This window comes from Amycolatopsis sp. MEPSY49, assembly GCF_051337345.1.
In the GTDB taxonomy this organism is placed as follows: Bacteria; Actinomycetota; Actinomycetes; order Mycobacteriales; family Pseudonocardiaceae; genus Amycolatopsis.
Genome location: NZ_JBDLYJ010000003.1, coordinates 226708 through 283981 on the forward strand (window position 1 = coordinate 226708; position 57274 = coordinate 283981).

Genomic DNA, 57274 nt, shown 5'->3' on the forward strand with positions numbered 1-57274 from the left:
CGGCAGCAGGTGTTCCTCGCCGGGCTGGCGCGGCAGGTGCTGTCGGCCGGGACGCTGACCAACCCCGGGAAGCTGTCCGACCTCATCGACGCCGTCAAGCGGTCGGTCGTGCTCGACGACTCGTGGAACCTGCTCGACTTCGTCGCGCAGATGCGCGGGGTCAGCGGGGGCGGGATCCGGTTCGAGACGATCCCGGTCGTCAACCGCGACTACCGGTACGACACCGACAACCCGCGCGCCACGGCGGTGCAGGTCGACCCGGCGGCCGTGAAGGCCTTCGCGGCGAGACTCATCGGGACTCCGCCGTCGTCGTCGAAGCCGGCCGCCCCGGTCACCGTCGACGTCACCAACGCGAGCCCCAAGGGCGGCCTCGCGGCCCGCGTGTCCGGGTTCCTGGGCGAACACGGCTTCGCCAAGGGCACGACCGGGAACGCCGGCGCGCGCCGGACGTCCCTGGTCCGCTTCGGCGCGGACCTCGCGCAGCCGGGCGCGGAGGTCGCGCGGCTGCTGGGCGGGCTGGCGACGCAGGAGTCCGCGGCGGTGCCGGCGGGCCACATCGAGGTCGTGCTCGGCACGGTCTACTCCGGACCCGGCACCACCGGCGGGGGCGGCGCCCCGGCCGCCGGCGACGAGCCGATCACGTCCGACGGCGTCGTCTGCGTGAATTGAACGACGCTTTTCCGCGGGAAAGAGCGAAACCGCGGGAAGAATTTCCGCGAACCCACGCGAAGGCGTTTTCCGCCGACCGGACCACGGCGGACCACGCGGGTGACTGGTCTTGACGCTGCCTCCCTGGTGAGGCAGGGTGCGATGACCGTCGGCGGCAGCGCGGGCGGGCGAACCGGAAAAGATCACCGGACCGGTGACGACCCGGAAAGTCAATTTCGAGAAATACGGAAAGTCCGGAACCTATGCGTACCAGCGTTGCCCGCGGAGGGTGGCTCCTTCCGGTGCTCGCTTCCGCCGTTCTGTGCGCCGGGTGCCAGTCGGCGTCCGCCGCGGCGCACTATCCCGAATCGATCGACGCCTGCAAGCTGCCCGGGCCGAACGCGCACAACCAGCTCGCCCCCGGCACCGTCGAAGTCCCGGCCGCCTCGGTGAAGACCGCCGACGCGAAGGTCATCCCCCAGGACCGCTCGACCGAGGGCAACGACCTCACCAGCTGCAAGCGCGTGTTCGCCCGCGACCTCGGCGGCGGCAAGCCCAACCTGCAGGACTACCGGCTGGTGACGATCGCCGTGGTCCGGTTCACCGACTCCGACGCGGACGACGGCGCGACCAAGGCCAGCCAGCTGCTGACCGACGCGCTCGGCGACCACTCGGGCGTCCGGCTCGCCACCGACGTGGGCGACGAGGCCGGGTTCTCCGAGCAGTGGGCCGCGGTCCGCACGGGCAACGTGGTGCTGAGCATGGCGATCGCCGACGGCGGCACGGAGGCCGCCATGATCCCGCCGGCGACGCTCGACAACGTCCAGGCGGTGGTCACCGACATGACCAACACCCTGCAGCGCGACTACCAGGGCTGAGGTTCCGCCGGCCGCGAAATCCGCAGACAGCCGCGCGCGGGGTGCGGCATCCTCCCGGAAGATCGGGAGGGGGCCGGGTGGCCGGACAGCGTGGTGGCCTGTGGCGGCACCGGGACTTCCGCTTGCTGTGGGCGGGCGAGACGACCAGCAAGCTCGGCAGCAACGTCACGACGGTCGCGCTGCCCTTGGTGGCGGTGCTCGTGACGCACGCCGGCCCGTTCACCGTGGGCCTGATCGCGGCCGCTTCCTGGGTGCCGTGGCTGCTGATCGGCCTGCCGGCCGGGGCGTGGGTCGACCGGCTCCCGCGTCGGCCCGTGCTGCTGAGCTGCGACGTCGTTTCGGCCGCGGCGCTCGTCAGCGTCCCGGTCGCGGCCGGGCTGGGCGTGCTGACCGTGGCCCAGCTGGTCCTGGTCGCGCTGCTGACCGGGGCGAGCGGGGTGCTGTTCAGCACCGCCTACCGCGTGTACCTCCCGGTCCTCGTCGCGCGGGCGGACCTGCCGGAGGGGAACGCGAAGCTGCAGGGAGGCGAGTCCGTCGCGCAGCTCGCCGGCCGGAGCCTGGCGGGCGTGCTCGCGCAGTGGGCCGGCGCGGTGGCCGGCCTGGTCGTCGACGCGGTGACGTTCCTGGTCTCCGCCGGCTGCCTGGCGGCGATCTCCGCGCGGGAACCACCCCGCCCGGCGGCCCGGCGACGGACCACCCTGCGCCGGGAGATCGCCGACGGCCTGCGGTGGGTGGCCCACGACCGGTACCTGCGCTCGCTGGTCTCGTTCAGCGCGGTCGCCAATGTCGCGCTGACCGGCTACCAGGCCATCCAGGTCGTCTTCTTCGTGCAGGTGGTGGGCGTCGCCCCGGCCGCCGTGGGCGTCCTGGTGGCGGCGCCGGGGCCGGTGGGGTGCTCGGCGCGGCCCTCGCCGTCCGGCTCGCGCGGCGCTGGGGCAGTGCGCGCAGCCTGCTGGTCTGCCTGCTCACCTTGACCCCGCTCGGCTTGCTCATCCCCCTGACGGCACCCGGTCCCGGCCTGGTCCTCGCGGCGGCCGGCGGGATCGCCGTCGGCGCGGCCGTGGTGGCCGCGAACGTGCTCGCCGCGGGCTTCCGGCAGACCTACCCGCCGCCGGACGTGCGCGGCCGGGTCGTCGCGACGAGCAGCCTGCTGGCGAACGGCTCGAGCGCCGCCGGCGCCCTGCTCGCCGGGGCCCTCGGGTCGCTGGCCGGACCGCGCGCGGCGGTGTGGGCGGTCATGGCCGTGCTCGTCGCGGCGACGGCCATCGTCGTCGCCGGTCCGAGCCGGACCGGCCGCGACCTGCCCGCCGCCGCGACGGAGCCGGCCCGTCAGGCCTGAGGTTCGAGGCGCACCACGATCGCCTTCGACACCGGCGTGTTCGACTTCTCCGCCACCGAATCCAGCGGCACCAGCGCGTTGGCCTCCGGGAAGTACGCCGCCGCGCAGCCGGGGGCCGTCGGGTAGGACACGACGCGGAACGCCGGCGCCCGGCGGTCGCCGTCGCGCCACTCCGAGACCAGGTCCACCAGCGCGCCGTCGGTGAGGCCGAGCGCCGCGATGTCGGCCGGGTTCACCAGCACCACCCGGCGGGCGTTCTCGATGCCGCGGTAGCGGTCGGACAGCCCGTAGATCGTGGTGTTGTACTGGTCGTGGCTGCGCATGGTCTGCAGCAGCAGCCGGCCTTCGGGCACCGCCGGGTACTCCAGCTCGGACACCGTGAAGTTGCCCTTGCCGTTGGCCGTCCCGGTGAACTCCCGCGAGTCGCGCGGCGCGTGCGGCAGCACGAACCCGTCCGGCTCGCGGACGCGGCGGTTGTAGTCCTGGCAGCCCGGCACGACCCGGGAGATGCGGTCGCGGATCAGGTCGTAGTCCGTCTCGAACGTCCGCCACGGCACGGCGTGCCCGGCCCCGAACAGCGTCTCGCCCAGCCGGCAGACGATGGCGACCTCCGACAGCAGGTGCTCGCTCGCCGGCTTCAGGCGCCCGCGCGAGGTGTGCACCTGCGACATCGAGTCCTCGACCGTGACGAACTGCTCGCCGCTCGCCTGGACGTCCCGCTCGGTGCGGCCGAGCGTCGGCAGGACCAGCGCGGTGCGGCCGTGCACGACGTGCGACCGGTTCAGCTTCGTCGAGACGTGCACGGTCAGCGAGCACGACTCGAGCGCCTTCTCGGTCGCCTCGGTGTCGGGCGTCGCCGACGCGAAGTTGCCGCCCACGGCGAAGAACACCTTGCCGCGGCCGTCGCGCATCGCCCGGATCGCGTCGACGGTGTCGAAGCCGTGCTCGCGCGGGACCTCGACGCCGAATTCGGCGGCCAGTGCGTCCATGAAAGACTGTGGCATCTTCTCCCAGATGCCCATGGTCCGGTCGCCCTGGACGTTCGAGTGACCGCGCACCGGGCACAGGCCCGCGCCCGGCTTGCCGATCATCCCGCGCATCAGCGCCAGGTTCGCGATCTCGGAGATGGTCGGGACGGCGTGCTTGTGCTGCGTCAGGCCCATCGCCCAGCAGTAGATCGTGCGCTCGGAGGAGGCGATCATCCGCGCGACGCGCTCGATCTGCTCGCGCGGCAGCCCGGTGGCGCGCTCGACCTCGGTCCAGTCGATCTCGCGCAGGTGCTTGGCGTAGTCGTCGAAGCCCTCGGTGACCCGCTCGACGAAGTCGCGGTCGACGATCGCGCCGGGCGCTTCCTCGTCCCACGCCAGCAGCAGGTGCCCGACGGCCTGGAACAGCGCGAGGTCGCCGCCGAGGCGGATCTGCGCGAACTCGTCGGCCAGCGGTGTGCCCTTGCCGACGACGCCGCGGACGTTCTGCGGGTTCTTGAACCGCATCAGCCCGGCCTCGGGCAGCGGGTTGACGGCGATGATCTTCGCGCCGTTCCCCTTGGCCTCTTCCAGCGCCGAGAGCATCCGCGGGTGGTTGGTGCCCGGGTTCTGCCCGACGACCACGATGAGGTCGGCCTTGTGGATGTCGGCGAGGCTGACCGAGCCCTTGCCGACACCGGTCGTCGCGGAGAGGGCCGCGCCCGACGACTCGTGGCACATGTTGGAGCAGTCCGGCAGGTTGTTGGTGCCGAAGGAGCGCACCAGCAGCTGATAGAGGAACGCGGCTTCGTTGCTGGTGCGGCCCGAGGTGTAGAAGATCGCCTCGTTGGGGTCGGTCAGCGCCTTCAGCTCGCCGGCGACCAGCTCGAACGCGTCGTCCCAGGAGATCGGTTCGTAGTGCGTCGCGCCTGCGCGGAGCACGAACGGCTCGGTGATCCGGCCCTGCTGCCCGAGCCAGTAGTCGGTCTTGGCGCGGAGGTCCTCGATCGGGTGCTTCGCGAAGAACTCGCGGTCTACGCGCCGTTTCGTGGCTTCCTCGGCGACGGCCTTGGCGCCGTTCTCGCAGAACTCGGCCAGCTTGCGCTTTTCGCCGTCGACCTCGCGCGGTTCCGGCCACGCGCAGCCCGGGCAGTCGAAGCCCTCGCGCTGGTTCAGCAGCCGCAGCGCCTTGACCGTCCGGCCGGTGCCCATCTGCTCGACGCTGCGCGCGAGCGAAACGGCCACGCCCGGTATCCCGGCCGCCCAGCCCTTCGGCTTGCCCACCTCGAGGCGGTTCTCGTCCACGTCCTGCACCGGCGCTTCACGGGTCATGCGTTCATCGTGCGCCTCGATGATCCGGAACGCGAACACGGGGTCACGCTTCGGCGGCGCGCAACCCCCGGTCGGCGACGGTGACGACGAGCAGCAGGACGCTGACGACGACCAGCGCCAAAGCCAGCCGGTGCAGGCCGGCCGAGTCCGCGTGCGGGCCATAGCAAAGCGCGATGAGCGTCGACGCCACGATCGCGCCGAAGTACTGCGCCGTGCGGAACAGGCCGCTCGCGGTGCCCATCTGGTCGGCCGGTGCCTCGCGGTAGAGCGTCGTCTGGTTCGCGACGCTCGTCAGGCCCTGGGCCAGGCCGAACAACGCCGCCAGCGCCAGCAGCGCGCCGACCCACGTGCCGTCGTGGACGAGCAGCAGCAGCGCCGAGCCGCCGACGAGGGCCACCGCGACCGTGATCAGCCGCGCGCGGATCCCGGACGCGCGCCCGGAGAACGCCGCCGCGCACACCGCCGTGCCCGACATCGGCAGCAGCATCAGCCCGGCGGCCTCCTCGGACAGCTGCCGCGTCGTCTCCAGCCACTGGACGTAGCCGAACATGATCGCGTAGATGGCCATGAAGCTCAGGGCCTGCCGCAGGTAGGTGCGCAGGATCGCCCGGTTGGCCGCGAGCATCCGCAGGTCGAGGAACGGGTCGCCGCGACGCAGCTCGACCAGCGTGAACGCGGCGCCGAAGACCGCGACGAGGGCGAGCACCCAGCTGTCGGTGCCGGGGTCCATCAGGAAGAACAGCAGCGCCAGCAGGGTCGCCGAGAACAGCGCGATGCCCAGGACGTCGATCCGCTTCGCCGTGCGCTCGCCGCGGTCGCTCTTCGGCACCCACAGCAGCGCCAGCACCAGTGACAGCCCGGCGAGGGGGATGTTCACCGCGAAGATCGCCGGCCAGCCGAACAGGGCGATCAGCACCCCGCCGAGCGTCGGGCCGATCACCATCACCGTCTGCGCGGACATCGACAGCAGCGCCAGCACGCGGGCGGGCACGCCCTGCCCGGTGGCTTCCGCGTGGTGGCGCAGCACGGCCATCGCGGCCGGGAACCCGGCGCAGGTGCCCAAGCCCAGCACGACGCGCACGCCGGTCAGCCAGCCGACGGAGATCGGGAGCAGGCCGGCGATCCCGGCGATGATCACCAGCGTCGCGCCGCCGAGCAGGACGCGGCGGGCGCCGTAGCGGTCGACGAGCAGGCCGACCACCGGCTGCCCGACCGCGGTGGCCAGGTAGAGCGCCGAGATCAGCCACGCGGTCTGGCCGGGGCCGGCGCCGAAGCTCTGCCCGATCGGCACGAGCGCGACGGCGATGAGCGTGGAGTTGATCGGGTTGAGCACCGCGCCGGCCACCAGCGGGGAGACCAGGCGGGTACCGAACTTCGCGGGAGCGGTGAGGGTGGTCGTGAGGACTCCTTCTAGTGCTGGGCTACGCGTTGCAAGAGCGGCAGCGCCCGGGTGACGATCTCGAGCTCGGCGGGGGACAGGGCGTCCGCCAGCGCCTGGGCGAGCCATTCCTCGCGGTGCTGGAGGATGCCGCGCACGGTGTCGCGGCCGGCCTCGGACAGGCTGATCACGACGCGGCGCCGGTCGGCCGGGTCGGGGGTGCGGGCGAGGTAGCCGAGCTCGTCGAGGACCCCGAGGGTGGCGGCCATCGACTGCTGCCGCACGTGCTCGGCGGCGGCCAGCTCACCTTGCGTCGCGGGACCTTCGCGGTGCAGCCGGTTGAGCACGGCGGACTGCGACGGCGTCAGGATCCCGGCGTTGTCGACGTGGCGCAGCCGCCGGTGCAGCTGCGCGACGACACCGCGGAGCCAGCCGGCGCTTTCGGCCACGTGTGCGGGTACTTCGCCCATGCACACAGTCTAACTGTACAGTTCAGACTGTGCATCGGGCTGTGACGGACCTCTAGTCGTGGCAGCCGTCGAGGTCCGGGACCGGGTACTTCGGGTCGTAGTACCCGGGCGCGTCCTGGTCCGCGCCGGTGCCCGGGCCGGCCGGCGGGTTCGCGTAGCCGGGGGCGAGGAAGCCCTCCCTGGCGGCGGCGCAGCCGACCGACGAGAACGCGCTGTGGACGTTCTCGAGCCAGAGCCCGTTGCTGCTCTTCGCGAAGCTCTTGCCGCTGCGGAACACGTACGTCTCGTCCACGCGTAGGAAGCTGACGATCTCGTTCGGGCTGGTCAGCCCCTCCGGGTGGACGTTGTCGAAGGCGTACGCGACGACGTACTTGGCGTCGACGGCCAGCTCACCGGGCTTGGCGCCGGGGTGCGCCGCGAGGGTGCCGAACGTGCGGGGCCCGGCGTCGAGCAGGTGGTAGCCGTCCGCGATTTCGGTCACGTAGGAGTCGAAGCTCGCGACGTCCTTCGCCGGCTTGCGGGCGAACACGTCGGTCAGGTGCTCGCGCATGTCCGGCGCGAACAGGGCGAGGAAGGCCTTCGCGTCGTGACCGGTCAGCACCGCGGGATCGAGCCGGGCCGCGGAGATCACCTGCTTGACCTTGGCGTACGCGTCGGCTTCGGCAGGTCCGGCCTGGGCCGCGGTGATGCCGTCGAGGCCCTTGGGCCAGTCCTGGGCGGGGGTGTCCGCGTACGGCCGGGCCAGGTCGACGTGGGCGTAGTCCGGCACGCTCGTCGGGTTCGGGATCTCCGGGACGGCCTCCCGGGCCGGTCCCGGCCGGCGGCCGACGTACACGATCGCGGCCGTCGTCACGGCGAGGATCAGCACGAACACGCCGAAGACCCACCAGCGCCGCCCGGGTTTCCGCGAGGCGCGTTTCTGCTGCTTGCGGAACTGCTTGCGGTCCTGCTTGGCGCCCAGCCAGGCGTCGGTCTGGGCGTGCTTGCGCCAGTCCGGGTCCATCAGGTCCGGGTGCGAGTCGAGCAGGTTGTCGTCGTCCACGTGCTTGCCCCCAAGGTCGATGCCTGATCATCGACGGCGGGGGCCGGGCGTTACGGCGTCACGAGCCGAAGAACAGGAACGCGTCCTCGTTGACGCCGACGCCCTGGATCTGGTGCACGACGATGGCCGCCACGACCAGCAGGACGACCAGCGACAGCGCGAGCACGCCCGGCCACCGGCTGTGCCCGGGCTGCTGGTAACCGCCGGTGCGGCGTTCGCGCTTGCGGCGCTTCTTCAGGTCCTTCTTCGCGCCCAGCCAGGCGTCCCGTTCGGCGTACTTCTGCCAGTCCGGGTTCATCAGGTCGGGGTGCGTCTCCAGGCGCCGGTCGTCCGGATCCTGCGGCTGCTGAGGCTGTGCCATCCGAGAGTGCCTTCCCCCTGGGTGACCCGCCGTGACGGGTTCGTAGACTTGTCCATTGTGACCGAGAACGCTCCGCAGCAGACCACCGACCTTCCGGGTGCCTGGGACCCGGCCGCCGAGGAAGCACCGATGTACGACCGCTGGGTAGCGGCCGGGTACTTCACGGCCGACGCCTCGTCGGGGAAGCCGCCGTTCTCGATCGTACTGCCGCCACCGAACGTCACCGGTTCGCTGCACATGGGCCACGCCCTCAACCACACCCTGATGGACGCGATGAGCCGCCGCCGTCGCATGCAGGGCTACGAGGTGCTGTGGCTGCCGGGCATGGACCACGCGGGCATCGCGACGCAGAACGTCGTCGAGCGCCAGCTGGCCGGTGAGGGCCTGTCGCGCCACGACCTGGGCCGCGAGAAGTTCGTCGAGCGCGTCTGGGAGTGGAAGGCCGAGTACGGCGGCAAGATCCTCGGCCAGATGAAGCGCCTCGGCGACGGCGTCGACTGGTCGCGCGAGCGCTTCACCATGGACGAGAACCTGTCGAAGGCCGTCCAGACGGTGTTCAAGAACTTCTACGACGAGGGCCTGATCTACCGCGCCGAGCGGATCATCAACTGGTGCCCGCGCTGCCAGACGGCGCTGTCGGACATCGAGGTCGACCACAACGACGACGACGGCGAGCTCGTGTCGATCCGCTACGGCGACGGCGCCGACGCGATCGTGGTGGCGACGACCCGCGCGGAGACGATGCTGGGCGACACCGCGGTCGCCGTCCACCCGGACGACGAGCGGTACGCGCACCTGGTCGGCACCGAGGTCGAGCTGCCGCTGACCGGCCGCCGCATCCCGATCGTGGCCGACAAGCACGTCGACCCGGAGTTCGGCACGGGTGCGGTGAAGGTCACCCCGGCGCACGACCCGAACGACTTCGAGATCGGCCGCCGCCACGACCTGCCGATGCTCACGGTGATGAACGAGCGCGCCGAGATCACGGTCCCGGGCCCGTTCCAGGGTCTCGACCGCTTCGAGGCGCGGCCCGCGGTGGTCGCGGCCCTGCGTGAGATGGGCCGGATCGTCGCGGAGAAGCGGCCGTACGTGCACGCGGTCGGGCACTGCTCCCGGTGCGACACGGTCGTCGAGCCGCGGCTGTCGCTGCAGTGGTGGGTCAAGGTCGAGGAGCTGGCCAAGCTGGCCGGCGACGCGGTCCGCGACGGCCGGACGAAGATCCACCCGCCGGAGCTGGGCAAGCGGTACTTCGACTGGGTCGACAACATGCACGACTGGACGATTTCGCGCCAGCTGTGGTGGGGCCACCGCATCCCGGTGTACTACGGACCGGACGGCGAAGTGGTGTGCGTCGGCCCGGACGAGCAGCCGCCGTCCGGCGAAGGCTGGACGCAGGACCCGGACGTGCTGGACACGTGGTTCTCGTCCGGTCTGTGGCCGATGTCGACGCTGGGGTGGCCTTCTGACACCGAAGACCTGGCGCGCTTTTACCCGACCAGCGTGCTGTCGACCGGCTACGACATCCTGTTCTTCTGGGTCGTCCGGATGATGATGTTCGGCGTGCACCAGATGAAGGGGAAGCAGCCGTTCGACCACGTGTACCTGCACGGCCTGATCCGCGACGCGCAGGGCAAGAAGATGTCGAAGTCGCGTGGCAACGTGATCGACCCGCTGGAGTGGATGGACGCGTACGGCGCGGACGCGACCAGGTTCACTCTCGCGCGCGGAGCGAACCCGGGCGCGGACATGGCGTTGGCGGACGAGTGGGCGGCGGGGTCGCGCAACTTCTGCACGAAGCTGTGGAACGCGACGAAGTTCGCGATGATGAACGGGGCGTCGGTCTCGTCTGCTCTGCCGCCGGCTGCTGACCTGACGGAGGCGGACCGCTGGATCCTGGGCCGCCTGGGCGCACTGGTGTCCGAAGTGGACGGCCTGTTCGAGGACTTCCAGTTCGCGAAGGTGGCGGGCGCGCTCTACCAGTTCACGTGGAACGAGCTGTGCGACTGGTACCTGGAGCTGGCGAAGGTCCAGCTGTACCAAGGGGACTCCTCGCGGGTTTCTTCGACTCGCGCTGTCCTCGGGCACGTGCTGGACACGGTGCTGCGGCTGCTGCACCCGTTCATCCCGTTCATCACGGAGAAGCTGTGGACGGCGTTGACGGGTGGCTCGTCTTTGGTCGTCGCTGCTTGGCCGGCGCCGTTCGAGGGTTACGCGGATTCGTCGGCGGACGCCCGGATCGCGGACGTCCAGAAGCTGGTGACGGAGATCCGCCGCTTCCGCGCGGACCAGGGCCTGAAGCCGGGCCAGAAGGTGGCGGCGCGTCTCGCGGGTTACGAGGGCGGCCACGAAGAGGCGGTCCGGTCGCTGGTCCGGTTGACTCCTGCTGCTGAAGACTTTGCGGCGAGCGCCTCGCTCGAGGTGGCCCTGGCGGCCGGCGTGGTGACGGTGGAGCTGGACCTGTCGGGAACGGTCGACGTGGCGGCGGAGCGCAAGCGCCTGGAGAAGGACCTGGCGGCGGCCCAGAAGGAGCTGACCCAGACGGAGGCGAAGCTGGGCAACGAGGCGTTCATCGCCAAGGCCCCGGAGCACGTGGTCGACAAGATCAAGACCCGTCGCGAGACGGCGGTGGCGGACATCGACCGCATCACGGCCCGGTTGGCCGCCCTGCCGGCTTCCTGAGGCTGTTGGACGAAGCCCGGTGCTCTCGCGCGGAGCGCCGGGCTTTGTCGTAACGAGGTGGGAAGCTGACCAAGAACTGCTGAGTGGTCAATAGTTCTTGACGGCAGTCAGCGCGTTGACACCTGCGTTGCTCAGGGGGAAAGTCGGATCGTGGTCGACGACCGGCTCCCGGGGGACTCCGAGCTGCAGATGAAGCGGTACCGGTGTCCGATGCCAGGCTGCCGCAAGACGAGTCGTTCGTTCAGTCAGCCCGATTGCCCCAAGCACGGTGTACCGATGGAGCCGGTCGCGGGCGGCAGGCGGTGAAGCCGGCGCTCAAGAGGCGCGCGCAGGAAAGATCACTTTCAAGGTTGTGCAGTATCCCCGGGCGCTCGTGATCGCGGCCGAGTAGCTCGCGATGGCCAGCAGCAGGAACGCCGACGTGATCACAACGATACCGATCGGCGAATTCTGCGCGGGGACGAGCAGCGCGACGGTGAAACCCGCCAGCCCGAGATAGACGAACACCAGGGTGCAGTACATGTCGAGACGAGTGCGGAATTGGTCATGGTGGAGCCTCAGTCGAGCTGGGATGGCGTCGCCACGCTGCAGAACGAGGCCCTGCGTCTCTTGATCTTTGTTGGTGATCGAATCCTCGGTGGCGCGCAGGATATTGCCCAGCTTCGTCGGCAGCGTTCGGTGTGCGGCCGGATAGTCCTCCTTCGCCTGCTTGATCCTCGACAGCTTGCTGGTCGTGTCGGGAGAGAGCAGAGCCTGCCAGTTGAAGGCGGCAGCCCGCTTCTTTTCCAGAGTCGTCGGTTCATCCTCTGAGTAGAACGCTTCGGCGACCGCTCTGATGAACGACGGCTCGAACTCGCGAGTGAGCATCCTCAGCACAGCCGTCCCGAAGGCTTCCTGTGTCTCGTCCGCCAGCTTCTTGGCTAGCTTGGCTCTCTTCCTCGCCTTGCGTCGGACCATTAGGCGGTACACGCCCAGCCAGACGAGTGGGCCCTTCCAGTAACCCTCGAAGAAGCGGATCGCGGAGAACGAGAAAGCTTGACTGACCAGCGCTGCCAGGACCAGGGCGAACAGCAGCACCACCAGGATGCCCAGCGGCTTGTTGGTCAAGTCGACTACCGCTTTGCCCAGATTGAAGTCTCCGCGGCTGCGAAGCTGGAGCAGCACCGCGCCGCAGCCGACCAGCATGGCCGCCGGCATCCAAGCGCTCAAACTCAACTGGTCGAGCACCTTGCCGATGAACTGGGACAAGCCCTCGGGCGGCTTCTGCTCTTTTTCGGCAGGCTTACTACTCGGCTCGGCGTCGGCCACCCCGACATGATGGCCCATCGGCGAGCCGGGGTCAGGGCAACGCGCCGCGCAGGGTGTTCAGCCGGCTTCGATGGTTCGGGCCGCTTCGATCAGCGCCACCACCTCCGGGGTCACCCGGCGCTCCGCCGGCGTCGCCAAGTACGTCTGCATCCGCGGCGTAGGGTCCCGAAGCGGCCGGAACACCACCCCCGGCACGGGCAGCAAATTGGCGTGCGCCCGGTAGAAAACCGTCCAATGTGGACGCCCATACCCCAGCGTTCCCAACGTGTCCTGCGCCGTCGTGAAATCCGGGCCCAGCACCGGCTCGAACCCCGCCTCCCGGCAGCACGACACCACCAAGTCGAACAACGGCCGGTTCCGGGAAGGCGGGCTCAACCGCACCGGAAGTGAAGCCAGCGAAGCAAAAGGGACCTCAACAGAAGAAGCCAAAGAGTGCGAAGCAGGCAGTGCCACCAAAACCTCGTCCATCCACAAAGGAGTGAGGTCGAGCGCGGACGAAGGCCAGGACCCCCGCACGATGGTCGCGTCCAGGGAACCGTCCCGAACCCGCTCCAAACGCTGAGTAGTCGGCGCATGCACCAACTCCAAGGAAACCGAAGGCGCCAACCGGGCGAACGCCCCCAGCAGGAGATCCAGCCGATCACCCAGCCCTTCGCTGGTCCCGAGCCGGACCGATGAACCGGACGCACGGAACTCCGCCACCGAATCCGCCGCCCGGTCGGCCGCCGACAGCACCGCCCGCGCGTGCGGCAGGAACCGTTGCCCCGCCTCCGTCAAAGTCACCGCCCGCGTCGTTCGCGAGAACAACGACACGCCCAGCAAACGCTCCAACCGCCGGACCTGCTGGCTCACTGCGGGCTGGACGATGTGCAGCCGCTCCGCCGCGCGGCCGAAGTGCAGCTCCTCGGCCACCGCTACGAAGTACCTCAGCTGCCGCAGTTCCACCGGCCCCACTCCACTCATCAGCTTTCGTGATGAGTGTACGAGCGGACTGCCCATCGATGCCCGCGAAAAAGAGCGCCAAGCTCGAGACATGCCCTACCTGAACGTCAACGACACCCGCCTCTACTACGAAGACGCCGGCACCGGCCCGGCCCTGCTGCTCCTGCACGGCTGGGGCGCCAGCGGCCGCGTCTGGCAGGCCTGCCTGCCCGATCTCGTGCGCGACCACCGCGTCATCACCCTCGACTGGCGCGGTTGCGGCCGCTCGGACCGCCCGCTCGACGGCAACTCCATCGCCGGAGTCGTCGACGACCTCGCCGCGGTGATCGAAATGCTGGACACACATCCGACCGTCGTCGGTTCCAGCATCGCCGGCGTCTTCGCCACCGAACTCGCTCTCGCCCGGCCCGAACTCGTGCACCACGCAGTCGCCGTCGACAGTCCCGGGTACTGGCCGAGCACCGGCATGCGCGAGACCGTGCAGGACCTCCTGACGAAGCTCGTCGACGACCGCTTCGGCACCGTCGCCGGCTGGGTGCCCGGCTGGTTCGGCCCGAAGGCGTCGCCCGCGCTGGTCGACTGGACCGTCCGCCAGCTGCTCGACTCCGGCGTCTACATCGACGCCCACTTCACCGAGATCACCACCTACGACCCGCGGCCCCGGCTGAAGGACCTGAAGGTGCCGATCACCTACCTGCACGGCGAACTGGACACCCAGATCCCCCTCGAAGTCCCGCGTGAGTGCGCTGCGGAAACGCCCGGCGCGAAGGTGCGCGTCCTCGAAAACTGTGGCCACATCCCGCACCAGGAAGACCCGCGCGCGTTCACCGCCGCCCTCCGAGAGATCGCCTGAACCATGCCGAAAGTGACGCTCGAAGACGCCGTCGTCCACTACGACCGGACCGGCGACGGCCCCGCGCTGCTCCTGCTGCACGGCACCGCCGCCTCCCGCGAACAGTGGGGACCGCTGACCGCGGAAGCACGAGACCGAACCGTCCTGGCCCCCGACTTCCCCGGCTCGGGTCTGACCGTCGACGACGGCGGCCCGATCACCGTCGAAGCCCTCGCCGCCCAGGCCGAAGCCGTGCTGGACCACGCCGGTGTGAAAGAAGCCGACGTCGTCGGCCACTCCCTCGGCGCGGTGGTCGCGGCGCACCTGGCCGCCACCCGCCCGGACCGTGTCCGGAAAGCGGTCCTGCACGCCGCCTGGCCCGCGACCGACACGCGGCAGGACGCCGAGTTCCGCTACTGGCTGGACCTGCTCGACACCGGGACCTTCGCCCGCATGCTCCCGCTGATGGCGTTCGGCCCGCGCTACTGGGAACAGGCGACCGCCGAGAGCAACGAACAGCTCGTCAAGACCCTTGAACCGGCGATCCAGCACGGGACGGCCCGCCAGATCGAGGCCGACCGGACCGTCGACCTCCGCCCGATCCTGGGGAAAATCGCCGCAGAAGTTCTGGTTCTCGGCAGCGCGCACGACCGGCTGGTCACGGCGGAGCAGCAGCGGGAGCTGGTCGCCGCGATCCCGGGCGCGCGCGCCGCCGAGATCGACGCGGGGCACGGTGCCCCGGCCGAGCTGCCGGACGAGTTCGCCCGGCTCGTGCTGGAGTTCCTCAGCGAATCGACTTGAGCACCACCGCCGCCACGCCCGCCATGCCCGCCTTGAGCGGGTGGTAGGCGGCCGCCTCGAAGATGTTCTGGTCCTTCCCGTTGATCCACGCCGAGCCGCCGCGCGCGCACGCGTCGTGGCCGCGGGACGGGCCGAACGTGTCGACGAACTGCGCGCCGTCCGCGTCCGCGGCCTCGGACAGCGTCTGATTCAGCTTCTCCTCGACGCTGTTCAGCCACGCGTAGTCGCCGTCGGCGAACGGCAGCACGTCCGGGCAGTAGCCCTTGTCCGGCGCGATCCGCGGGTAGCCGACCAGCAGGACCCGCGCCTTCGGCGAGCGCTCGCGGATCGCGGCGAGCACCAGCTCGACCCGGGGGCCGATGTTCTCGATCGTGGTCGCGACCGAGCCGTCGAAGTGCTTTTCGCAGGGGTTGCCCGTCGGGTCACTCGCCCGCAGGCCCGGGCACGTCGAGGTCAGGCTGCCGAAGACGCCGTAGTCGTTGCCGCCGATGCCGACCGTGACCAGGTCGGTGTCGACCCGCAGCGCGTCCAGCTGCGGCGCGTTGGTCCCGTTGAACGGCACGCTCTGCGGCCGGGTCATGTTCGTGGTGTCCGCGCCGGCGCAGCTGACGTCGGTGAACTGCTTCGGGTGCAGCGCCGCGGCCAGCACCGACGGGTAGTTCGCGGTGGAGCGCCCGCAGCCCACCGGGTCGAACCGCTGGGCCGGGATGAACGGCCCGGAGGTGTAGGAGTCGCCGAGGGCGACGTAGCTGCCGACGGTCGCCGCGGACGCCGGAGACGCCACAGTGGCCGACGCCGGCAGCAGGACGGCTGCCGAGACGACGGCGGTGAGCAGCCGGGTGATGCGCATGAAGACCCCGTTCTCGCTGGTGGAAACGCTGCCTCCACATCTAGCGAGGACCGGTCGGCGACGGGGATGAACTTCACCCGCCAGTCGGGTCACCGTCGCCGTGCTCACGGTAAGTGATCAGCGTGCGCCAGAACAGCAACGGCCGGACCGTGCTCCCGGGCAGCAGCCGGGCCGCCTCGCGCCGCACTTCGGCGAGCGTCGGGTAGTCGTCGACGACCGGGGCCTTCGGGCCGTCCTCGGCGCCGCCGTTCAGCCGCTCACCGGCGTAGACGACGAGCCGCGCGAGCGCGTTCACCGGCACCGCCGCCACGGCCCGCGCCCAGTCCGCCGGCGTGCTCGGTCTGGCCAGGCCGAGCACCCCCACCACCCCCCCCGGCACCCGCGCGCGGCGCCGCGTGGCGAGCGGCGCGAGCGGGTTCACCGGCACCGCCGCCACGCCCCGCGCCCAGGCCGCCGGCGTGCGCGGTCGGGCCCGGCCGCGCACCACCAGCACCCCGCCCGGCACCAGCGCGCGGCGCAGCTTGGCGAGCGTCTCGATCGGCATGTGGTGCAGCGAGGCCAGGCACGAGATGAAGTCGTAGTGGGCCTCGGGCAGGGGATCGGTCGTGACGTCGGCCTGCCGGTAGACGATCTCGCCCGGTCCCGGGGAGCCGAGGCCCGCCGCCGCCTCGACCATCGCCGCGGAGACGTCGACCGCCTCCACCGCCATGCCGGTCGCGGCCAGCCGCCGCGCGAAGCGGCCCGTGCCGCACCCGACGTCCAGCGCGATCCCCGGGCCCGGCGGCAGGTGGTCCAGCAGCAGCGGGTGGTAGTGGTCGTTGTGGTTGAACGGCATGCGTCGAGAGTGCCACCGCGCCCGCACGTAGACTCGCAAGGCAAGCCGAAAACCCCAGGCCGGAGGAGAATCAGTGCCGCAGGATGAGACAGGTCGCAGGCCGGACCTGTCGGATCTCGACAGCTTCGCGGGCGTCGACGAACTGGGGACGTCGGGGTACGAGGAGTCCGACGACCACGACCCGGAGCTGGACGTCCGCGACACCGCGTTCGAAGCGGGCGGCGGCGCGCGCGGCGGCATCGGCGGCGTCGGCCAGCTGGGCGACAACCTCGCCACCGGCCCGGTGCCCGACCTGACCGTGCCCGAGGACGCCGAGCTGCACGAACTCGACGACCAGGGCGAAGCCGCGGTGTACGGCGACCCGAACGGGCCCGAAGCGCGACGCGAGCTGCTGGCCGTCGAGGCCGAGCTGAACCAGCGCTGGCCCGAGACGAAGATCGAGCCGTCGCTGACCCGGATCTCCGCGCTGACGCAGCTGCTGGGCGAGCCGAACAAGGGCTACCCGGTGCTGCACGTCGCCGGCACGAACGGCAAGGGCTCCACGGCCCGGATGATCGACGCGCTGCTGACCCGGATGGGCCTGCGCGTCGGCCGCTACACGAGCCCGCACCTGCAGCTGGTCACCGAGCGGATCGCGCTCGACGGGCAGCCGATCTCCGCCGCGCGCTACGCCGAGCTGTGGCACGACATCGCGCCGTACGTGTCCATGGTGGACGGTGCCGCCGCGGACGGCGTCGCGATGAGCAAGTTCGAGATCCTCACCGGGATGGCGTTCGCCGCGTTCGCCGACGCGCCGGTGGAGGCCGCCGTGCTCGAAGCGGGCCTGGGCGGCGCCTGGGACGCCACGAACGTCGCGGACGCCGACGTCGCGGTCATCACGCCGATCGGCCTCGACCACGTCGAGTACCTGGGACCTGACGCCGTCAGCGCGGCGCGCGAAAAGGCGGGCATCATCAAGCCCGGCTCGGTCGCGGTCATCGCCGAGCAGGACCCCGAGGTGCTGAAGGTGCTGCTGGCGCGCGCCGTCGAGGTCGACGCGGCGGTCGCCCGCGCGGGCAGCGAGTTCGGCGTGCTCGAAAAGGAGATCGCCGTCGGCGGGCAGCTGCTCAAGCTGCAGGGCCTCGGCGGGGTCTACGACGAGATCTTCCTGCCGCTGCACGGCGCCCACCAGGCCGCGAACGCCGCGCTGGCGCTGGCCGCGGTCGAGGCGTTCTTCGGCGCGGGCAAGGACAAGCAGCTGGTCGTCGAGGCCGTCCGCGAGGCGTTCGCGGAGGTCGAGACGCCGGGCCGGCTCGAGCGGGTCCGGGCCGCGCCTGCGGTCATGATCGACGCCGCGCACAACCCGCACGGCGCCCGTGCGCTGGCCGCGACCGTGGCCGAGGAGTTCGCCTTCCGCCGCCTGGTCGCGGTGGTCGGCGTGATGGCCGACAAGGACGCGCACGGCATCCTCGACGCGCTGGAGCCGGTGGTGTCCGACATCGTCGTGACGCGCAATTCGTCGCCGCGCGCGATGCCGCTGGAAGAGCTGAACCAGCTGGCGATCTCGATCTTCGGCGAGGAGCGCGTGGTCGCCGAAACCGATCTGGAGACGGCGATCGAGACGGCGATCGCGCTGGTGGAGACCAGCGACGACCCCGAAGAGCCGCTGTCCGGCGGCGGTGTCCTCGTCACCGGCTCGGTGGTCACCGCCGGCGAGGCGCGCACGCTGTTCGGGAAGGAGCCGGCGTGACCTCGAACGAGACGCCCAAGCCGAAGGACCCGATGAAGGGCTTCCGCGGCGTGATGTCGGGAACCCTGATCATGGAGGCGATCACGGTCGCCCTCGCGCTGCCGGTGGTCAACAAGCTCGGCGGCGGGATCAGCACCGGCACCGGCTGGACGGTCATCGCGGTGGCCGTCCTGCTGGTCGTGACCTGCGGGTTCGTCAAGCGCCCGTGGGCGGTGCCGGTCATCCTCGGCCTGCAGGCCGTGCTGATCGCGCTGGTGTTCTGGCTGCCCGCGATCGCCGTGCTCGGCGTGCTCTTCCTGGCGGTCTGGCTGTGGCTGCTGTGGCTGCGCAAGGACGTCGCCCGCCGCATGGCGGCCGGCACCCTGGCGAGCCAGCAGCAGCCCCAGCCCTGACCTCCTACGCCAGGTAGTCGCCGTTCGCCACGTCGTCGAGCAGCGTCGGGTGCCGGGGTGACCAGCCGAGCAGCTCCCGCGTGGCCGCGCTGGAGACGGGCGCGTCGATGCCGTAGGCCCGGGCGATGAACGGGCTGACGAAGTGCCCGGCGGCCTCTTCCGGCGTCAGGGAGACGACGGGCAGGCCGAGACCACGTCCGACCGTCTCCGCGATGCTCCGGAACGGCACGTTTTCGGCCGTCGCGTGCAGGATGGTGCCCGCCGGAGCTTCCTCGAGGGCGAGGCGGAACACGACCGCCGCGTCGAGCCGGTGCACCGCGGGCCACCGGTTGGCGCCGTCGCCCACGTAAGCCGACTGCCCGGTCTTGCGCGCGGTGTCGACGAGCATGCCGATGAACCCGTAGTCACCGGGGCCGTGGACGGTCGGCGCGAGCCGGACGACGCTCGCCCGCACCCCCTGCCCGGCGAAGTCCAGGCAGGCCCGCTCGCCCGCGATCCGGAAGGCGGCGAGCCCGGCCGCGTCGGGCTCGTCCCGCTCGGTGCTCTCGCGGCCCGCGGGCATGACCAGGGTGCCGGACGTGCTCACGAACGGCTTGCCCGTGCCGGCCAGGACCCCGCCGAGCGTCTCGATCGCGGTCCGGTCGCGGCGGGTCATGTCCTCGAGGTCGGTGAAGTCGCCGCCGAAGGCCATGTGCAGGACGCCGTCGGCGGCTTCGGCGCCGGCGCGCAGGCTGTCGAGGTCGTCGAGCGAGCCGGGGTGCGCGGCGGCGCCGAGCTTCTCGAGCCGGGCGGCGGACGCGTCCGACCGCGCCAGGCCGGTGACGGTGTGCCCCGCCGTGATCAGCTCGGTGACGACGGCGGGGCCGGTCAAGCCGGACCCGCCGGTGACGAAGACGTGCATGGGATTCTCCCTCGTAGTGACAGTGACTGACACTACGAACGCTACCTCGTAGCGTCAGTCACTGTCACAACAGGTAAGCTGACGGGGTGCCACGCAGCGGAGAAGAAGCGCGTCGCCGCCTTCAGCAGGCGGCGTTGGAGCTGTACGCCGAGCGGGGCTTCGACCGGACCACCACTGCCGAGATCGCGGCCAGGGCCGGCGTCACCGAACGCACGTTCTTCCGGCACTTCCCGGACAAGCGCGAAGTGCTGTTCGACGGCGAAGCCACCCTCCGCGCGGACCTGACCGGGTCGGTGGCCGGCGCGCCCGATGGCCTGCCGCCGCTCGAAGTCCTGCTCCGCGCGTTCCGGAAGTCCGCGCGGATCCTCGAGGTCAACCGGTCGTTCGCCGAACCGCGGCTGGCGGTCATCGCCGCGACCCCGGCGCTGCGCGAACGCGACCTGGCCAAGGCCGCGACGATGACCGACGCGCTGGCGGCGGCGCTGCGCGCCCGTGGCGTCGCCGACCGGCTCGCCGCGCTGGCCGCCCACATCGGCTGGGTGACCTTCCACCACGCGGCCGGAGCCTGGATCGAGGAATCCGGCCGCAGTCTGGACGAGCACCTCGACGAGGCCTTCGCCGATCTGCGCGAGCTGGCGGCGGAGACGGGCGGCTGAGCGCCCGCCCCCCGCCCGGGACGTCAGCGCAGGACGACCACCCGCAGCGCGGGGGAGCGCAGGATGTCCGCTTCGCAGAAGCGTCCCTTCACCCATTCGCCCCGGCTGTAGAGCTTCGTCTGGTCGCTGAAGTACGGCGACTTCGGGTTCGCCGACTGCGAGTACGTCAGCAATGTCGAGGAGTCCGGGCACGCGTTCCCCCGGAACCCGACCACCTGGATGTAGCTCGACCCGTGCGCCACCTCGACGTTCCCGCGCGCCGGGTCCCACTCCGGCGTCATCACGTTGAGCACGCCGAGGAAGCCCTGGGCGCCGTGGATCGGGATGCGTTCGCCGTTGCGCGTCACCGCTTGCCCGTCCCTCAGCCGGGCGTCCGGCGCGAGACCGGCCGCTCGCAGTTCGGCCAGTGCGTCGCCGAACGCCTTCCGTACGTCCGCGTTGCCGACGTTGAGCGTGTTCGGCGTGGTCAACGGCGCCTTCGGGTCGAACGGAACGGTGAACCGGTCCACGTTCCCGAGCCGCGCCGCGAACCGTTGGAACAGCAGCGAACCGCGGCTGTCGAGCGAGTACGTGTGGTCCCACTTCGCCAGCGCGTCGCAGGCCGGCCCGACCGGCACCGGGCCCGCCGACGACGGTGCCTGCCCGCTGGGGAAGGACGCGCACAGCTTCGCCAGGTCCGCCGCCGTCAGGTCGGCGAACAGGCTGTGGTCGGTGAAGAGCATCTTCTTCATCGAGTCCGTCGTGAAGCCGCCCTTTTCGGCGGTCAGCAACGCTTCCCGCGTGCGCGGCGAGCGTTCGGTGCCGATGTCGCCGACGATGCGCGGGTACCCCGTGATCGGCGCCTTCGCGTTCGCCAGCCAGGCGCTGTCGTTGGCGTTCAGCTCGTAGTCACGGCTTTGCTGCTGCGGCAGCCGCGACGGCGCGAAGATGCCCGGTTCGATCGCGCCCGGGTCGGAACCCCACTGGCAGGAGGACTTCGAACCGTCCAAAATGGCCAGTCCGACCTGCTCGAACGTCCCCTGCCCCAACGGGGTGCTGCACGCCTTCGCCAGCTCGTCGGTGACGTGCGGGACGACCTGGATGTCGGCGTAGAGCGCGTTGCCGGCCCGGTCGGTGGCGATCGTGTTGACCCACGGGACGCCCTGCGTGCGGCTCAGCGCCCGCACGATGTCGCCCGTGCTGCGGGCCTGGTCCAGCTCGAACCACGTGTTGAGCCCGCGCAGGTTCGTCGCGTTGGCGTCGCGGACCGCATACGCCGACTTCGCCGTCCACGGGAGCGGAACGCCCTGGAAGTCGGCCATCACCGGCCCGTACCGCGTCGACCAGAAGGTCTGGCTGACCGGCTTCAGTGAACCGTCGGCCTGGCGCACCTGGACCGTGACGTCGCGGGACGTCATCTTCTCCGGTTTGCCGTCGACCACGTACGTCGTCGGGTCGCCGTCCCGCAGCGGCACTTCGAAGAGGCCGAACGTGACCGGCGTGGACACCGTGTGCGTCCAGGTCGCGTCGGCGGTGTGCCCGATCTGGACGAACGGCATGCCCAGCAGGCTCGCGCCGGCGACGTCGAACTTGCCGGGGATGGTCAGCTGGCTCTGCCAGAACCGGCGCCCCGCCTGCCACGGGTAGTGCGGGTTGCCGAGCAGGACGCTGCCCTTGCCCGCCGCGGTGGCGTCCGCGCCGATCGCGACGCCGTTGCTGCCCAGCCCGCTGCCGCTCAACGCCTTTTCGACCTGATCGGAGAGCCGGCCGGCCGAGCCCGGCGCCGGTGTCGCGCCGGACGGTGGTGCGGCGAACAGGCTTTCGGTCACCACGCCCTGGCCGCCGGTGACGGCGATGGCGTAGAAGTGCCGGTAGAAGTCCTGTTCGGTGATCGGCCGGACCCAGCCGGCGCCGCGGCAGGCCGGGTCGGAGATCCCGGACCGGCCGGTGCGGGCGAGGTAGGCGTTGAACCCCTTGACGTACCCCGAAACGATCTGCCGGACCTCGGGCCGTGGCCCCTGTGGCGCGGGCCGCGCGGCCAGCCGGTCGACGACGCCCGAGTCGTTGATCCGCTGGAAGAACAGGTCGCTGTGCAGGTTGCTCGCCGCTTCCGACAGCGACGGGTAGCCGCCGCCGTCCGGGCCGAGGTACTTCGACCGCTGTGCGCTCACCGTGAGGTAGATGTTCGCGAGCTCGCAGATGTTGTCGGTCGCCGCCGCGTAACCGTACCCGTAACCGAGGCCGGCGAAGTCCTTCGCGACGATGTGCGGGATGCCGTGCTCGGTGTAGCGGAGGACGGCTTTCCCGCCGTCCTCGCCGGCGTCCGCGACCCCCGCGCCGAGTGTGGTGACCGAAAGCGCCGCCGCGAAGACGGCGAGCACCTTCCTGAAGACTGCCATTCGAACCCCCTTGTCGTGATCGCTACGCTACCGACGGCGATCGGCCCCGGGTATGGGGGAAAACCCCAATGTTCGTTCACCCGCGCGCAAGCCGGCGTTGGCCGCGGCGGGATAGAAACCGCGCATGACCGAACCGACCCACCACTCCCGCCGCACTCTGCTCAAGGCCGGTCTCACCGGCGCCGCCGCCAGTCTCGTGCTGCCTTCGACGGCGTTCGCCGCGACGCCGCTCGTGCGCGGCGACCGGCCCGTGCTCACCCACGGCGTCCAGTCCGGCGACGTCACGCCCGGCTCGGCGATCGTCTGGTCGCGGGCCGACCGGCCGTCGCGGCTGGTCGTCGAAATCGCGCGCGACCCGTCGTTCCGGCACGCGCGCCGGGTCCCGGGGCCGCTCGCCGGACCGGCCACCGGCGGAACCGGGCAGGTCCGCGTCGCCGGCCTCGCGCCCGGCACCGAGTACCACTACCGCGTCACGGCGGAGTCGCTCGACGGGCGCGCGACGAGCGAGCCGCTGACCGGCCGGTTCGCCACCGCGCCGGTGGGCCGCCGCGACACCCGGATCGTGTGGTCGGGTGACGTCGTCGGCCAGAACTGGGGCATCAACCCGGCCCTGGGCGGCATGACGATCTTCTCGGCGATGGCGGCCCGCCGCCCGGATCTGTTCCTGCACAGCGGCGACACGGTGTACTCCGACGGCCCGCTGACGGAGACGGTCGCCCTGCCCGGCGGCCGGACGTGGCGCAACGTAGTCACGGCGGAGAAGTCCAAGGTCGCCGAGACGCTCGACGAGTTCCGCGGCCAGCACGCGTACAACCGGCTCGACGAGAACTTCCGCCGGTTCGCCGCGCAGGTGCCCTCGTACGTCCAGTGGGACGACCACGAGGTCTCGAACAACTGGTACCCGGGCGAAATCCTCGACAACCCGGCCTACACCGAAAAGCGCACCGACGTCCTCGCGCCGCGGGCGTACCAGGCGTTCCACGAATGGCACCCGATCGACTCGCGGTCGGCCGTCGACGGCCGCGTGTACCGCAGCTTCGAGTACGGCTCGCGCGCCGAGATCTTCGTGCTGGACATGCGGACCTACCGCAACGCGAACACGGCGGACCAGACGAAGCCGGGCTACATCCTCGGCGACCGGCAGGCCCGCTGGCTGGCCGACGCCCTCGGCCGCAGCACGGCGACGTGGAAGATCGTCCAGGCGGACATGCCGCTGGGCCTGGTCGTCCCGGACGGCAAGGACATCGAAGCGGTGGCGAACAACCTGCCGGGCGCCCCGGGCGGCCGCGAGACGGAGCTGGCGTGGGTGCTGCGGGAGATCCAGCGCCGCCGCGTCCGCAACGTCGTCTGGCTGACGGCGGACGTCCACTACACGGCGGCGCACCACTATTCCCCCGACCGGGCGGCGTTCCAGGACTTCGACCCGTTCTGGGAGTTCGTGTCGGGGCCGCTGAACGCGGGTGCGTTCGGCCCGAACCAGCTGGACCCGACGTTCGGCCCGGAGGCGGTGTTCGTGCACGCCCCGCCGACGGCGAACACGGCCCCGATCGACGGCTTCCAGCACTTCGGCGAGCTGAACATCGACGGCGGGAGCGGTGATCTGACGGTGGACCTGCGGGACGCCACCGGGGCGTCGCTGTGGTCGACGAAGCTGCACCCGCAAGGCCGCTGAGCGGAGGTCCGGCCGGGCCGCGTGCGGAAACGACGTGAATGACTCATTCCTGTCGCCGGATGACGTGAATGAGTCGTTCACGTCATCCGGGGCCCGGCCGGCGACCGGAATCCGACCGGCAAAACGGTCAGCCGTGCGGGGTCGGCTACGCTCACGCGCACCGACACGCACCAATGACATCCGGGGCTTTGCCCCGAGCCGGGGGCTCCGCCACCCGGACCCCCGAAGAGCAGCAGCAAGGAGAAACACCGTCGTGACTGAACGCACGCTGGTCCTCGTCAAGCCCGATGGCGTCGCGCGCGGCCTCGTCGGCGAGGTCGTCTCGCGGATCGAGCGCAAGGGCCTGAAGCTCGCCGCCCTCGAGCTGCGGACCGTTCCGCAGGCGCTGGCCGAGGAGCACTACGCCGAGCACAAGGAGCGTCCGTTCTTCGGCGACCTGCTCGAGTTCATCACGTCGGGCCCGCTGGTCGCGCTCGCCGTGGAGGGGCCGCGCGCCATCGCCGCGTTCCGGCAGCTGGCCGGCGGCACCGACCCGGTCGAGAAGGCCACCCCGGGCACCATCCGCGGCGACTTCGCGCTGGAGACCCAGTACAACCTGGTGCACGGCTCGGACTCCCCGGAGTCGGCCGAGCGCGAGCTGAAGCTCTGGTTCCCCGACCTGTGACCGGCACCGGGGCCGCGCCCGCCGCGCGGCCCCGGTTTCCTGGGGGAGACCCGATGACGACGATGCCGTTCCCCGCCCGCGAGTACCTGCCGGTGCTGCGCGAGCTGACCGACGCGTTCGCCGAGCGGCTGCGCACCGCCGACCCGGCCGCCGCGGTGCCCGACTGCGCCGGGTGGACGCTGGCCGACCTCGGCACCCACCTCGGGAACGTGCACCGCTGGGCCGCCACCGTCGTCACCACCGGCGAAGTGCAGCCGCAGAACTTCGAAGCCGGCCCGGACGCCGAGCTGGCGTCCTGGTACGCCGAAAGCGCTCAGTTACTCCTCGACGCCCTCGAGAAGGCCGTCCCCGAAGACCGGTGCTGGCACTTCGGCGGCACCGAGAAGACCAAGGCGTTCTGGTTCCGCCGCCAGGTTCACGAAACCGCCGTCCACCTCGCCGACTCGGGCAGCGGCCACGTGCTCGACCCGGCCGTGGCCGCGGACGGCGTCGACGAGCTCCTGACCGCCTGGCTCCCGCGCGTCACGCGCTGGCACGCCGCGCCGTCGCTGACCGCGCCCCTCGCGCTGCGCGCCACCGACACCGGCGACGTCTGGACGCTGCACCCGGGGGAGCCGCCCGCGCTCGGCCCGGCGACCGAACCCGCCGCGACGGTCGAGGCTACGGCCCGGGACCTCCTGCTGCACCTGTGGAAGCGAACGGCCACCCCGCCGAGCGTCAGCGGTGACCCCGCCATCGCCGATCAGCTCCTCAAAGCCCCTTTCACCGCCTGACGCGGTAGCTGTTCTAGACCATTCAGGCGGCGTTCACCGGGAAGCCTTCCCCCGGCCGTGCCACTGCGCTGTGCTGGTCCGGCTCACTCTCACTCGATACTGGGGTACCTGGTGAAGAAGTCGCGCATAACGCTGCCGCTTGCTGCCCTGTTCGCGACGGCGTTCGTCGTCCCCGCCCACGCCGATCCGCTGAAAGCGCCGCTCGGCACGCCGCCCGTCGAAGCCGCGCCCGCCGCGTCGTCGGCCCGCGAAGGCGTGACCACCTTCGCCGCCGCGGATCCCGACGACGGGCTCGTCACCGGCAGCGCGACCACCGAAGTCGCGCCCGGGCTGAACCTCACCCAGTTCGACCGGTTCGACCCGGCGGGCTGGATCCGCGGCGACACCCTCGCCGTCGACCTGGGCAGCAAGGCCCTGAAGCCCACATACCTGAGCCCCGGCACGGTTTCCGCGCGCACGCCGCTTTCGCAGCAGGTCGCGCGCACCGGCGCGGTCGCCGGCGTGAACGGCGACTTCTTCGACATCAGCGCCACCGGCGCGCCGATCGGCGTCGGCATCGACCGCGGTGAGCTGCAGACCGCGCCCGCCGCCGGCCACAACCTCACCGCGTCCATCACCGACGAAGGCAAGGCGCGGCTGGCTTCGGTCTTCCTCGAAGCGACCGTGACCCTGCCCGGTGGCACGGTGAAAGCCACGAACTTCAACAGCCCGGTCCTCGGGACCGACGCGGTCGGCGTCTACACGCCGTTGTGGGGTGCCTCCGGCCGTGCGACTTCGGTGGCCGGAGCCTCCCGGGTGCGCGAGGTCGAGCTGCGCGACGGCGTCGTGACCGCCACGCGCGAGCAGCCCGCGGCCGGCCCGATCGCGGCGGGCACGACGCTGCTCCTGGCCCGTGAAGCCGGGGCGGACGCCCTCGCGGCGCTCAAGCCGGGTGACCCGGTGGGCGTCACGTACGCGCCGCGTTCGGACGCCGGCAGGATCGCGGTCGCCGTGGGCGGCAACGAGGTCCTGCTCCGCGACGGCGTCGTGCAACCGGTCGACAACGTGGCCATGCACCCGCGGACCGCGGTCGGCTTCTCCGCCGACGGCCGGCGGCTGTGGCTGGCCACTGTGGACGGCCGGCAGGCCGACAGCCGCGGGATGACCGAGCTGGAGCTGGCTCGCCACATGAAGAGCCTCGGCGCCGACGACGCGATCAACCTCGACGGCGGCGGCTCGTCGACGCTCCTGGCGCGCAACGAGGGCGAAGCCGCGCCGAGCGTCCGCAACGCGCCGTCCGACGGCGGGGAACGCCTGGTGCCCAACGGGATCGGCTTCGCGACCGTGCCCGGCAGCGGCAAGCTCACGGCGTTCTCCCCGGCGCCGGCCGTGGCGACCGGCGACGCGAACCGCGTGCTGACCGGCCTGACCCGGCACCTGGTCGCCGACGGCCACGACGAAACGGGCGCCGCCGTCGCCGCCGACCCGCGCTGGCGCACGTCCGACCCGCGGCGGGCCACCGTGACCCACGGGGTCGTCACCGGCCACGGCGCCGGCAGTGTCGACGTCGTCGCGAAGTCCGGCCGCGCGTCCGGGAAGACGACGCTTTCCGTGCTGGGCAAGGCGGTCCGGCTCGGCACGAGCACCGAGCAGGTCGCGCTGTCGGCGGCGGGCGCGAAGAGCACGTTCAAGGTCTGCGGGTACGACGCGGACGGCTATGGCACGTGGCTGGAGCCCGACGACGTCAAGCTCGACTACGACCATTCCGTCGTGAAGGTCGAGCCTTCGGGCGACGGCTACGAGGTGACCGCGCTGACCGCGTCCGGCGCGTCGGCGATCACCGCTTCGGCCGCGGGCCTGACCACGCACCTGGCCGCTTCCGTCGGCACGGTGCCGCAGCTCGCGGCCCCGCTGGACGGGCCGGCCGGCTGGACGGCGACGGTGTTCCCGGCGGTCGTCGGGGCGGCGCTGTCCGCAGCACCGGGGCGGGACGGCGGCGCCGGGCTCGCGCTGGACTACCGGCTCACCGGCACGACCGCGACGCGCGCCGCGTACGTGACGCCTTCGTCGCCGCTTCCGGTTCCATCGGGAACGCAGAAGATCGGGCTGTGGGTCAACGGTGACGGCAAGGGCGCGTGGTTGCGGGCCGAACTGCGGGACGCCACCAACGTGGCGTCCATTGTGGACCTTTCGCTGAGCGTCGACTGGACGGGCTGGCGGTACGTCACCGCCGTGATCCCGGCCGGGCTGCCCGACGGCCAGCGCCTGGCGCGCTTCTACGCCGTCGAGAACGTGCCGGACCAGCAGTACGAGGGTCACCTCGTGTTCGACGACCTGACCTTCGAGGTGGCGCCGACGACGACCGTGCCCGCCGACCCGGCCCCGCGCGACCCGGCGCTGGTCACCGACGGTGTGTTGGCAGGCGGCCTGCGTGTCGCGGTCGTCAGCGACGCGCAGTTCACCGCGGACGACCCCGGCGGGCCGCTGGTCGCCCAGGCCCGGCGGGCGCTGCGGGAATCCGTCGCGGCGAAGCCGGACCTGGTGCTGATCAACGGCGACTTCGTCGACCGCGGCACGGCACCCGACTTCGTGCTCGCGCGGCAGGTCATCACCGAGGAGCTCGACGGCAAGGTGCCCTGGTACTACGTGCCGGGCAACCACGAGGCCGAGGGCGGCAACGGCCTCGCCGACTTCCAGGCCGCGTTCGGCGTCACCCACCAGGTCGTCGACGTGCACGGCATCCGGCTGGTGCTTCTCGATTCCTCGCGCGGCTCGTTGCGGGCGGGCGGGTTCGACCAGGTCCGGATGCTGCGGGACGCCCTCGACACGGCGGCCGAGGACCGGTCGATCCGCGGGGTCGTCGTCGCGATGCACCACCCGGTGAAGGACCCGAGCCCCACCGGGAACTCGCAGCTCGGCGACCGGAAGGAAGCCACGCTGCTGACCCAGTGGCTGACCGGGTTCGAGCAGGCGTCCGGCAAACCGGCCGCTTCGGTGGCTTCGCACGCGGGCGTGTTCTCGCTGTCACGCGTGGACGGCGTGCCATACCTGGTCAACGGCAACTCGGGCAAGGCGCCCGCGGCCGCGCCCGGCGACGGCGGGTTCGTCGGCTGGACGCTGCTGCGCGTCGACCCGGCCGACCGGGCCGAGCCCGTGCGGTTCGAGACGCGGCCGAACGTCGACGCGCTCTCGATCGCGGGGCCGTCGTCGCTGGCCCGCGGCGAACGCGCGGTCGTGCACGCCACGGTCCGGCAGGGCACCCGGGACGTGCCGGTGGCGTACCCGGTGAGCGCGGACTGGACGGCCGGCTGGGGTGTCGTGTCGTTCGACCCCGCTTCCGGTGTCCTGACGGCGTTGCGGCCGGGGGTCGCGCGGCTTTCGGTCACGGTCAACGGGGTGACGCGGACGCTGGTCGTGACCGTGCGCGGCTAAAGCGTTCGGTTTTTGTCGGTGCCCGCTCGTATGGTCGGGGGGTGGACGAATCGGAGGACCGGGAACCGGCGCTGGTGCAGGCCAAAGCACTCGTGAAGCGCTTCGGCGAGTTCGAGGCCGTGCGGGGGATCGACGTCGAGGTGCGGCGCGGGGAGGCGTTCGGCTTCCTCGGCCCGAACGGCGCCGGCAAGTCGTCGACGATGCGGATGATCGCGTGCGTGTCACCCCGCACCGACGGCGACCTTCGCGTGCTCGGGCTGGATCCGGAGGTCGCCGGGCCGCGGATCCGCGCGCGCCTGGGTGTCGTGCCGCAGCAGGACAACCTGGACGTCGAGCTGACGGTCCGGGAGAACCTGCTGATCTACGGCCGCTACTTCGGCCTGTCGCGGGCGGCGGCCCGGCGCAAGGCGGACGAGCTGCTGGAGTTCGCGCAGCTGGGCGACCGCGCGGCCGACAAGGTCGACCCGCTGTCGGGCGGCATGAAACGGCGGCTGACGATCGCCCGCTCGCTGGTCAACGACCCGGAGCTGCTGCTGCTCGACGAGCCGACGACGGGGCTTGACCCACAGGCCAGGCACCTCCTGTGGGACCGCCTGTTCCGGTTGAAGGCCCAGGGCACCACGCTGATCGTGACGACGCACTACATGGACGAGGCGGAGCAGCTGTGCGACCGGCTGGTCGTGATGGACCACGGCCGCATCGCCGCGGAGGGCTCACCGGCGGACCTGATCAGCAGGTACTCGACGCGCGAGGTCGTCGAGCTGCGGTTCGCGCCGGGGGAGCAGGTCGCGGCGGCCCAGCAGGTCGAGGGGCTGGCGGCGCGGGTGGAGGTGCTGCCGGACCGGGTGCTGCTGTACAGCGACAATGGCGAAGACACCTTGGAGCACGCGCACTCCCGCGGCGTGCGGCCGCTGTCGAGCTTGGTGCGGCGCAGTTCGCTGGAGGACGTGTTCCTGCGGCTGACCGGCCGGACGTTGGTGGACTGATTCGGGATGGGGAAGAACCATGCTCGCGGAGAGCGCTCGCCGATGACCCTCGCCAGGGTGTTCCGCGGGGGCGCAGCCCCCACACCCCGCCCAGGGGCAAGCCCCCGGGCCTCCGGCCTGCCGCGGCTCGGCAGGCCCTGCTCCGGGAGGCGGCGATGACCACCGTCGAATCCACCGGCCGCGTGGTCGGCACGTGGCACGGAGCCTGGCTGCGCGTCGAGGGGTACTGGACCTGGTACCGCAGGCACTGGGTGTCCACTTTGTACTCCACCGGCCTCCAGCCGGTCCTCTTCCTCGCCGCGATGGGCCTCGGCTTCGGCTCGCAGGTCCGCCCCGGCGCGGTCACCGGCGGCCTGTCCTACCTCCAGTACATCGCGCCCGCGCTGCTGGCCGCCGGCGGCGCGCAGCTGGCCGTGGGCGACTCCAGCTACCCCGTGCTGTCCGGGTTCAAGTGGCAGAAGGACTACCTGGCCGTCACGGCCACCCCCGTGTCACCCGGTCAGGTCCTCGGCGGCCACCTGATCTGGACGGCCATGCGGCTGACGCTGGCCGGCGCGATCTACGCGTTCGTCGCGCTGTTCTTCGGCGCCTGGACCGGGCCGGGCGTGCTGGCGGTGATCCTCGTGGGCACGGTCACCGGCCTCGCCTGCGCCACGCCGATCACGGCGCTGGCGGCCCGGACGTACGACGAGGGCCAGCGGTTCGGGATCATCTTCCGGTTCGTCGTGATGCCGATGACGTTGTTCTCCGGCACGTTCTTCCCGATCGCCCAGCTGCCCGGCGCGATCCGCTGGCTGGCGTGGTTGTCCCCGCTGTGGCACGGCACCCAGCTGGCGCGCGGCGTGAGCCTCGGCGGCGTCGGCGGCTGGGCGATGCTCGGCCACTTCGCGGTGCTCGCGGCGTTGTTCGCGGCCGGGTGGGCGTTCGCGCACCGGGCCTTCTACCGGAGGCTGGTGGTCTGATGGTGAGCGTCCAAGCCCCGCCGGCGCGGGCCGGGCTGCTGCTGCGGATCCTGCCGCCCGGGCTGTACGCGGGCCGGGCCCGCATGCTCGTCGAGCGGTCGGTGCGGGTGAGCTGGAACAGCTGGCTGATGTTCCTCTCCGGCGCGGCCGAGCCGTTCCTCTACCTGCTGGCGTTCCAGCTGGGGTTCGGCAAGCTCGTCACCGAGGTGGCCGGCCCGGACGGCCGTCCGATGGGGTACGTCGCGTTCGTGGCGCCGGCGCTGCTGGCGACGTCGGCGATGAACGGCGCCGTCTTCGAGTCGACGTACAACCTGTTCTTCAAGCTGCGGTACGCGAAGCTGTACGACGCGATGCTGGCGACCCCGATCGGCCCGCTGGACATCGCGCTGGGCGAGATCGGCTGGGCGATGACCCGCGGCGGCGTCTACGCGGTGGCGTTCCTCGCGATCGCGGCGGGGATGGGGCTGCTGGCGTCGTGGTGGGCGCTGCTGATGGTCCCGGCGGCGCTGCTGGTGGGCCTGGCCTTCTCGGCGATCGGCATGGCACTGGTGACGTACTTGAAGTCGACGGCCCAGTTCGACTACATAGCGCTGGGCCTGATGCCGATGTTCCTGTTCGCGACGACGTTCTTCCCGCTGTCGGTGTACCCGGAGCCGCTGCAGTGGCTGGTCCGCTGCCTCCCGCTGTACCACGCGATCGAGCTGATGCGCGGCCTGGCGACGGGTCTGCTGTCGGGCAGCATGCTGGTCAACCTGGCCTACCTGCTGGTCCTGGGCGCGGTGGGCCTGTGGGCGTCGACGAGGAGGATCGCCAAGCTCCTGCTGACGTGATCGCGCCAGGGCGGGGTGCTTGTGTGGTGGCGGGCGCGGCGCTCCGGTGCCCCGCCCCGACCGCGCGCTCGGCCGACGAGTGGTCCGCCGAGACCGCCCGCCGCGGCGGGAAGCGGCGCCCTCGCCGCAACCGAGCCCCCCGAAACCGCGGGAGCCGCCGTCTGGCTCAGCGGGCCGGGTCGGGCTTGCCCCGCGGCACGGCGGCGGCCAGCGCGTCCACCATCCCGTGGCCGTAGAAGCCGTTGAACCCCTCGTACCCCGCGCAGTAGGCGTCCTGGGTGCCGTCGCCGGTGAGGTCGTAGTCGGCCGGGCACGGCATCGGCATCGCCTGGGCGTCCAACGTCCGGCGCAACTGCCGCGGCCCCGCGTTCGGCAAGGCGGATGCCAGCAGCGCCAGTACCCCGGTGACGTGCGGCGCGGCCATCGACGTCCCGCACAGCGGCGCGTACCCGCCGGGCACCGTCGAAAGCACGCACTCGCCGGTCTCCCCGCCGGGGGCGGTGACGTCGATCACGCCCAGCCCGTACGAGCTGTAGCCCGCCTTCACCCGGTCCGAGCCGACGGCGGACACCGCGACGACGTCCCGCAGCCCGGCCGGCAGCGCTTCGCAACCGGACCCGGCCCCGGCGGAGCCCGAGCGCGCGGACGGCGTCAGGTCGACGGCCTCGTTCGTCGCCGCCGCGACGTTCAACGTGCCCGCCGACGTGCTGTACTCCACCGCCCGCGCCAGCACCTCGTGCACCACGCCGCGGTCGTCGCCGCGGATGCACGACAGCGTCCACGGGTTCACGAAGAAGCTGCTGTTCGTCAGCCGCAGGTGCCGCGAGGCCGCCCACATCAGGCCGCACACCGCGGCCTCCGGGTCGGCGTAGCCGCGGTCGTCGATCACCTTCACCGACGCCACGCGGACCCCGGGCGCCACACCCGTCACGCCGCGCCCGTCGTCGGCCGCCGCGATGATCCCGGCCACGTGCGTGCCGTGCACCGACGTCGTCGGCGCCCAGGCGGACGGCGACCGGTCGGGCTCCCCGGTGAGGCAGCCGGCGGAGTCGTCGCGGTCGAGGGCGCCGATCAGGTCCGGGTGGTTCGGGTCGATACCCGAGTCGAGGACGCCGACGACGACGTCGCGGCTGCCGTCCGACGCGCCCGGCGCGCGGCCCGCGTTGATCATCCGCATGTCCCACTGCCGCCCGCTCAGGTCCGCGGTGGGCACGCGGGCCGGGTCGGTGACGGGCAGCGTGGCCCGCGCGGGCTGCGGCCGGACCTCGGTGGCGCGCTGCGCGGCCAGCCGCTCGGCCTGGGCGCTGAACGCCCGGTCGAGCCCGATCCGGGCGCCGAACGACGGGTCGCCCGAGGTGGCGACGGCCACGGCGATCTGCGGGTAGTAGACGGTGGTGGCGCCGCAGGCCGCCGTGACCTGCGCGCGGGCGGTGGGCTCGGCCGTACCGCGGTCGAAGGCGACGACGTAGCGCAGGGCCCGGCCGTGACCGCAGGCGGGCGCGTCGGCCGCCGCCGGACCGGCGGTGACGCATCCCGAAAGCACCAGTACGGTGCACACGGCCGCTCGCAGCGGCCGCGCCAGCAGGGACACCGGACCTCCCACCGGATGCAGGAACCGCGGGTGCCGGCGCGCGAGATCCCGGTCACCCCGAGCCGCACGGTAGCCACCCCGTGCCCGCCGGACAAGCGATCCGGCCAAGTTCCCCCGGCCGGTGGGCGTGCGGCGCGCCCGGCGGCGTGGGCGGAGGTACCGAGTACACCGGAGCAGTCACCCGGTGTGGGATACTCGGGGTGGCCGCTGGGCCGCGGGGCGCACGTGAGAGGTGCTGCCTGCGGCGTTGTGGCCCGGTGATGTGCACGAACTCCCGCGACGCGCGTCGCTGCCCGCGAGCCGGGCGGCTGGACGACGTGGCGGGCGGCCCGGGGGCCGCGACAGGTGAGGCACAACGCCGAGCAGACCTTTGACCGGGTCGCGCGTCACCGGGATGCGGTGGTGTGCGGCGCCCGGTCGTCGGGCCAGGATTCCCGTCGCTGGTGACCACCACGGCGGAACGAACAGAAAGGGGCCCCTGCGCGGCCGCGTCCCTGCCGGTGCGAACCGGCAGACGCGCCCGGGGGCGGAGGAGACACATGTCGAACGCGGAAACACCCGCCGAGCACACCGGCGGGAATCCCGCCACACCCACGAGCGGCCCGCTGGCCGAACTGCCGCCCCGGATCCGGGTGCACGCGCTGGCGAAGCTGCTCCAGAAGCACAGCCGGGACGTTCTCGCCCAGCTCGCCGAGCTGGGGGAAAGCGTGCGCAGCGCGCAGTCGAGCGTGACCAGGGACGTGGCGCTGAAGGTCGCCGAGGCCTTCGCGCCCGCCGAGGGTGAGCAGCCCACGGAGGGGCAGGAGCAGGCCGCCGGTCAGGACCAGCCGGCCGGTCAGAGTGGTGGCACCCAGGACCAGGCCGCCGGCCGGGGCAGCGCCGGCCAGCCGTTCGCCGAGCAGCCCGCCGGTCAGGACCAGCCGGTCCGCCAGGGCGACGCGAGCCAGGACCAGCCGGCTGGCCGGGGTGGCGCCGGGCAGCCGTTCGCCCAGCAGCCCGCCGGTCAGGCACCCGCCCAGCAGGCCGCCGTCGGCGAGGAGCAGGCCCCCGCCGCCGAGGCCGAGAAGCCGCGGCCGCGGCAGAAGACCCGCGCGCACCTGCCGGTGTTCGCCGCGCCGTCGCCGGTCTTCCTGCCGCCCGAGCCCGCCGAGCCCGCGGCCAAGCCGGCCCGCAAGCCCGCCGACCCGTTCGCCGAGCCGGAGCCCCGCCCGGAGTCGCGCACTCGCCCCGAGCCCGAGGTCGCCGAGGAAGAGGCCGAAGAAACCACCTCGGCCACCGAGACCGACGAAGACGAGGACGCCGGCAGCCGCCGCCGTCGTCGCCGGGGGCGTCGCGGCCGTGGCCGCGGCAAGGGCGCCGACGGTGGCGACGAGATCGCCGAGAACGACGACCAGGCCGAAGAGCAGCCGCGCCGGAAGTCCCGCAACGGGGACGAAAAGCCCGAAGCGGACGCCGAAGAGACCGAGGAAGCCACGGACTCTTCGGAGTCCGACAGCGACAGCGACGAGGGTGAGGGCGGCAGCAAGCGCCGTCGGCGCCGTCGTCGTCGCAAGGGCTCGGACGGCGACGACGCCGAGACCACCGACGACCCGCCCAACACCGTCACGCACGTCCGCCAGGCGAAGGCCGAGCAGCCCGAGCGCCCGGCGCGCGACGAGGTGCGCAGCGTCCGCGGGTCGACCCGCCTGGAGGCCAAGCGCCAGCGCCGCCGCGACGGCCGCGAGGCGGGCCGCCGCCGCGCCCCGATCCTGTCCGAGGCCGAGTTCCTGGCCCGCCGGGAGGCGGTCGAGCGCACGATGGTCGTCGCCGAGCACGGCGACTCCACCCAGATCGCGGTGCTGGAGGACGGCGTCCTCGTCGAGCACTTCGTGACGCAGTCGGGCTCCGGCTCGATCGTCGGCAACGTCTACCTCGGCCGCGTCCAGAACGTGCTGCCGAGCATGGAGGCCGCGTTCATCGACATCGGCCGCGGCCGCAACGCCGTGCTGTACGCCGGCGAGGTCGACTGGGACGCCGCCGGCCTGGAGGGCAAGGCCCGCAAGATCGAGCAGGCGCTCTCGACCGGCGACTCGGTGCTGGTGCAGGTCACGAAGGACCCGGTCGGGCACAAGGGCGCCCGGCTGACCACGCAGATCTCGCTGCCCGGCCGCTTCCTCGTCTACGTGCCCGCGGGCGGCGCCACCGGCATCTCCCGCAAGCTGCCGGAGAACGAGCGCCGTCGCCTGAAGGACATCCTCAAGCGGATCGTCCCGGAGGACGCGGGCGTCATCATCCGCACCGCCTCCGAGGGCATCGGCGAGGAGGAGCTGGGCCGCGACGTCGACCGCCTGAAGGCGCAGTGGGACGTCATCAAGGAGAAGGCCGCCGCCGGTTCCGGCAAGAAGGGCGGCGCGCCGACCATGCTCTACGAAGAGCCGGACCTGCTGGTCAAGGTCGTGCGTGACCTCTTCACCGAGGACTTCACCAAGCTGGAGATCCAGGGCAACCGCTCCTGGGAGACCATCAACGGCTACGTCAGCCACGTCGCGCCGGAGCTCACCGAGCGCCTCAAGCGCTACACCGGCACCGGTGACGCGTTCGCCGACCACCGGATCGACGAGCAGATCACCAAGGCCCTCGACCGCAAGGTCTGGCTGCCGTCGGGCGGTTACCTGGTCATCGACCGCACCGAGGCGATGACGGTGATCGACGTCAACACCGGCAAGTTCACCGGATCGGGTGGCAACCTCGAGGAGACGGTGACCCGCAACAACCTGGAGTCGGCGGAGGAGATCGTCCGCCAGCTCCGGCTGCGGGACATCGGCGGCATCATCGTGATCGACTTCATCGACATGGTGCTCGAGTCCAACCGCGAGCTGGTGCTGCGCCGCCTGACCGAGTGCCTCGGCCGCGACCGCACGCGCCACCAGGTCGCCGAGGTCACCTCGCTCGGCCTGGTGCAGATGACCCGCAAGAAGATCGGCACCGGCCTGCTGGAGGCGTTCTCGACGCCGTGCGAGCACTGCAAGGGCCGGGGCGTGCTCGTCTCGACCGAGGTGCAGCGCACGGGCGGCGGCTCGCACTCCCACGGCGGGAACGGCAACGGCAACGGCGGTGGCAACGCCGGCGGGGAGAAGAGCTCCCGCCGGTCGCGGGGCCGCGGCAAGGGCGAGGAGGCCGCCAAGGAGCAGGCCGAAGCCGCCAAGGCCGAGGTGCACGCGGTTCCGCCGCCGGAGCGGCGCGAGTCGATCGCGTCCGCGGTGGCGGCGGTGGCCAACGCCGCCAAGGCCGCCAAGGACCACGACCAGGGCGCCGTGAACGGCACCGGGCCCGCCCGGGAGCTGGCGGACGTCCCGGCGACCACGGAGGCGGACGAGACGCCGGTGGCGGCCGAGCCGCCCGCCGAGCCCGCCCAGGAGGTCGCCGGCACCCCGGTGACCACCGAAGCGGACGAGGCACCGGTGCCGCAGGACGAGGAGCCCGAGGTCGAGCGGACCCCGGCTCCGGAACCCGCGGAAGAGCCGGTCACGGCGTCTTCGGAGGCCGTGGAGCCGGTCGCCGACCCCGAGATCAGCGTGCCCGAACCGGCCGCGCGCTCCACCCGGCGCCGTCCGCGCCGGGCCGCGTCGCGCCCGGCGGGCCCGCCGGTGCACGCCTCCGACCAGAGCAAGTGAACGACTAGGGGGACCCCGGTGGTAACGCACCGGGGCACCCCACGTAACCTGTAGTACGGCCTGCCACCAGAGCAGGTCGCTGCGCGAGTCCAGGACCGCCGTCTCCACCAGGCGGGCCGGTCGCGCGGGCCCCCACCCATTGTCGAGTAATGCAGGAGACTTCCGTGTCGGCGTACGCGATCGTCAAGACCGGCGGCAAGCAGTACAAGGTGGCCGTCGGCGACGTCGTCGAGGTCGAGAAGCTCGAGGGCGAGCCGGGCACCGAGCACATCCTCCCCGCCGTTTTGTACGTCGACGGTGGCGAGGTCACCACGGACGCCGACGCGCTGGCGAAGGTCTCGGTCACCGGCAAGGTCGTCGAGCAGACCAAGGGTCCGAAGATCCGGATCCACAAGTTCAAGAACAAGACGGGCTACCACAAGCGCCAGGGTCACCGGCAGAAGCTGACCCGCGTCGAGGTCACCGCCATCTCCCTGTAAGGGCTTCTCCGGATCTTCGTTCTTCAGAAAGAGGACTGAGCTATGGCTCACAAGAAGGGTGCGTCCAGCTCCCGCAACGGTCGTGACTCGAACGCGCAGCGCCTCGGCGTCAAGCGCTTCGGCGGCCAGCAGGTCAACGCCGGCGAGATCCTGATCCGCCAGCGCGGCACCAAGTTCCACCCCGGCGTCAACGTCGGCCGTGGCGGCGACGACACGCTGTTCGCGCTGGCCACCGGTGCGGTCCAGTTCGGCGAGAAGCGTGGCCGCAAGACGGTCAACATCGTGCCGTCGGAAGCCTGATTCGGCTTCTTTCTAGACCTCTGACGAGGGGTGGGGCCGGAATATCCGGTGCCACCCCTCGTTTGTTTTGTTCGTAGCGTTTTCAGAAGACACTGTCGTTGAGTGAAGTGAGGCGAAGTCATGGCGTCCCGGTTCGTGGACCGCGCGGTCATCCACCTGACCGCCGGTGACGGGGGCAACGGCTGCGCCTCGGTGCACCGCGAGAAGTTCAAGCCCCTCGGCGGCCCGGACGGCGGCAACGGCGGCAACGGCGGTGACGTCCTGCTGGTCGTCGACCCGAACGTGCACACCCTGCTCGACTTCCACTTCCGCCCGCACGCCAAGGCGGGCAGCGGCAAGATGGGCCAGGGTGGCAACCGCGCGGGTGCCGCGGGGGAGACGCTGGTGATGAAGGTGCCGTCCGGCACCGTCGTGTTCACCGAGGACGGCGAGATGGTCGCCGACCTGATCGGCCCCGGCACCACGTTCGTCGCGGCGCAGGGCGGCCGCGGCGGCCTGGGCAACGCCGCGCTCGCGTCGAAGGCCCGCAAGGCCCCCGGGTTCGCACTGCTGGGCGAGCCGGGCGAAGCCCGCAACCTCGTGCTGGAGCTGCGCTCGGTCGCCGACGTCGGCCTGCTCGGGTTCCCGTCCGCCGGCAAGTCGTCGCTGATCTCGGTGCTGTCCGCGGCCAAGCCGAAGATCGCCGACTACCCGTTCACCACGCTGGTGCCGAACCTCGGCGTCATCACCGGCGGCGACACCGTGTTCACGATGGCCGACGTGCCCGGCCTGATCCCCGGCGCGTCCGAGGGCAAGGGCCTGGGCCTCGACTTCCTCCGCCACATCGAGCGCTGCGCGGTGCTGGTGCACGTCGTCGACTGCGCGACGCTGGAGCCGGGCCGCGACCCGCTGTCCGATGTGGACGCTCTCGAGGCGGAGCTGGCCAAGTACACCCCGGGGCTCGGTGGCAAGCTCGAGGAACGGCCGCGCGTGGTCGTCCTCAACAAGATCGACATCCCGGAGGCCGCCGAGCTCGCGGAGTTCGTCCGGCCGGAGTTCGAGGCCCGCGGTCTCCGCGTCTTCGAAGTCTCGACCGCTTCCCGGAAGGGCCTGCGCGAGCTGACGTTCGCGTTGGCCGCGGTCGTCGAGGAGTACCGCGAGGCGCAGCCGGTGCTGGAGCCGGAGAAGATCGTCCTGCGGCCGCTGGCCGTCGACGACTCCGGGTTCACCGTCGAGGTCGACCCCGAGGAGGTGGGCGCGTTCATCGTGCGCGGCTCCCGCCCGGAGCGGTGGATCCGCCAGACGAACTTCGGCAACGACGAGGCCGTCGGCTACCTCGCCGACCGCCTCAACCGCCTCGGCGTCGAGGACGAGCTGGCGAAGCTCGGCGCGAAGCCGGGCAGCCCGGTCACGATCGGCGACGTCCAGTTCGAGTGGGAGCCGTCGACGCCTTCGGTGGCGGTCCACCTGTCCGGCCGCGGGACCGACGTCCGGCTGGAGCGCACCGACCGCGTCGGCGCGGCTGAGCGCAAGGAAGCCCGCCGGATCCGGCGCGACGGCACCGGTGAGGACGACGACCTGGACCTCGACGCGTGAGCGGCACGCGCGAAGCGATCGCTCTTGCTCGCCGGTTGGTGGTCAAGGTCGGCTCGTCGGCGCTGACCACGGCGGGCAGCGGCCTCGACGCGGCCCGCTTGGACGCGCTGGTCGACGCGATCGCCGAACGCGTGTCCCGCGACGCGCAGATCGTGCTGGTGTCCTCGGGCGCGATCGGCGCCGGCCTCGCCCCGCTTTCCCTGGGCAAGCGGCCCCGCGACTTGGCGACCCAGCAGGCGGCGGCGAGCGTGGGGCAGCTGGCGCTGGCGCACGCGTACGCGGAGTCGTTCGGCCGGTATTCGCTGACGGTCGGCCAGGTGCTGCTGACTTCGGACGACGTCGTCCGCCGGTCGCACTACCGCAACGCGCAGCGCACGTTCTCGCGGCTGCTGGCGCTGGGCGCGGTCCCGGTGGTCAACGAGAACGACACGGTGGCAACGGAGGAAATCCGCTTCGGCGACAACGACCGCCTGGCGGCCCTGGTGGCGCATTTGATCGGCGCGGACGCGCTGGTGTTGCTGTCCGATGTGGACGGTCTGTACGACGGAGACCCCCGCGACGGCGCCACCCGCAAGCTGACGGAAGTCCTGTCGGAGTCCGATGTGGACGGAATTTCGGTCGGCATGTCCAGCTCGGGTCTGGGCACGGGCGGCATGGTGTCCAAGCTGGCGGCGGCCCGAACGGCGGCGGGAGCGGGCATCCCGGTGCTGCTGGCGGCGGCCTCGGAAGCGTCGGCGGCGCTGACCTCGGCGTCCCCGGGAACAGCGTTCGCCCCGGCGGACACGCGCTTGTCGGCCCGCAGGTTCTGGCTGGGCTACGCGGCGGACACAACGGGAACGCTCCGCCTGGACGACGGCGCGGTGACAGCGGTGGTCCGCCGCCGCAGGTCCCTGCTGGCGGCGGGGATAACGGGCGTTTCAGGCGAGTTCCAGGCGGGCGACGTGGTCGACTTGGTGGACGCGAAGGACCGCCCGGTGGCCCGCGGAGTGGTGGCGTTCGACGCGACGGAGCTTCCGGAGCTGATCGGCAGGTCGTCACACGAGCTCCCGGAGGAGCAGCGGCGAGAGGTCGTCCACGCCGACGACCTGGTCCCGCTGCGCCGCTGACTCGCTCCCCAGCCGGAGCTTTCACGTGAAAGCTCCGCCCGCCGTCACCCCGGCCAGACCGGCCGGCCACCTCAGGCGGCCCGCCGCCTTGGCCCCGAACGGCACTTTCACGTGAAAGTGCCGCCCGTCGTCGGCCCGGCGCGGAGCTTTCGTAGGGAAAGCTCCGCCCAGTGCCAAGCCTGTCCGGAGCTTTCACGTGAAAGCTCCGCCCGACCTCAGCCCAGTGAGACGAGCCGGGCGCCGCCGTCGGCTTCCAGCACCGTTCCGGTCAGGTTCCGGTTCGTTGCCGCCAGCGTCACCACCTCCGCGACATCGTCCGCCGTCGCCACGCGGCGCGCCGGGATCGAAGCCGCCGTCTGGGCGAAGAACCCCTCCCGCACCTCCGCCGGAAAGCCGCTCCACCACGCCGTGTCCACCACCCCCGGCGAAACCGCGTTCACCCGCCGCGGCGCCAGCTCCACCGCCAACGGCTTGACCAGCGCCTCGATCGCGGCGTTCAGCGCGCCGATCCCCGCCGTGCCCGCCATCGCCGCCCGGGCCGTGATCGCGCTCAGCAGCGTGATCGACCCGTCCGCGGCCAGGTGCGGCAGGACCGCCTGGACCGTGGTCAGGTGCGCCCAGAACTTCGCGTCGAAAGCCCGCCGCAACATCGCCAGGTCCAGCGAATCGATCGGCCCCATGCCTTCCGCGCCGGACAGGCTCACCACCAGCACGTCGACCGTCCCCAACGACGAGGCCAGTGCGCCCATCGCCGTCGGGTCGCCGCCGTCCGCCTGGTGCCCGGTCAGCGATGGGTCGGTCGCGGCCACGTCGTCCAAGCGCTCCTTGCCCCGTCCGGTGATGTGGACGGTGTACCCCCGCTCGTGCAGCCGCCGCGCGGTCGCCAGGCCGATACCCGAAGTGCCGCCGGCGACGAGTGCGATGCTCATGCTTGTTCCCCATTTCGAACCGGTACGTCTCGTTTCGAAATCGACGCTACCATCGGATCCCATGACCGACCAGTCCCGCCCCGGCCGCAAGCGCAGTGAGCAGAGCCGGCTGGCGATCCTCGCCGCCACGCTCGACCTGGTCGCGGAGGCGGGCTACGGCACGCTGACCGTCGAAGGCATCGCCGCGCGCTCCGGCGTCGGCAAGCAGACGATCTACCGCTGGTGGCCGTCGAAGGCCGACGTCCTCCTCGACGCGCTCGCGACGAAGGCCGACCTGCAGATCCCGATCTCCGACGAGGGATCGTTCCGCACGGACCTCGAGAACTTCCTGGACAGCACGTTCGAACTGGGGGAGAAGAACCAGGTCGCGGACACGCTCCGGGCGCTGATGGCGCAGGCGCAGATCGACCCGGAGTTCGGCAAGCGCTTCCGCGACGACTTCCTGTACCGCCGGCGCGAAGCGCTGGGCACGATCGTCGACCGCGCCCGCGAGCGCGGCGAACTGCCCGCGGGCGTCGCGCCCGGCACGGTCATCGACGTCGTGTTCGGCACGCTCTGGTACCGGCTCCTCGCGACGCGGGAGCCGATCGGCCGCGGCCTGGCCGGTGAACTGGTGACGCTGCTAGCGGATCACGGCGCCTCGACCGCCGAAATCCGGTAGCGTGCCACCGACGCGTCGAGAATCCGCGCCGCCTGCTCGTTCGACGGCCCGGCCCCGCGGAAGCGCTCGAGGTCCTCATCGGACTCCCAGCGCTCGTACACCGTGATCCGGCCGGGGTCGAGCAGGTCGGCACCCAGCGCGTACTCCAGGCAGCCGGGCGCTTCCCGCGCGAGCCGGACGGCTTCGGCGCACCCGGCGAGGTAGGCGTCACGCTCTTCGGGAGCGACAGCGAGCCAGCCGGCGACGATGATCACGACGCGATCCGGTCCGCTTTGATCGTGAGCAGCAGCCGCGTCTGGTCGCGCCCGCCCCACCACGGGTACGGGCCGCCGAGGTAGCGCTGCGCCAGCTGTTCGATGTGCTCGACGGCGCCGTCCTCGGTCATGTCGAGCACGCGCCCGCGGATCGCGTAGTAGCGCGACGGCCGGTCGCGGTCGGCGACGTTGAGCGCCACCCGCGGGTCACGCGCGATGTTGCGCTGCTTCTGGTGCCCCAGCACGGTGTTGACGAGGATGTGCGTGCCATCGGTGTCGACCCAGGTCTGGGTGAGCTGCGGCGAGCCGTCCGGCATCAGCGTCGACAGGAAGCAGAGGCTGGGCTCGCGGAGGAGAGCGAGCAGGTCGCCGGGCAGTTCCACAGTGGTCTCCCGCTAGAGCTGGTCGGGCGCTTCGATGCCGAGCAGGGAAAGCCCGAGCGCGAGCGTGTGCGACGTCAGCGTAGTCAACCTCAGCCGCGACGCGCGCAGCGACGCCGAAGGCGCCTTCAGGACCGGACATTCCTCGAAGAACCGGGAAAACGCGACCGCCGTCTCGTACAGATACGTACACAGCTTGTGTGGTGCGTACGCGCTTGTCGCAGCCTTCAGTGCTTCGCCGAACCTGAGCAGCTTCAGCGCCAATGCCCGTTCCGCCGGCGCTTCCAGCAGGATCTCCGCACCGTCGGGCCAGCCGCCCGCCTTGCGGAGGATGGACCGCGTCCGCGCGTGCGCGTACTGCAGGTACACCGAGGTGTTGCCCTCCTTGGCCAGCATCCGGTCCCACGCGAAGACGTAGTCGCGTTCGCGATCGCCGGACAGGTCGGCGTACTTGACCGCGCCGATGCCGACCGCCCGCGCGACTTCGGCCTGCCCGGCCGCGTCGAGCTCACTGCGTTCGGCGACGACGGCCGCGGCCTGCGAGACGGCTTCGCTGAGCAGGTCGGCCAGCTTGACCGTCTCGCCGGAGCGGGTTCGCATGGTCTTGCCGTCGGCGCCCAGCACCGTCCCGAAGCCGATGTGCTCGGCGTGCCCGGTGAGCCAGCCGGCGGCGCGGCAGACGGCGAACACCATCGCGAAGTGCTGCGCCTGCGGAGCCCCGACGACGTAGAGCAGATCGGTCGCGCCGCGCTCGGCCGTCCAGTAGCGGGCGGTGGCCAGGTCGGTCGCCGCGTAACCGTAACCGCCGTCGCGTTTCCGGACGATCAGCGGCAGCCGGTCACCCTCGCGGTTGCGGAACCCGTCGGGGAACACGCAGACCGCGCCGTCGCTGATCTCGGTCAGCCCGGCTTTCTCGAGGTCGTCGACCACCGCGGCGAGGTACGGGTTGTAGAAGCTCTCGCCGTAGATGTCCTTGTCCGTCAGCGAAATCCCGAGCAGCGCGTAGACCTCGTTGAAGTGCCGCGTCGACTCGGCGATCAGCTCCCGCCAGACGCCGAGCGTCTCTTCGTCGCCGCTTTGCAGCAGGACCACCCGTTCGCGCGCACGAGTGGCGAACGCGTCGTCGGTGTCGAACTTCCGGCGCGCTTCGCGGTAGAAGGCGTCGAGGTCGGCGATGGCGCTCCGGCCGGCCGAGACGTCGAGCAGGTGCTCGATGAGCATGCCGAACGGCGTGCCCCAGTCGCCGAGGTGGTTGTGCGGCAGCACTTCGTGCCCGGCGAACCGCAGCAGGCGGGCGAGCGCGTCGCCGATGACCGTCGTGCGCACGTGCCCGACGTGCATCTCCTTGGCGACGTTCGGGCTGCTGTAGTCCAGCGCGATCCGCCGCGGCGCCGGGGTTTCCGGCACCCCGAGACGCGGGTCGCCGAGCAGCGCGGCGGTCCGGCTTTCGAGCCATTCCTTGCGCAGCACGAAGTTGAGGAACCCGGGCCCGGCGACCTCGGGCGGATCGGCGACGCCGTCGAGCTCCAGCGCCCCGGCGATCAGCCCGGCGACTTCACGCGGCGGACGGCCGAGCCGTTTGCCCAGGCTCATCGCGAGGTTGGCCTGGTAGTCGACGCCCTCGCGCGGCGACGCCTGGACCAGCGCCTGCTCCGGCGTCAGTTCGACGTCCAGTGCCCGGCCGGCGGCGGCCACCACGCGGCGCGCCAGCTCCTCGGTAACGTCGGCGGTCTGCTGCACGGTGTCCCTCCTTCGGCTCGGTCGCGGAATCCGCAGCGTAGCGAGCGTGACCGGCCGGTGACGAAGGGTTTACCGCAGTTCGCTGCCCTTCGTTTCGGGCAGCGTGAGGATGACGGCGAACGCGATCGCCGCGCCCACCGCGACGTACCAGAAGTAGAGCGTTTGCGAGACCGTGCCGAAGAGCGTGATGAGCAGCGGCGCGGTACCGCCGAAGACCGCGACGGTCAGGTTGTACCAAGCGCCGATCCCCAGCCCCCGCAGTTCGGTGGGGAACAGCTCGCTCATGATGGCCGGCGCGATCGACGTCATCGCCGTGTACAGCCCGAGCCCGACGCAGAACACCACGAGCAGCCCGCCGACGTTCGGGCCGATCAAAGTGGACAGCGGCACGACGACCACCGCGGTCACCCCGGACCACACCAGCAGCTGCGGCTTCCGCCCGGCCCGGTCGGCGAGCGCACCCATCGGGTACTGCAACGCGATGAACAACGCCGTGCCGACCGACAGCGCGAGGAAGACCGCGTCGGCGTCCGCGTGCCGGTTCTTCACCGCGAACGACGTCAGCGCGCTGAAGAACGTGTAGTAGCAAAGCGTCGAGAGCATCGTGAAGCCGACGAGCCTGCCGACGGCCTTGGGGTGGTGCGTCAGCGTCGTCAGCAGTGGCCGTTCGAGCTTGCGCGCCTTGGTCTTCGTCTGTTCGAACAGCTCGGTCTCGGCGAGACTCCGGCGCAGCCACAGCCCGACCAGGCCGAAGACGCCGCCCAGCAGGAACGGCAGCCGCCAGCCCCAGGACGCGAGCTGCGCTTTGTCCAGCGCCCGGGCCAGGACGAACCCGAGCACGGTCGCGACCAGCACGGCCGACCCGGTCGAGATGTAGAAGAACGCCGAGTACCGGCCGCGACGCTCCGGCGGCGCGATCTCACCCAGGTAGGCCGACGCGTTCGACACCTCGCCGCCGAGCGACAGCCCCTGCGCGATGCGGGCGAGCAGCAGCAGGATCGGCGCGAGCCAGCCGACTTGCGAGAACGTCGGCAGCAGCCCGATCGCCACCGACCCGCCCGCCATGAGCAGGATGGTGAGGATCATGGCCGGCTTCCGGCCGCGCGTGTCCGCGAAGCGCCCGAGCAGGACCCCGCCCAGCGGGCGGAAGAAGAACGCGAGCGCGTAGGTGGCGAACGTGTTGATCAGGGCCAGGGTGTCGTTCCCGGCGGGGAAGAACGCGCCGGCGAAGTAGATGCTGAACGTCGCGTAGATCGTCCAGTCGAACCACTCCAGCGCGTTGCCCGCGCTCGCCGCGAACAGCTTGCGCACCGGCAACCGGTGCCGCTGGGTTGCCTGAACGGTGGACTCGGTCATGGCGGCCTCCACGTCACCCGAAGGTGGAACGGGACTTTGCCACATCCGTTCGCGGTTCGAAAGGTTCTGACCGTCCTCCCTTCTCCTAAGCCGTGCTGGCCAGCGCGAACGGCAGGACCGCGGGCGCCCCGGCCCGCCGCAGCAGGCGCGCGGCCAGCGTCATCGTCCAGCCCGTGTCGATGACGTCGTCCACCAGCAGCACCGGTCCGGCCGGCAGGATCCCCGCGAGGTCGGCCGGCATGCTCAGCCGCCGCCACAGGTCCGCCAGCCGTTGCGCGCTGTTCGCCTGACGCGGCGGCGGGCCGTCCGCGTCGAGCGCGCCGAGGAAGTCGAGCCTGCCGACCTCGGCCAGCCGCGTCGCCAGGCTGTAGACCAGCTGCGGCCGCGTCGACGACGGCACCGCCACCACCGCGACCGGCCGCTCCGCCCACTGCCACCCGGCGAGCACCTGCACGCAGGCCTTGAACACCGAGTCCGGCACCTCGGCGTCCTTGGCCTGGGGACCGACCAGCTCCCGCAGCCGGTTGCCCCACCCGACGTCGGTGAGCCGCCCGAGCACCTGGCCCGGCTCGGCCTGGTCGTCGGCCCCGATCCGGCCGGAGACCGGAACGTCCAAAGAGGACATTCCGGTGGGCCACTGCTTCCGGGGCGCGACTTCGACGCCCGGACGCTGCAGCCGTTCGCGGGTCGCCTCGGCGACGTCGTCGGACACCGACGTGTCCCAGTGCCGGCCGGTGCAGTTGTCGCACCGCCCGCACGGCGCCGCCTCGGGGTCGTCCAGCTGGCGCCGCAGGTATTCCATCCGGCAGCCGTCGGTGGCCAGGTAGCCGAGCATCGCCTCCTGCTCGCGTTCGCGGGCTTCCGCGACCCGCCGGTACCGCTCGCGGTCGTACTCCCAGTCTTCGCCCGTGCTCGTCCAGCCGCCCTTGACGCGCCGCACCGCGCCGTCGACGTCGAGCACCTTGAGCACCATTTCCAGCCGGGACCGGGAAAGCTCGACCGACGGCTCGAGCGCGGCGGTCGACAGTGGACGGTCGGCGTAGGCGAGCGTGTTCAGCACCTGCGTCACCCGCAGCTCGTCGGGGAAGGCGAGCGAGCCGAAGTACGCCCAGATCGCCCGGTCCTCCTCGCCGGGCAGCAGCACGACCTCGGCGCGTTCCACACCACGCCCGGCGCGGCCGACCTGCTGGTAGTAGGCGATCGGCGAGGACGGCGCCCCGAGGTGCACGACGAACCCGAGGTCGGGCTTGTCGAACCCCATGCCCAGCGCCGACGTCGCGACCAGGGCCTTGACGCGGTTGCCGAGCAGGTCGTCCTCGGCCGCCTGCCGGTCGGCCGGGTCGGTCTTGCCGGTGTAGGCCGCCACCGGGTAGCCGCGGTCCTTCAGCAGCGACGCGACGTCGTGCGCCGCCGCCACGGTCAGGCAGTAGATGATCCCCGAGCCCGGCAGCTCGGCCAGGTGGTCGGCGAGCCACGCCAGCCGCGCCTGCGACGTCGGCAGCCGGCACACCGACAACCGCAGGCTCTCCCGGTCGAGGGTGCCGCGCAGCACGAGCGTGTCGGTGCCCGTGCCGAGGCCCAGCTGCTCGGCGACGTCGGTGACCACGCGGTCGTTCGCGGTCGCCGTGGTCGCCAGCACCGGCACACCCTCGGGCAGGTCGCCCAGCAGCGTGCGCAGGCGCCGGTAGTCCGGCCGGAAGTCGTGCCCCCAGTCGGAGATGCAGTGCGCTTCGTCGACCACCAGCAGCCCGGTGCTCGCGGTCAGCTTCGGCAGCACGTTGTCGCGGAAGTCCGGGTTGTTCAGCCGTTCGGGGCTGACCAGCAGGACGTCCACCTCGCCGGCCGCGACCGCCGCCTGGACCTGGTCCCACTCCTGCGGGTTCGCCGAGTTCATCGTCGCCGCGTGGATCCCGGCCCGCGCCGCCGCCGAGATCTGGTTGCGCATCAGGGCGAGCAGGGGCGAGACGATGACCGTCGGCCCGCTGCCCTGTTCGCGCAGCAACGCCGTGGCCAGGAAGTACACCGCCGACTTGCCCCAGCCGGTGCGCTGCACGACCAGCGCGCGGCGTCGTTGCGCGACGAGGGCCTCGATGGCCGTCCACTGGTCTTCGCGCAGCTTCGCCGAGTCGCCGGCCAGTGCCCGGAGGAGGGTCTCGGCGCGGTCGCGGAGGGCTGGGGTGGTGCTGGTCGTGTCCACGTCCCCACGTCTACCCCATGGCACCGACGAACCGGGAATCGGCGGCGTCGCGAACGGACCGTTCGCGACGAATACGGGCCGTTATGTGACCTGAATCACAACTCTTGCCCGGTCGGGCGAGGTGCCCCACAGCAGCCGGTCGAGCGGCCCTCGGCTGTATAGGCTCTCCGGTCATGTCACCACGGCGGATCGGGGTCATGGGCGGCACGTTCGACCCCGTGCACCACGGCCACCTCGTCGCGGCCAGCGAGGTCCAGTCCCGGTTCGGGCTCGACGAAGTGATCTTCGTCCCCACCGGACAGCCCTGGCAGAAGACCAGCCGGCAGGTGACCAAGGCCGAGGACCGCTACCTGATGACGGTCATCGCGACCGCGTCCAACCCGGTGTTCTCGGTCAGCCGCGTCGACATCGACCGCGGCGGCCAGACCTACACCGTCGACACGCTGCGCGACCTGCACGCCGAGTACCCCGACGACCAGCTCTTCTTCATCACCGGCGCCGACGCGCTCGAGCAGATCCTCACCTGGCACAAGGCCGACGAGCTGTTCGACTTCGCGCACTTCATCGGCGTCACGCGGCCCGGCTACCGGCTGAACTCGCACCACCTGCCCAGCGGCAAGGTGAGCCTCGTCGAGGTCACCGCGATGGCGATCTCCTCGACCGGCTGCCGCGACCGCGTCGAACGCGGGGAGCCGGTCTGGTACCTCGTGCCCGACGGCGTCGTCCGCTACATCGCGAAGAAGGATCTCTACCGGAAGAGCGACTGAAGGGCCCCTGGTCGCGGCGGGTACTCTTCTCGGGCGAACCCGATCTGAGAAGGAGCACCGTGGCAGCCACGTCCGAGGCACGAGAGCTGGCCGTAGCGGCCGCACACGCGGCGGCGGACAAGAAGGCCAGCGACGTCGTCGTGCTGGACGTGTCCGAGCAGCTCGTCATCACCGACGCCTTCGTCATCGCCTCCGCGTCCAACGAGCGCCTGGTCGGCGCCATCGTCGACAACGTCGAGGAGAAGCTGCGGGAGAGCGGGCACAAGCCGGTCCGCCGCGAAGGCGCCCGCGAAGGGCGCTGGGTCCTGCTCGACTACGTCGACGTCGTCGTGCACGTCCAGCACGTCGAAGAGCGCTCGTTCTACGGCCTCGAGCGGCTGTGGAAGGACTGCCCGCGCATCGAGGTGGCCGGACTCGAGGAGCCACCCGCCGACGAGGACCCGGACGTCCCGTGAGCCCGCGGCGGCTCGTGCTCTGGCGCCACGGCGAGACGGACTACAACGCCGCCGGGCGGATGCAAGGCCACCTGGACTCGGCGCTGACCCCGCGGGGCTGGAACCAGGCCCGGTTCGCCGTCCCCGCGCTGGCCCGGTTCTCCCCGGACCTCGTGATCGCGTCCGACCTGCGCCGCGCCACCGACACGGCCACCGTGCTCACCGACGCGATCGGCGTCCCGCTGCGGATCGACAAGCGGCTGCGCGAGACGCACCTCGGCGAGTGGCAGGGCATGACCGGCGCCGAGGTCGACGAGGCCTACCCCGGTGAGCGCGCCCGCTGGCGCCGCGACGCGACCTGGGCGCCGCCGGGCGGCGAGAACCGCCTCGACGTCGCCGACCGCGCGAGCGAAGTCGTCACCGACCTGCAGCAAGCCAACTCCGACGCGGGCGAGACCGTGTTGCTGGCCGCGCACGGCGGGCTGATCACGGCGCTCACCGCGCACCTGCTGAACCTGCCGGTGGAGACCTGGCCGTCGCTGGGCGGGATCTCGAATTGCCACTGGGTCGAGCTGGGAGCACGCGACGGGAAGTGGCGGATGCTGGCCTACAACGCGGGGATGCACGGCTAGCCGATGGGGCCGCGCCTGCTCGTGTTCGGCGATTCGCTGAGCTTTCACGGTCCCGAAGGACCCTGTGCCGCCGACGAACCACGGCTGTGGCCCAACGTCGCCGCCGCCGCGTTGGGCGGCACCGCCGACCTGGTCGCCGGGATCGGCTGGACCGCGCGTGACGTCTGGTGGTCGCTGACCGGCGACCCGCGCGTGTGGGCCGACCTGCACCACGTCGACGCGGTCGTGCTGGCGGTCGGCAGCATGGACACGCTGCCCTCGCCGTTGCCGACCTACCTGCGCACCGGGTTGAAGTACCTGCGGCCCGACCCCGTGCGGCGCGTGGTGCGCAAGGCCTACCTCGCCGCGCAGCCACGGCTTTCCGTCGCCTTCCGCGGCCGTCCCGTGGTGCTGCCGGCCAAGCTCACCGTGCAGTACCTCGACACGGCCGTCGGCGCGCTGCGGGTCCTGCGGCCCGGGCTGCCGATCTACGGGTGGCTGCCGTCGGTGCACCGGGCCGCGGCCTACGGCGGCGTGCACACCGCGCGGCTGGCCGCGGAGGCCGCCATGAAGGCCTGGGGCGCCCGGGCGGGAGTTCCGTTGCTGGACCTGGAAGCCGTCGTCGGGGACCACGTCCTGAGCGGCGAGGGCAACCCGGACGGCATGCACTGGGGCTGGAAGGGGCACGCCGCGGTGGGCGACGCGATGTCCGTGTTGCTGGCGCCGGAGCCGGCCCCCGGCCACGTAGGCTGACGGCGTGTCGGTCGCCGTAGTCACGGATTCCACCGCCCACCTGCCGGAGGGCTTCGCCGAACGGCACGCGGTCCGGGTGGTGCCGTTGCACGTCCTGGTCGACGGTGTGGTCTCCCTCGATGGCATCGAGACGGGCCCGGCGGCGGTCGCCGAGGCGATGAGCCAGCGCAAGATCGTCACGACGTCGCGGCCGACGCCCACCGAGTTCGTGAAGGAGTACCGCGCGGCGCTGGCCGAAGGCGCCGACGCGATCGTTTCCGTGCACCTCTCACGCGAGCTGTCGGGCACCTGGGAAGCGGCGGTGCTGGCGGCGCAGGAAGTCGGGCCGGACCGGGTCCGCGTGGTCGACTCGCGCACGACCGCGATGGGCCTGGGGTTCGCCGCGCTGCACGCCGCTTCGGCTGCCTCCGCAGGCGCCGGCGCGGCCGAGGTCGAGGCCGCGGCGGTGACCGCCGCCGGCTGCTCGTCGACGCTGTTCGTCGTGGAAACCCTGGACCACCTGCGCCGCGGCGGCCGGATCGGCCCGGCCGCGGCGCTGCTCGGCACGGCCCTGGCGGTGAAGCCGGTGCTGCACATGTCGGACGGCCGGATCCTGCCGCTGGAGAAGGTCCGCACCATGAACCGGGCGCTCGCGCGGCTGGTCGAGCTGGCCGCGAAGGCCGCCGAGGACGACGACGTCGAGCTCGCCGTCCACCACCTCGCGTCGCCGGAGCGGGCGGTCGAGCTGGCGAACCGGCTGGAAGAGGCGGTGCCGCGCTCGGCGGGGTGCGTGGTCTCCGAGCTGGGCGCGGTGATCGGGGCGCACACCGGGCCCGGTGTGCTCGGGGTGGTCGTCCAGCGGACGGTCCCGCCCCGGCGCTAGCCGCCGAACCCTCCAGCATGCCACCCGGGTACGACGGAAACGGCCGTTCCCGGGCCGGGCCGGGTGGATCCGTCCACATCACCCCGGTTGTCCACAGGACGCGGCGGCACCCCTGTCGGACGCCTCCCCGCGGGCCCTAACGTCGATCGTGTGTTCGAGCAGCCCGCCCGGGATCCGGGCCCTCCCGTCAACGACCGGCTCGCCTGGCTGGCCGACCAGCTCTCGCCCGATGCGAGCACGGTCGGGCCCGGCGGCCGGCTGGTCCGGCGCTGGCTACCGGGCGGATCGGCCGGTCCCGGCCGCCGCCGGTGGGCGCTCGCCGGCGTCCTCGCGGCGGTCGTGGTGATCGTCCTCGGCTCGGTCGCGCTCCTCGGCGGCCGTCCGGCGCCCGAGTCACCGCCCGCGTTGCCGAGCGCGAAACCGGCGAGCGAGGCCTCGGCCCGGGCCGCACCCCAGGCCGGTCTCGTCGTCAGCGTGATCGGCCGCGTCCGGTCGCCCGGCCTGGTCACCGTGGTCCAGGGCGCCCGGGTCGCGGACGTGCTGCGGGCGGCGGGCGGCGCCGAACCCGGCGCGGACCTGAGTTCGCTGAACCTCGCCCGCCGCGTGACGGACGGGGAGCAGCTCGCGGTCGGCATCCCGGCTCCCGCCGCGGCGACGGCCGGTGCCCCGGCGGGCGCCAAGGTCGACCTCAACGCCGCGAGCGCGGACCAGCTGGACACGCTGCCGGGCGTCGGCGCGGTGACGGCCCAGCGGATCGTCCAGTGGCGCACCGAGCACGGCGGCTTCACGAAGGTGGAGCAGTTGCGCGAGGTCAGCGGCATCGGGGAAAGCAAGTTCGAGCGTCTGCGGGAGCAGGTGATGGTCGGATGAGCGCCCTGCCCACGACCGACACCCGGCAGGACATGCGGCTGGTGCCGGCGGCGCTGGCGTGCTGGCTCGCCGCACTCGGCGGTCTCCTGCTGGGCTGGTGGACGGCCGTCGCCGTCGGCCTCGCTTCGGCGGTGCTCGCCGGGCTGGTGCTCTGGCGGGCGCGCGACCGTCCCCGGGCACTCGGTGCGGCCGCGGCCCTGCTGGTGCTGGGACTCGTCGCCGCGGGTCCGGTCGCCTGGCGGATCCGGGAGGCGCAGCGCGACGACCTCCGCGCCGCCGCGGCCGACGGGCTGCCCGCGGTGCTCCGGGTCGTCGTCTCCGAACGCCCGAAGCCCGTCCGCGGCGCGGGGTATGCCGACCAGCAGGCCGGTGCCCGGTCGGTGGTGCTGACGGCCGACGTCCGCACGGCGTCGGTCGACGGCCGGCCGGTCACGTCGTCGGGGCGCGTCCTGCTGCTGGCGCCGGTCGCGCAGTGGGCGGCGCTGTTGCCGGGTCAGGACGTGACGGCGACGGGCCTGCTGATGCCGCCGCGCGGCGCGGACCTGACCGTCGCGGTGCTGTCCGTGCGCGGACCGCCGGGCGAACCGGGCCCGGCGCCGTGGTGGCAGCGGACCGCGGCCGAGCTGCGCGCCGGGCTCCACGACCTGTGCCAGGTCCTGCCGGACGAACCCGCCGGCCTGCTGCCGGGCCTGGTCCTGGGTGACACGAGCGGGTTGTCGCCGCGGGTCGAGCAGGAGTTCGTCACCGCCGGTCTCGCCCACCTGACGGCGGTCAGCGGCGGCAATCTCGCCGTGGCGTCCGGCGCCGTCCTGCTCCTGCTGCGCCTGCTTCGGTGCGGGCCGCGGACTTCGGCGGTGGCCGCGGGCGGGTGCCTGGCCGGATTCCTCGTCCTGGTCGGCCCGGAGCCGAGCGTGCTGCGGGCGGGCGTGATGGCGGCGGTCGCGTTGCTGGCCTTGGCGCTGGGCCGGCGCGGGTCGGCGCTGCCGGCGTTGGCGTTCGCGGTGTGCGTGCTGGTGGTGACGGATCCGGCGATGGCCACGGACTTCGGGTTCGCGCTGTCGGTGTTCGCCACCGCCGGGCTGGTCCTGATCGCGCCCCGCTGGGCCGCCGCGCTGGTGCGCCGCGGCGTCCCGCCGGGGTTCGCCGAAGGGCTGGCGATCCCGTTGGCGGCCTTCCTGGTGACGGCGCCGGTCCTCGCGGGCATGGCGGGCACGGTGAGCCTGGTTTCGGTGCTCACCAACGTCCTCGCCGCGCCCGTGGTGGCCCCGGCGACGGTGCTCGGCGTGCTGGCGACGGTGGTCGGCCCCTGGTGGCCGGGTGCCGGGAAGGTCCTGGTGCACCTGGCCGACCCGGAGGCCCGGTGGCTGATCACGGTGGCGCGGCACGGCGCGCGGGCACCCGGCGCGGTCGTCGCCTGGCCCGGCGGCTGGGCGGGCGGGCTGCTGGCCGCCGCGGTGCTCGGGGTGCTCGTGCTGGCCGCCCGGCACCGGCGTGTGCGGCTGGTGATGGCGGTGCTGGTGGTCGGCGCGCTGCTGGTGTTCGTGCCGGTCCGGGTGATCGCGCCGGCGTGGCCACCGCACGACTGGGCGATGGTCGAGTGCGACGTCGGCCAGGGTGACGCGGTCGTGCTGGCGACGGCGGAGCCGGGGCGGGCCGTGGTCGTGGACACCGGCCCCGAGCCGGGGCCGGTGGACGAGTGCCTGCACCGGCTCGCCGTCGAGCGGATCCCGTTGCTGGTGCTGAGCCATCTGCACGCGGATCACATCGGCGGGCTCGCGTCGGTCTTCGACGGCCGGTCGGTCGGCGCGGTCGCCGTCGGTCCGGGGCGGGCCCCGGAGTGGGCGTGGCGCCAGGTCGCGGCGGAGGCGAGGAAGCAGGAGGTGCCGCTGGTGGAGCTGAACCCGGGGGAGCGGATGGACTGGCCCGGCCTGACGCTCGACGTACTCGGCCCGCGATATGTGCCCGCCCGCACGGCGGGTCCGCAGGACGGCACGACGATCAACAACAGCTCGGTGGTCCTGCGAGCGCAGACCCCGGCGGGCCGGGTGCTCCTGACCGGCGACGTCGAGCTGGCGGCCCAGTCGGACCTGCTGGCCGACGTCGGTGATCTGAAAGCGGAGGTGCTGAAGGTGCCACACCACGGTTCGCGCTACTCGTCGCCGGCGTTCCTCGCGGCGGTGGCGCCGCGGGTGGCGTTGGTCAGCGTGGGCGCGGGCAACACGTACGGCCACCCGAGCAAGTCCACAATGGACACATTGGGCGCGCTGGGCGCGCTGGTCACCCGAACCGACGTGGACGGCGACACGGCGGTGGTCGCCGGAACGGCGATCGTCCGCCGAGGCGAGCCGCGAGGCCCGCCCCGCCGGTGAGTCCGGATCGGCGCGGGTTGTCGGTGCAGTTGCGAGTGCCGAGGCAAATCGCGAGTTTCGTCCCGGCGCCAAGGCCGGGCAGGCTTGGGGTTGTGGTGGTGTGGCGGGAGGCGCCGAAGCTGCCGGGATCCTGGCCGTCGGGCGAGAGTGCGCCCGCTGCCCGCTGCCCGCTGCCCGCTGCCCGCCGCCGGACGCGGGGCGAGCACTTGGCTCGCCCCGGCCACCGGGCCGAGTGCGGTCGGTGGCGGGTAGTCCCGTGGCCGCCGGCCGTCCTGCGTGATCGCCCAACTGGCGCGCCGGTCGGGGCGAGCCGGCTGCTTGCGACCGGAAGCCGGGGCGGGCACGTGGCCCGCCCCGGCGGGACGTCAGTAGCCGAGTGCCTCGTTCACCGCGGCGGCCGACGGCGGCACGGTCGCCTTCGGGCCGATGTGGTTCTCGACCGCGTCTAGGGTCTTGAGGCCGTCGCCGGTGATCAGGAGGACCGTCTCGGCGTCCGGGTCGAGCTTGCCCGTCTCGACGAGCTTCTTCGCCGTGGCCACGGTGACCCCGCCGGCCGTCTCGGTGAAGATGCCCTCGGTGCGGGCCAGCAGCCGGATGCCTTCGACGACCTCTTCGTCGGTGACGTCCTCGATCGCGCCGCCGGTGCGGTTGACGATGTCGAGGACGTACGGGCCGTCGGCCGGGTTGCCGATCGCCAGCGAGCGGGCGATCGTGTCCGGCTTCACCGGCTGGACCACGTCCTGGCCGGCGCGGAACGCGGCCGACACCGGCGAGCAGCCGGTCGCCTGCGCGCCGAACACCTTGTACGGGCTGGCGTCCACGAGACCGAGCTGGCCCAGCTCGCGGAAACCCTTGTCCACCTTCGTCAACTGCGAACCGGAGGCGATCGGCACGACGATCTGCGGCGGGATGCGCCAGCCGAGCTGCTCGGCGACCTCGTAGGCCAGCGTCTTCGAGCCCTCCGAGTAGTACGGCCGGACGTTCACGTTCACGAACGCCCACTTCGGGTGCTCGCCGGCGAGCTCGGTGGCGAGGCGGTTGACGTCGTCGTAGTTGCCGTCGACGGCGATCAGGTCACCGTCGTACACCGCGGTGGTCAGGATCTTGGCGCGCTCGAGGGTCTTGGGGATCAGCACGACCGACCGCCAGCCGGCGCGGGCCGCGGCGGCGGCCGTCGCGTTGGCCAGGTTGCCGGTCGACGGACACGCGAGCACCTCGAACCCGAACTCGCGGGCCGCGGCCAGCGCGACGGCGACGACGCGGTCCTTGAACGAGTGCGTCGGGTTGCCGGTGTCGTCCTTGACCCACACGCGCTTGAGGCCGAGTTCCTTGGCGAGGCGGTCGGCGCGGATCAGCCGGGTCGCGCCGGGCTCGGTGTTCGGGATCTCTTCGACGTTGGACGGAACCGGGAGGAGCTTCTTGTAGCGCCAGATGTTCTTGGGGCCGGCCTCGATGTCTTCGCGGCGGACGCGGCCGAAGTCGTAGGCGACCTCGAGCGGCGAGAAGTCCTCGGCGGAGACGAACTCGGGGGCGAGCGGCTGCCGGTGACCCTCTTCCTTCGACACCAGTTCGACGGCGGGACCGAGATCCGGGGTCTTCGTGGTGGAGGTCGTGCCGAGGGTTGCGGTCATCGCGAGGTTCCTTTCCTCATCTGCCCCGCCGAAGCGGGCCGGAATTGGCACCGTGGTCGTCAGCTACCCCGCGATCGCGGGATGACGGGCTGTACGCCGGTTGCCGGGGCTTCGTCGGGCCGTTCCCTCTGCCCCTCTGGATGAGCGGTATTCGGTTGTCGGTGCGCGCGAGCGAGCGCGCCGCCTCGAGAACACCGTACGACATGGCGCTCACGCCGTGCCATGCCGGCCGCCCGACATCACCGGAGCGGGCGCACGACACCGCAAGTGAGAGGATCCTCGGGTGACCGCGCAAGCCACCGCCCCCGCCCCGCTGCACCTGGTGCTGGGCGAGGAAGAACTGCTGATCGAACGGGCCGTCCGCGAGACGCTCGCCGCCGCCCGCGCGATCGACGCCACGGCCGAGCTGACCCGGGTCCGGGTGTCGGATCTCACAGCCCCCGAGCTGGCCGAACTCGTCAGCCCGTCGCTGTTCAGCGAAGGCCGCGTGATCGTCCTGGAGTCGGCGCAGGACATCTCGCAGGAGCTTTCCGACGCCGTGGCGTCGTACCTGAAGGACCCCGCGGACGGCGTCGTGCTGGTCGTCGTGCACACCGGCGGTGGCCGCAGCAAGGCGGGCAAGTCGCTCCCCGGGGCGCTGAAGAAGGCCGGCGCCGAGGTCACGGAGTGCCCGAAGCTGACCAAGCCGGCCGAGCGCGAGCAGTTCGTGCGGCACGAGATCCGCCGCGCGGGCGGCAAGATC

50 protein-coding genes and 1 riboswitch (2 of these 51 running past the window's edge) are annotated in these 57274 nt (G+C 72.1%); of the genes, 31 read left to right on the top strand and 19 right to left on the bottom strand.

Annotated features, from left to right (window positions below):
• The 4 genes from ABFJ78_RS15725 to ABFJ78_RS15740 form a co-directional block, all read left to right on the top strand.
• Nucleotides 1–669, top strand: the 3' end of a protein-coding gene (locus ABFJ78_RS15725; protein ID WP_436387069.1) for an LCP family protein. 735 nt of this gene lie to the left of the window's left edge; 669 of the gene's 1404 nt are visible here — the last part of the coding sequence; its start codon lies off the left edge, out of view; it ends in the stop codon at nt 667–669.
• Nucleotides 670–950: 281 nt separating this feature from the next.
• Nucleotides 951–1526 (top strand): hypothetical protein, encoded by a 576-nt coding sequence (locus tag ABFJ78_RS15730; protein ID WP_436387071.1) that lies wholly within the window; start codon nt 951–953, stop codon nt 1524–1526.
• Nucleotides 1527–1603: 77 nt separating this feature from the next.
• The gene (locus ABFJ78_RS15735) at nt 1604–2500 is read left to right on the top strand and encodes an MFS transporter (protein WP_436387072.1); all 897 of its coding nucleotides are present in this window, start codon (nt 1604–1606) and stop codon (nt 2498–2500) included.
• The gene (locus ABFJ78_RS15740; protein WP_436387074.1) at nt 2497–2865 is read left to right on the top strand and encodes a hypothetical protein; all 369 of its coding nucleotides are present in this window, start codon (nt 2497–2499) and stop codon (nt 2863–2865) included. The genes ABFJ78_RS15735 and ABFJ78_RS15740 overlap by 4 nt, the downstream gene beginning before the upstream one ends.
• Here the strand turns inward: ABFJ78_RS15740 and ABFJ78_RS15745 are convergent.
• The 5 genes from ABFJ78_RS15745 to ABFJ78_RS15765 all read right to left on the bottom strand — a co-directional run bounded on the left by ABFJ78_RS15745 (nt 2856) and on the right by ABFJ78_RS15765 (nt 8413).
• Nucleotides 2856–5162, bottom strand: a complete 2307-nt coding sequence (locus ABFJ78_RS15745; protein WP_436387076.1) for an FdhF/YdeP family oxidoreductase — start codon at nt 5160–5162, stop codon at nt 2856–2858. The two genes, ABFJ78_RS15740 and ABFJ78_RS15745, sit on opposite strands and share 10 nt — an antisense overlap.
• 43 nt (nt 5163–5205) lie before the next feature.
• A complete protein-coding gene (locus tag ABFJ78_RS15750; RefSeq protein ID WP_436387078.1) occupies nt 5206–6507 on the bottom strand; it encodes an MFS transporter in 1302 nt (433 codons plus the stop codon).
• A 65-nt stretch (nt 6508–6572) separates the two neighbouring features.
• Nucleotides 6573–7010 carry a MarR family winged helix-turn-helix transcriptional regulator gene (locus ABFJ78_RS15755; protein WP_372666620.1) on the bottom strand — a complete coding sequence of 146 codons (438 nt, stop codon included), beginning with the start codon at nt 7008–7010 and terminating at the stop codon, nt 6573–6575.
• Nucleotides 7011–7062: 52 nt separating this feature from the next.
• Nucleotides 7063–8052, bottom strand: a complete 990-nt coding sequence (locus tag ABFJ78_RS15760; RefSeq protein ID WP_436387080.1) for a hypothetical protein — start codon at nt 8050–8052, stop codon at nt 7063–7065.
• Between the two features lie 58 nt (nt 8053–8110).
• Nucleotides 8111–8413 carry a hypothetical protein gene (locus ABFJ78_RS15765; protein WP_436387082.1) on the bottom strand — a complete coding sequence of 101 codons (303 nt, stop codon included), beginning with the start codon at nt 8411–8413 and terminating at the stop codon, nt 8111–8113.
• A gap of 57 nt (nt 8414–8470) precedes the next feature.
• Here ABFJ78_RS15765 and ABFJ78_RS15770 point away from each other — a divergent pair, with 57 nt between their 5' ends.
• Entirely contained in the window at nt 8471–11092 is a 2622-nt protein-coding gene (locus ABFJ78_RS15770; protein ID WP_436387084.1) for a valine--tRNA ligase, read from the top strand.
• A gap of 315 nt (nt 11093–11407) precedes the next feature.
• Here ABFJ78_RS15770 and ABFJ78_RS15775 read toward each other — a convergent pair whose 3' ends face one another.
• Together ABFJ78_RS15775 and ABFJ78_RS15780 are read right to left on the bottom strand one after the other, a co-directional pair.
• Nucleotides 11408–12400 (bottom strand): hypothetical protein, encoded by a 993-nt coding sequence (locus ABFJ78_RS15775; protein WP_436387086.1) that lies wholly within the window; start codon nt 12398–12400, stop codon nt 11408–11410.
• Nucleotides 12401–12457: 57 nt separating this feature from the next.
• Nucleotides 12458–13345, bottom strand: a complete 888-nt coding sequence (locus ABFJ78_RS15780) for a LysR family transcriptional regulator (protein ID WP_436387088.1) — start codon at nt 13343–13345, stop codon at nt 12458–12460.
• A gap of 88 nt (nt 13346–13433) precedes the next feature.
• On the opposite strand from ABFJ78_RS15780, the gene ABFJ78_RS15785 reads away from it, so the two are divergent.
• Together ABFJ78_RS15785 and ABFJ78_RS15790 are read left to right on the top strand one after the other, a co-directional pair.
• Nucleotides 13434–14195 (top strand): alpha/beta fold hydrolase, encoded by a 762-nt coding sequence (locus tag ABFJ78_RS15785; RefSeq protein ID WP_436387090.1) that lies wholly within the window; start codon nt 13434–13436, stop codon nt 14193–14195.
• Between the two features lie 3 nt (nt 14196–14198).
• Nucleotides 14199–14975, top strand: a complete 777-nt coding sequence (locus ABFJ78_RS15790; protein ID WP_436387091.1) for an alpha/beta fold hydrolase — start codon at nt 14199–14201, stop codon at nt 14973–14975.
• Here ABFJ78_RS15790 and ABFJ78_RS15795 read toward each other — a convergent pair.
• Both ABFJ78_RS15795 and ABFJ78_RS15800 read right to left on the bottom strand, forming a co-directional pair.
• Nucleotides 14959–15825 (bottom strand): SGNH/GDSL hydrolase family protein, encoded by an 867-nt coding sequence (locus ABFJ78_RS15795; RefSeq protein WP_436387093.1) that lies wholly within the window; start codon nt 15823–15825, stop codon nt 14959–14961. The two genes, ABFJ78_RS15790 and ABFJ78_RS15795, sit on opposite strands and share 17 nt — an antisense overlap.
• A 73-nt stretch (nt 15826–15898) precedes the next feature.
• The gene (locus ABFJ78_RS15800; protein WP_436387094.1) at nt 15899–16660 is read right to left on the bottom strand and encodes a class I SAM-dependent methyltransferase; all 762 of its coding nucleotides are present in this window, start codon (nt 16658–16660) and stop codon (nt 15899–15901) included.
• A gap of 73 nt (nt 16661–16733) precedes the next feature.
• Here ABFJ78_RS15800 and folC point away from each other — a divergent pair, with 73 nt between their 5' ends.
• Complete coding sequence (folC, locus tag ABFJ78_RS15805) at nt 16734–18389, top strand: bifunctional tetrahydrofolate synthase/dihydrofolate synthase (protein ID WP_436387096.1); 1656 nt, start codon at nt 16734–16736, stop codon at nt 18387–18389.
• Nucleotides 18390–18421: 32 nt separating this feature from the next.
• Nucleotides 18422–18781, top strand: a complete 360-nt coding sequence (locus tag ABFJ78_RS15810) for a DUF4233 domain-containing protein (RefSeq protein ID WP_436387788.1) — start codon at nt 18422–18424, stop codon at nt 18779–18781.
• A gap of 4 nt (nt 18782–18785) precedes the next feature.
• On the opposite strand, the gene ABFJ78_RS15815 is transcribed toward ABFJ78_RS15810, so the two are convergent.
• On the bottom strand, nt 18786–19682 hold the full coding sequence (locus tag ABFJ78_RS15815; protein WP_436387098.1) for an SDR family oxidoreductase: 897 nt from the start codon (nt 19680–19682) through the stop codon (nt 18786–18788).
• Between the two features lie 86 nt (nt 19683–19768).
• On the opposite strand from ABFJ78_RS15815, the gene ABFJ78_RS15820 reads away from it, so the two are divergent.
• Nucleotides 19769–20338 carry a TetR family transcriptional regulator gene (locus ABFJ78_RS15820; protein WP_436387099.1) on the top strand — a complete coding sequence of 190 codons (570 nt, stop codon included), beginning with the start codon at nt 19769–19771 and terminating at the stop codon, nt 20336–20338.
• Nucleotides 20339–20361: 23 nt separating this feature from the next.
• Here the strand turns inward: ABFJ78_RS15820 and ABFJ78_RS15825 are convergent, their stop codons facing one another.
• Entirely contained in the window at nt 20362–22716 is a 2355-nt protein-coding gene (locus ABFJ78_RS15825) for a penicillin acylase family protein (RefSeq protein ID WP_436387100.1), read from the bottom strand.
• 124 nt (nt 22717–22840) lie between these two features.
• Between ABFJ78_RS15825 and ABFJ78_RS15830 the strand changes: the two genes are divergently transcribed.
• The 7 genes from ABFJ78_RS15830 (at nt 22841) to ABFJ78_RS15860 (ending at nt 32014) form a co-directional block, all read left to right on the top strand.
• Nucleotides 22841–24388 carry an alkaline phosphatase D family protein gene (locus ABFJ78_RS15830; RefSeq protein WP_436387101.1) on the top strand — a complete coding sequence of 516 codons (1548 nt, stop codon included), beginning with the start codon at nt 22841–22843 and terminating at the stop codon, nt 24386–24388.
• A gap of 253 nt (nt 24389–24641) precedes the next feature.
• Nucleotides 24642–25052, top strand: coding sequence for a nucleoside-diphosphate kinase (ndk, locus tag ABFJ78_RS15835; RefSeq protein ID WP_043777641.1), 411 nt, complete (start codon nt 24642–24644; stop codon nt 25050–25052).
• A gap of 53 nt (nt 25053–25105) precedes the next feature.
• The gene (locus ABFJ78_RS15840) at nt 25106–25825 is read left to right on the top strand and encodes a maleylpyruvate isomerase family mycothiol-dependent enzyme (RefSeq protein ID WP_436387102.1); all 720 of its coding nucleotides are present in this window, start codon (nt 25106–25108) and stop codon (nt 25823–25825) included.
• Nucleotides 25826–25957: 132 nt separating this feature from the next.
• Nucleotides 25958–29236: a phosphodiester glycosidase family protein gene (locus ABFJ78_RS15845; RefSeq protein ID WP_436387789.1), complete on the top strand. Its 3279-nt coding sequence runs from the start codon at nt 25958–25960 to the stop codon at nt 29234–29236.
• Between the two features lie 41 nt (nt 29237–29277).
• Nucleotides 29278–30222: an ABC transporter ATP-binding protein gene (locus ABFJ78_RS15850; protein ID WP_436387103.1), complete on the top strand. Its 945-nt coding sequence runs from the start codon at nt 29278–29280 to the stop codon at nt 30220–30222.
• A 155-nt stretch (nt 30223–30377) separates the two neighbouring features.
• Nucleotides 30378–31184, top strand: coding sequence for an ABC transporter permease (locus ABFJ78_RS15855; RefSeq protein ID WP_436387104.1), 807 nt, complete (start codon nt 30378–30380; stop codon nt 31182–31184).
• Nucleotides 31184–32014 (top strand): ABC transporter permease, encoded by an 831-nt coding sequence (locus ABFJ78_RS15860; RefSeq protein WP_372666637.1) that lies wholly within the window; start codon nt 31184–31186, stop codon nt 32012–32014. The genes ABFJ78_RS15855 and ABFJ78_RS15860 overlap by 1 nt, the downstream gene beginning before the upstream one ends.
• Before the next feature lie 166 nt (nt 32015–32180).
• Here the strand turns inward: ABFJ78_RS15860 and ABFJ78_RS15865 are convergent, their stop codons facing one another.
• Nucleotides 32181–33605, bottom strand: coding sequence for a S8 family peptidase (locus ABFJ78_RS15865; RefSeq protein ID WP_436387105.1), 1425 nt, complete (start codon nt 33603–33605; stop codon nt 32181–32183).
• A 539-nt stretch (nt 33606–34144) separates the two neighbouring features.
• On the opposite strand from ABFJ78_RS15865, the gene ABFJ78_RS15870 reads away from it, so the two are divergent.
• From ABFJ78_RS15870 to proB, 5 genes are all read left to right on the top strand, one after another.
• A complete protein-coding gene (locus tag ABFJ78_RS15870; RefSeq protein WP_436387106.1) occupies nt 34145–37258 on the top strand; it encodes a translation initiation factor IF-2 N-terminal domain-containing protein in 3114 nt (1037 codons plus the stop codon).
• A gap of 164 nt (nt 37259–37422) precedes the next feature.
• Complete coding sequence (gene rplU, locus ABFJ78_RS15875) at nt 37423–37737, top strand: 50S ribosomal protein L21 (protein ID WP_086678418.1); 315 nt, start codon at nt 37423–37425, stop codon at nt 37735–37737.
• 42 nt (nt 37738–37779) lie between these two features.
• Nucleotides 37780–38037, top strand: a complete 258-nt coding sequence (rpmA, locus tag ABFJ78_RS15880) for a 50S ribosomal protein L27 (protein ID WP_285480691.1) — start codon at nt 37780–37782, stop codon at nt 38035–38037.
• A 120-nt stretch (nt 38038–38157) separates the two neighbouring features.
• The gene (obgE, locus tag ABFJ78_RS15885) at nt 38158–39612 is read left to right on the top strand and encodes a GTPase ObgE (RefSeq protein ID WP_436387107.1); all 1455 of its coding nucleotides are present in this window, start codon (nt 38158–38160) and stop codon (nt 39610–39612) included.
• Nucleotides 39609–40718 (top strand): glutamate 5-kinase, encoded by a 1110-nt coding sequence (proB, locus tag ABFJ78_RS15890; protein ID WP_436387108.1) that lies wholly within the window; start codon nt 39609–39611, stop codon nt 40716–40718. Before obgE ends, proB begins: the two co-directional genes overlap by 4 nt.
• A 215-nt stretch (nt 40719–40933) precedes the next feature.
• Here proB and ABFJ78_RS15895 read toward each other — a convergent pair whose 3' ends face one another.
• Entirely contained in the window at nt 40934–41647 is a 714-nt protein-coding gene (locus ABFJ78_RS15895) for an SDR family oxidoreductase (protein WP_436387109.1), read from the bottom strand.
• Nucleotides 41648–41708: 61 nt separating this feature from the next.
• On the opposite strand from ABFJ78_RS15895, the gene ABFJ78_RS15900 reads away from it, so the two are divergent.
• A complete protein-coding gene (locus ABFJ78_RS15900; protein ID WP_436387110.1) occupies nt 41709–42308 on the top strand; it encodes a TetR/AcrR family transcriptional regulator in 600 nt (199 codons plus the stop codon).
• On the opposite strand, the gene ABFJ78_RS15905 is transcribed toward ABFJ78_RS15900, so the two are convergent.
• The 5 genes from ABFJ78_RS15905 to ABFJ78_RS15925 all read right to left on the bottom strand — a co-directional run bounded on the left by ABFJ78_RS15905 (nt 42278) and on the right by ABFJ78_RS15925 (nt 48235).
• A complete protein-coding gene (locus ABFJ78_RS15905) occupies nt 42278–42562 on the bottom strand; it encodes a putative quinol monooxygenase (protein WP_436387111.1) in 285 nt (94 codons plus the stop codon). The genes ABFJ78_RS15900 and ABFJ78_RS15905 overlap by 31 nt on opposite strands.
• On the bottom strand, nt 42559–42945 hold the full coding sequence (locus ABFJ78_RS15910; RefSeq protein WP_436387112.1) for a PPOX class F420-dependent oxidoreductase: 387 nt from the start codon (nt 42943–42945) through the stop codon (nt 42559–42561). The genes ABFJ78_RS15905 and ABFJ78_RS15910 overlap by 4 nt, the downstream gene beginning before the upstream one ends.
• A 12-nt stretch (nt 42946–42957) precedes the next feature.
• Entirely contained in the window at nt 42958–44682 is a 1725-nt protein-coding gene (argS, locus tag ABFJ78_RS15915) for an arginine--tRNA ligase (RefSeq protein ID WP_436387113.1), read from the bottom strand.
• Between the two features lie 69 nt (nt 44683–44751).
• Nucleotides 44752–46038 carry an MFS transporter gene (locus ABFJ78_RS15920; RefSeq protein WP_436387114.1) on the bottom strand — a complete coding sequence of 429 codons (1287 nt, stop codon included), beginning with the start codon at nt 46036–46038 and terminating at the stop codon, nt 44752–44754.
• Nucleotides 46039–46123: 85 nt separating this feature from the next.
• A complete protein-coding gene (locus ABFJ78_RS15925; RefSeq protein ID WP_436387115.1) occupies nt 46124–48235 on the bottom strand; it encodes a RecQ family ATP-dependent DNA helicase in 2112 nt (703 codons plus the stop codon).
• 197 nt (nt 48236–48432) lie between these two features.
• Between ABFJ78_RS15925 and nadD the strand changes: the two genes are divergently transcribed.
• The 7 genes from nadD to ABFJ78_RS15960 all read left to right on the top strand — a co-directional run bounded on the left by nadD (nt 48433) and on the right by ABFJ78_RS15960 (nt 54901).
• Nucleotides 48433–49002: a nicotinate-nucleotide adenylyltransferase gene (gene nadD / locus ABFJ78_RS15930; protein ID WP_372667208.1), complete on the top strand. Its 570-nt coding sequence runs from the start codon at nt 48433–48435 to the stop codon at nt 49000–49002.
• A gap of 59 nt (nt 49003–49061) precedes the next feature.
• Complete coding sequence (gene rsfS, locus ABFJ78_RS15935) at nt 49062–49457, top strand: ribosome silencing factor (RefSeq protein ID WP_091316176.1); 396 nt, start codon at nt 49062–49064, stop codon at nt 49455–49457.
• The gene (locus ABFJ78_RS15940) at nt 49454–50068 is read left to right on the top strand and encodes a histidine phosphatase family protein (protein WP_436387116.1); all 615 of its coding nucleotides are present in this window, start codon (nt 49454–49456) and stop codon (nt 50066–50068) included. Before rsfS ends, ABFJ78_RS15940 begins: the two co-directional genes overlap by 4 nt.
• A gap of 3 nt (nt 50069–50071) precedes the next feature.
• Nucleotides 50072–50800: a diglucosylglycerate octanoyltransferase gene (gene octT / locus ABFJ78_RS15945; protein WP_436387117.1), complete on the top strand. Its 729-nt coding sequence runs from the start codon at nt 50072–50074 to the stop codon at nt 50798–50800.
• A 4-nt stretch (nt 50801–50804) separates the two neighbouring features.
• Nucleotides 50805–51662 carry a DegV family protein gene (locus ABFJ78_RS15950; RefSeq protein WP_436387118.1) on the top strand — a complete coding sequence of 286 codons (858 nt, stop codon included), beginning with the start codon at nt 50805–50807 and terminating at the stop codon, nt 51660–51662.
• Nucleotides 51663–51812: 150 nt separating this feature from the next.
• Nucleotides 51813–52532, top strand: a complete 720-nt coding sequence (locus ABFJ78_RS15955) for a helix-hairpin-helix domain-containing protein (protein WP_436387119.1) — start codon at nt 51813–51815, stop codon at nt 52530–52532.
• Complete coding sequence (locus ABFJ78_RS15960; protein WP_436387120.1) at nt 52529–54901, top strand: ComEC/Rec2 family competence protein; 2373 nt, start codon at nt 52529–52531, stop codon at nt 54899–54901. The genes ABFJ78_RS15955 and ABFJ78_RS15960 overlap by 4 nt, the downstream gene beginning before the upstream one ends.
• A 365-nt stretch (nt 54902–55266) precedes the next feature.
• On the opposite strand, the gene thrC is transcribed toward ABFJ78_RS15960, so the two are convergent.
• On the bottom strand, nt 55267–56532 hold the full coding sequence (gene thrC, locus ABFJ78_RS15965) for a threonine synthase (RefSeq protein ID WP_436387121.1): 1266 nt from the start codon (nt 56530–56532) through the stop codon (nt 55267–55269).
• Nucleotides 56533–56545: 13 nt separating this feature from the next.
• A riboswitch (SAM riboswitch) is annotated at nt 56546–56679 on the bottom strand.
• 136 nt (nt 56680–56815) lie between these two features.
• Between thrC and holA the strand changes: the two genes are divergently transcribed.
• A protein-coding gene (gene holA / locus ABFJ78_RS15970) for a DNA polymerase III subunit delta (RefSeq protein ID WP_436387122.1) crosses the window boundary here: on the top strand, nt 56816–57274 show its start. It continues 516 nt past the right edge of the window; only the first 459 of its 975 coding nucleotides appear in the window; it begins with the start codon at nt 56816–56818; its stop codon lies off the right edge, out of view.

Bases quoted from the DNA above. Each gene is read 5' to 3' on its own strand.
- ABFJ78_RS15825 (WP_436387100.1), bottom strand. From the start codon at position 22,716: ATGGCAGTCTTCAGGAAGGTGCTCGCCGTCTTCGCGGCGGCGCTTTCG.
- ABFJ78_RS15840 (WP_436387102.1), top strand. From the start codon at position 25,106: ATGACGACGATGCCGTTCCCCGCCCGCGAGTACCTGCCGGTGCTGCGC.
- rpmA (WP_285480691.1), top strand. From the start codon at position 37,780: ATGGCTCACAAGAAGGGTGCGTCCAGCTCCCGCAACGGTCGTGACTCG.
- ABFJ78_RS15785 (WP_436387090.1), top strand. From the start codon at position 13,434: ATGCCCTACCTGAACGTCAACGACACCCGCCTCTACTACGAAGACGCC.
- ABFJ78_RS15870 (WP_436387106.1), top strand. From the start codon at position 34,145: ATGTCGAACGCGGAAACACCCGCCGAGCACACCGGCGGGAATCCCGCC.
- ABFJ78_RS15790 (WP_436387091.1), top strand. From the start codon at position 14,199: ATGCCGAAAGTGACGCTCGAAGACGCCGTCGTCCACTACGACCGGACC.
- ABFJ78_RS15745 (WP_436387076.1), bottom strand. From the start codon at position 5,162: ATGACCCGTGAAGCGCCGGTGCAGGACGTGGACGAGAACCGCCTCGAG.
- thrC (WP_436387121.1), bottom strand. From the start codon at position 56,532: ATGACCGCAACCCTCGGCACGACCTCCACCACGAAGACCCCGGATCTC.
- ABFJ78_RS15800 (WP_436387094.1), bottom strand. From the start codon at position 16,660: ATGCCGTTCAACCACAACGACCACTACCACCCGCTGCTGCTGGACCAC.
- ABFJ78_RS15815 (WP_436387098.1), bottom strand. From the start codon at position 19,682: ATGCACGTCTTCGTCACCGGCGGGTCCGGCTTGACCGGCCCCGCCGTC.
- ABFJ78_RS15920 (WP_436387114.1), bottom strand. From the start codon at position 46,038: ATGACCGAGTCCACCGTTCAGGCAACCCAGCGGCACCGGTTGCCGGTG.
- ABFJ78_RS15960 (WP_436387120.1), top strand. From the start codon at position 52,529: ATGAGCGCCCTGCCCACGACCGACACCCGGCAGGACATGCGGCTGGTG.
- ABFJ78_RS15895 (WP_436387109.1), bottom strand. From the start codon at position 41,647: ATGAGCATCGCACTCGTCGCCGGCGGCACTTCGGGTATCGGCCTGGCG.
- ABFJ78_RS15765 (WP_436387082.1), bottom strand. From the start codon at position 8,413: ATGGCACAGCCTCAGCAGCCGCAGGATCCGGACGACCGGCGCCTGGAG.
- ABFJ78_RS15810 (WP_436387788.1), top strand. From the start codon at position 18,422: ATGAAGGGCTTCCGCGGCGTGATGTCGGGAACCCTGATCATGGAGGCG.
- ABFJ78_RS15755 (WP_372666620.1), bottom strand. From the start codon at position 7,010: ATGGGCGAAGTACCCGCACACGTGGCCGAAAGCGCCGGCTGGCTCCGC.
- octT (WP_436387117.1), top strand. From the start codon at position 50,072: ATGGGGCCGCGCCTGCTCGTGTTCGGCGATTCGCTGAGCTTTCACGGT.
- ABFJ78_RS15855 (WP_436387104.1), top strand. From the start codon at position 30,378: ATGACCACCGTCGAATCCACCGGCCGCGTGGTCGGCACGTGGCACGGA.
- nadD (WP_372667208.1), top strand. From the start codon at position 48,433: ATGGGCGGCACGTTCGACCCCGTGCACCACGGCCACCTCGTCGCGGCC.
- ABFJ78_RS15795 (WP_436387093.1), bottom strand. From the start codon at position 15,825: ATGCGCATCACCCGGCTGCTCACCGCCGTCGTCTCGGCAGCCGTCCTG.
- obgE (WP_436387107.1), top strand. From the start codon at position 38,158: ATGGCGTCCCGGTTCGTGGACCGCGCGGTCATCCACCTGACCGCCGGT.
- ABFJ78_RS15860 (WP_372666637.1), top strand. From the start codon at position 31,184: ATGGTGAGCGTCCAAGCCCCGCCGGCGCGGGCCGGGCTGCTGCTGCGG.
- ABFJ78_RS15900 (WP_436387110.1), top strand. From the start codon at position 41,709: ATGACCGACCAGTCCCGCCCCGGCCGCAAGCGCAGTGAGCAGAGCCGG.
- ABFJ78_RS15830 (WP_436387101.1), top strand. From the start codon at position 22,841: ATGACCGAACCGACCCACCACTCCCGCCGCACTCTGCTCAAGGCCGGT.